At 59.3% G+C, this 56,828-nt stretch carries 53 protein-coding genes (2 of these 53 only partly in view); 20 read left to right on the forward strand and 33 right to left on the reverse strand.

Translation table 11 applies throughout. From position 1 onward, the window contains the following. From clpB to rluD, 3 genes are all read right to left on the reverse strand, one after another. A protein-coding gene (clpB, locus tag ACZ0A4_RS19540; protein WP_242207025.1) for an ATP-dependent chaperone ClpB crosses the window boundary here: on the reverse strand, window positions 1–520 show its beginning. Its footprint begins 2,045 nt before the window's first position; the window shows 520 of its 2,565 coding nt (coding positions 1–520); the start codon lies at window positions 518–520; its stop codon lies beyond the left edge, outside the window. A gap of 130 nt (window positions 521–650) precedes the next feature. After that, window positions 651–1,373: a peptidoglycan editing factor PgeF gene (gene pgeF, locus ACZ0A4_RS19545; RefSeq protein WP_463576042.1), complete on the reverse strand. Its 723-nt coding sequence runs from the start codon at window positions 1,371–1,373 to the stop codon at window positions 651–653. Then, the gene (gene rluD, locus ACZ0A4_RS19550; RefSeq protein WP_016986220.1) at window positions 1,370–2,332 is read right to left on the reverse strand and encodes a 23S rRNA pseudouridine(1911/1915/1917) synthase RluD; all 963 of its coding nucleotides are present in this window, start codon (window positions 2,330–2,332) and stop codon (window positions 1,370–1,372) included. The genes pgeF and rluD overlap by 4 nt, the downstream gene beginning before the upstream one ends. A gap of 151 nt (window positions 2,333–2,483) precedes the next feature. Between rluD and ACZ0A4_RS19555 the strand changes: the two genes are divergently transcribed. The 4 genes from ACZ0A4_RS19555 to ACZ0A4_RS19570 all read left to right on the forward strand — a co-directional run bounded on the left by ACZ0A4_RS19555 (window position 2,484) and on the right by ACZ0A4_RS19570 (window position 6,791). Further along, window positions 2,484–3,500 (forward strand): outer membrane protein assembly factor BamD, encoded by a 1,017-nt coding sequence (locus tag ACZ0A4_RS19555; protein ID WP_122599722.1) that lies wholly within the window; start codon window positions 2,484–2,486, stop codon window positions 3,498–3,500. A gap of 126 nt (window positions 3,501–3,626) precedes the next feature. Beyond that, window positions 3,627–3,869 (forward strand): PP0621 family protein, encoded by a 243-nt coding sequence (locus ACZ0A4_RS19560; protein WP_141126395.1) that lies wholly within the window; start codon window positions 3,627–3,629, stop codon window positions 3,867–3,869. Beyond that, window positions 3,859–5,448, forward strand: coding sequence for a sensor histidine kinase (locus ACZ0A4_RS19565; protein ID WP_463577601.1), 1,590 nt, complete (start codon window positions 3,859–3,861; stop codon window positions 5,446–5,448). Before ACZ0A4_RS19560 ends, ACZ0A4_RS19565 begins: the two co-directional genes overlap by 11 nt. After that, window positions 5,445–6,791: a sigma-54-dependent transcriptional regulator gene (locus tag ACZ0A4_RS19570; RefSeq protein WP_463576044.1), complete on the forward strand. Its 1,347-nt coding sequence runs from the start codon at window positions 5,445–5,447 to the stop codon at window positions 6,789–6,791. Before ACZ0A4_RS19565 ends, ACZ0A4_RS19570 begins: the two co-directional genes overlap by 4 nt. A gap of 115 nt (window positions 6,792–6,906) precedes the next feature. Here the strand turns inward: ACZ0A4_RS19570 and thiO are convergent, their stop codons facing one another. From thiO to ACZ0A4_RS19605, 7 genes are read right to left on the reverse strand one after another with little or no spacing between them, the layout of a single operon-like run. Next, the gene (gene thiO / locus ACZ0A4_RS19575; protein WP_463576045.1) at window positions 6,907–8,007 is read right to left on the reverse strand and encodes a glycine oxidase ThiO; all 1,101 of its coding nucleotides are present in this window, start codon (window positions 8,005–8,007) and stop codon (window positions 6,907–6,909) included. A gap of 58 nt (window positions 8,008–8,065) precedes the next feature. Continuing rightward, entirely contained in the window at window positions 8,066–8,467 is a 402-nt protein-coding gene (locus ACZ0A4_RS19580) for a type IV pilin protein (RefSeq protein ID WP_463576047.1), read from the reverse strand. Window positions 8,468–8,482: 15 nt separating this feature from the next. Continuing rightward, on the reverse strand, window positions 8,483–11,566 hold the full coding sequence (locus ACZ0A4_RS19585) for a pilus assembly protein (protein ID WP_463576048.1): 3,084 nt from the start codon (window positions 11,564–11,566) through the stop codon (window positions 8,483–8,485). Then, window positions 11,553–12,032: a pilus assembly PilX family protein gene (locus ACZ0A4_RS19590; protein ID WP_463576050.1), complete on the reverse strand. Its 480-nt coding sequence runs from the start codon at window positions 12,030–12,032 to the stop codon at window positions 11,553–11,555. The genes ACZ0A4_RS19585 and ACZ0A4_RS19590 overlap by 14 nt, the downstream gene beginning before the upstream one ends. A gap of 10 nt (window positions 12,033–12,042) precedes the next feature. Continuing rightward, complete coding sequence (locus ACZ0A4_RS19595) at window positions 12,043–12,756, reverse strand: PilW family protein (RefSeq protein ID WP_463576051.1); 714 nt, start codon at window positions 12,754–12,756, stop codon at window positions 12,043–12,045. Continuing rightward, a complete protein-coding gene (pilV, locus tag ACZ0A4_RS19600) occupies window positions 12,753–13,202 on the reverse strand; it encodes a type IV pilus modification protein PilV (RefSeq protein WP_463576052.1) in 450 nt (149 codons plus the stop codon). The genes ACZ0A4_RS19595 and pilV overlap by 4 nt, the downstream gene beginning before the upstream one ends. Then, entirely contained in the window at window positions 13,199–13,672 is a 474-nt protein-coding gene (locus ACZ0A4_RS19605; protein WP_463576053.1) for a GspH/FimT family pseudopilin, read from the reverse strand. The genes pilV and ACZ0A4_RS19605 overlap by 4 nt, the downstream gene beginning before the upstream one ends. A 130-nt stretch (window positions 13,673–13,802) precedes the next feature. On the opposite strand from ACZ0A4_RS19605, the gene ACZ0A4_RS19610 reads away from it, so the two are divergent. Next, a complete protein-coding gene (locus ACZ0A4_RS19610; RefSeq protein WP_463576054.1) occupies window positions 13,803–14,357 on the forward strand; it encodes a GspH/FimT family pseudopilin in 555 nt (184 codons plus the stop codon). On the opposite strand, the gene ispH is transcribed toward ACZ0A4_RS19610, so the two are convergent. From ispH to murJ, 6 genes are all read right to left on the reverse strand, one after another. Beyond that, window positions 14,329–15,273: a 4-hydroxy-3-methylbut-2-enyl diphosphate reductase gene (gene ispH / locus ACZ0A4_RS19615; protein ID WP_007909838.1), complete on the reverse strand. Its 945-nt coding sequence runs from the start codon at window positions 15,271–15,273 to the stop codon at window positions 14,329–14,331. The genes ACZ0A4_RS19610 and ispH overlap by 29 nt on opposite strands. Before the next feature lie 160 nt (window positions 15,274–15,433). Further along, complete coding sequence (gene fkpB / locus ACZ0A4_RS19620) at window positions 15,434–15,871, reverse strand: FKBP-type peptidyl-prolyl cis-trans isomerase (RefSeq protein ID WP_463577603.1); 438 nt, start codon at window positions 15,869–15,871, stop codon at window positions 15,434–15,436. 7 nt (window positions 15,872–15,878) lie between these two features. Next, window positions 15,879–16,391: a signal peptidase II gene (lspA, locus tag ACZ0A4_RS19625; RefSeq protein ID WP_007909836.1), complete on the reverse strand. Its 513-nt coding sequence runs from the start codon at window positions 16,389–16,391 to the stop codon at window positions 15,879–15,881. Beyond that, window positions 16,384–19,215, reverse strand: coding sequence for an isoleucine--tRNA ligase (gene ileS / locus ACZ0A4_RS19630; RefSeq protein ID WP_463576055.1), 2,832 nt, complete (start codon window positions 19,213–19,215; stop codon window positions 16,384–16,386). The genes lspA and ileS overlap by 8 nt, the downstream gene beginning before the upstream one ends. 13 nt (window positions 19,216–19,228) lie before the next feature. Next, complete coding sequence (gene ribF, locus ACZ0A4_RS19635) at window positions 19,229–20,167, reverse strand: bifunctional riboflavin kinase/FAD synthetase (protein ID WP_008078544.1); 939 nt, start codon at window positions 20,165–20,167, stop codon at window positions 19,229–19,231. A gap of 129 nt (window positions 20,168–20,296) precedes the next feature. Then, window positions 20,297–21,835, reverse strand: coding sequence for a murein biosynthesis integral membrane protein MurJ (gene murJ / locus ACZ0A4_RS19640; RefSeq protein WP_463576056.1), 1,539 nt, complete (start codon window positions 21,833–21,835; stop codon window positions 20,297–20,299). A gap of 252 nt (window positions 21,836–22,087) precedes the next feature. On the opposite strand from murJ, the gene rpsT reads away from it, so the two are divergent. Continuing rightward, on the forward strand, window positions 22,088–22,360 hold the full coding sequence (gene rpsT, locus ACZ0A4_RS19645; protein WP_003228351.1) for a 30S ribosomal protein S20: 273 nt from the start codon (window positions 22,088–22,090) through the stop codon (window positions 22,358–22,360). A gap of 186 nt (window positions 22,361–22,546) precedes the next feature. Here rpsT and ACZ0A4_RS19650 read toward each other — a convergent pair whose 3' ends face one another. The 5 genes from ACZ0A4_RS19650 to rplU form a co-directional block, all read right to left on the reverse strand. After that, entirely contained in the window at window positions 22,547–23,014 is a 468-nt protein-coding gene (locus ACZ0A4_RS19650) for a CreA family protein (protein WP_007909822.1), read from the reverse strand. A 10-nt stretch (window positions 23,015–23,024) separates the two neighbouring features. Continuing rightward, window positions 23,025–24,143, reverse strand: a complete 1,119-nt coding sequence (gene proB / locus ACZ0A4_RS19655) for a glutamate 5-kinase (protein ID WP_463577605.1) — start codon at window positions 24,141–24,143, stop codon at window positions 23,025–23,027. Between the two features lie 123 nt (window positions 24,144–24,266). Then, window positions 24,267–25,490 carry an Obg family GTPase CgtA gene (cgtA, locus tag ACZ0A4_RS19660; protein WP_242207010.1) on the reverse strand — a complete coding sequence of 408 codons (1,224 nt, stop codon included), beginning with the start codon at window positions 25,488–25,490 and terminating at the stop codon, window positions 24,267–24,269. A gap of 193 nt (window positions 25,491–25,683) precedes the next feature. Further along, complete coding sequence (gene rpmA / locus ACZ0A4_RS19665) at window positions 25,684–25,941, reverse strand: 50S ribosomal protein L27 (RefSeq protein ID WP_003176049.1); 258 nt, start codon at window positions 25,939–25,941, stop codon at window positions 25,684–25,686. 34 nt (window positions 25,942–25,975) lie between these two features. Further along, window positions 25,976–26,290 carry a 50S ribosomal protein L21 gene (gene rplU, locus ACZ0A4_RS19670; RefSeq protein WP_003176051.1) on the reverse strand — a complete coding sequence of 105 codons (315 nt, stop codon included), beginning with the start codon at window positions 26,288–26,290 and terminating at the stop codon, window positions 25,976–25,978. A 239-nt stretch (window positions 26,291–26,529) separates the two neighbouring features. On the opposite strand from rplU, the gene ACZ0A4_RS19675 reads away from it, so the two are divergent. The 3 genes from ACZ0A4_RS19675 (at window position 26,530) to ACZ0A4_RS19685 (ending at window position 28,483) form a co-directional block, all read left to right on the forward strand. After that, window positions 26,530–27,498: a polyprenyl synthetase family protein gene (locus ACZ0A4_RS19675; RefSeq protein WP_093434797.1), complete on the forward strand. Its 969-nt coding sequence runs from the start codon at window positions 26,530–26,532 to the stop codon at window positions 27,496–27,498. Window positions 27,499–27,678: 180 nt separating this feature from the next. After that, a complete protein-coding gene (locus tag ACZ0A4_RS19680; protein ID WP_077574604.1) occupies window positions 27,679–28,020 on the forward strand; it encodes a zinc ribbon domain-containing protein YjdM in 342 nt (113 codons plus the stop codon). Window positions 28,021–28,225: 205 nt separating this feature from the next. Further along, window positions 28,226–28,483 carry a PA4570 family protein gene (locus tag ACZ0A4_RS19685; RefSeq protein ID WP_034153845.1) on the forward strand — a complete coding sequence of 86 codons (258 nt, stop codon included), beginning with the start codon at window positions 28,226–28,228 and terminating at the stop codon, window positions 28,481–28,483. Window positions 28,484–28,593: 110 nt separating this feature from the next. Here the strand turns inward: ACZ0A4_RS19685 and ACZ0A4_RS19690 are convergent, their stop codons facing one another. The 3 genes from ACZ0A4_RS19690 to ACZ0A4_RS19700 all read right to left on the reverse strand — a co-directional run bounded on the left by ACZ0A4_RS19690 (window position 28,594) and on the right by ACZ0A4_RS19700 (window position 30,263). After that, entirely contained in the window at window positions 28,594–29,211 is a 618-nt protein-coding gene (locus ACZ0A4_RS19690) for an FKBP-type peptidyl-prolyl cis-trans isomerase (RefSeq protein ID WP_008078561.1), read from the reverse strand. A gap of 122 nt (window positions 29,212–29,333) precedes the next feature. Further along, window positions 29,334–29,639 (reverse strand): DUF6482 family protein, encoded by a 306-nt coding sequence (locus tag ACZ0A4_RS19695; protein WP_008078563.1) that lies wholly within the window; start codon window positions 29,637–29,639, stop codon window positions 29,334–29,336. A gap of 135 nt (window positions 29,640–29,774) precedes the next feature. After that, window positions 29,775–30,263 carry a TIGR00645 family protein gene (locus ACZ0A4_RS19700; RefSeq protein WP_007909801.1) on the reverse strand — a complete coding sequence of 163 codons (489 nt, stop codon included), beginning with the start codon at window positions 30,261–30,263 and terminating at the stop codon, window positions 29,775–29,777. A gap of 160 nt (window positions 30,264–30,423) precedes the next feature. On the opposite strand from ACZ0A4_RS19700, the gene ACZ0A4_RS19705 reads away from it, so the two are divergent. Next, the gene (locus ACZ0A4_RS19705; protein WP_463576058.1) at window positions 30,424–32,253 is read left to right on the forward strand and encodes a hypothetical protein; all 1,830 of its coding nucleotides are present in this window, start codon (window positions 30,424–30,426) and stop codon (window positions 32,251–32,253) included. A gap of 36 nt (window positions 32,254–32,289) precedes the next feature. Here ACZ0A4_RS19705 and ACZ0A4_RS19710 read toward each other — a convergent pair whose 3' ends face one another. Together ACZ0A4_RS19710 and ACZ0A4_RS19715 are read right to left on the reverse strand one after the other, a co-directional pair. Continuing rightward, window positions 32,290–32,604, reverse strand: a complete 315-nt coding sequence (locus ACZ0A4_RS19710) for a PA4575 family protein (RefSeq protein ID WP_007909799.1) — start codon at window positions 32,602–32,604, stop codon at window positions 32,290–32,292. A gap of 312 nt (window positions 32,605–32,916) precedes the next feature. After that, complete coding sequence (locus ACZ0A4_RS19715) at window positions 32,917–35,355, reverse strand: Lon protease family protein (RefSeq protein WP_463555752.1); 2,439 nt, start codon at window positions 35,353–35,355, stop codon at window positions 32,917–32,919. 301 nt (window positions 35,356–35,656) lie between these two features. Between ACZ0A4_RS19715 and ACZ0A4_RS19720 the strand changes: the two genes are divergently transcribed. From ACZ0A4_RS19720 to ACZ0A4_RS19735, 4 genes are all read left to right on the forward strand, one after another. Beyond that, window positions 35,657–36,145, forward strand: a complete 489-nt coding sequence (locus ACZ0A4_RS19720; RefSeq protein WP_007909797.1) for a DUF3015 domain-containing protein — start codon at window positions 35,657–35,659, stop codon at window positions 36,143–36,145. A gap of 95 nt (window positions 36,146–36,240) precedes the next feature. Beyond that, window positions 36,241–38,094 (forward strand): Lnb N-terminal periplasmic domain-containing protein, encoded by a 1,854-nt coding sequence (locus tag ACZ0A4_RS19725; protein WP_463576059.1) that lies wholly within the window; start codon window positions 36,241–36,243, stop codon window positions 38,092–38,094. A 219-nt stretch (window positions 38,095–38,313) separates the two neighbouring features. Then, on the forward strand, window positions 38,314–38,670 hold the full coding sequence (locus ACZ0A4_RS19730) for a hypothetical protein (RefSeq protein ID WP_463576060.1): 357 nt from the start codon (window positions 38,314–38,316) through the stop codon (window positions 38,668–38,670). 70 nt (window positions 38,671–38,740) lie between these two features. Next, on the forward strand, window positions 38,741–39,235 hold the full coding sequence (locus ACZ0A4_RS19735) for a GreA/GreB family elongation factor (protein ID WP_463576061.1): 495 nt from the start codon (window positions 38,741–38,743) through the stop codon (window positions 39,233–39,235). On the opposite strand, the gene gdhA is transcribed toward ACZ0A4_RS19735, so the two are convergent. Continuing rightward, entirely contained in the window at window positions 39,232–40,569 is a 1,338-nt protein-coding gene (gdhA, locus tag ACZ0A4_RS19740) for an NADP-specific glutamate dehydrogenase (RefSeq protein WP_463576062.1), read from the reverse strand. The two genes, ACZ0A4_RS19735 and gdhA, sit on opposite strands and share 4 nt — an antisense overlap. Before the next feature lie 346 nt (window positions 40,570–40,915). Further along, entirely contained in the window at window positions 40,916–42,580 is a 1,665-nt protein-coding gene (gene ettA / locus ACZ0A4_RS19745) for an energy-dependent translational throttle protein EttA (RefSeq protein ID WP_463576064.1), read from the reverse strand. Window positions 42,581–42,865: 285 nt separating this feature from the next. Between ettA and morA the strand changes: the two genes are divergently transcribed. The 5 genes from morA (at window position 42,866) to ACZ0A4_RS19770 (ending at window position 51,294) form a co-directional block, all read left to right on the forward strand. Beyond that, on the forward strand, window positions 42,866–46,714 hold the full coding sequence (gene morA / locus ACZ0A4_RS19750) for a cyclic di-GMP receptor MorA (RefSeq protein ID WP_463576065.1): 3,849 nt from the start codon (window positions 42,866–42,868) through the stop codon (window positions 46,712–46,714). 219 nt (window positions 46,715–46,933) lie between these two features. Then, window positions 46,934–48,187, forward strand: a complete 1,254-nt coding sequence (gene glyA / locus ACZ0A4_RS19755; protein WP_007909785.1) for a serine hydroxymethyltransferase — start codon at window positions 46,934–46,936, stop codon at window positions 48,185–48,187. 276 nt (window positions 48,188–48,463) lie between these two features. Beyond that, window positions 48,464–49,777, forward strand: a complete 1,314-nt coding sequence (locus ACZ0A4_RS19760) for a C4-dicarboxylate transporter DctA (protein ID WP_160059488.1) — start codon at window positions 48,464–48,466, stop codon at window positions 49,775–49,777. A gap of 82 nt (window positions 49,778–49,859) precedes the next feature. After that, complete coding sequence (locus tag ACZ0A4_RS19765) at window positions 49,860–50,564, forward strand: FadR/GntR family transcriptional regulator (protein WP_463576068.1); 705 nt, start codon at window positions 49,860–49,862, stop codon at window positions 50,562–50,564. Between the two features lie 19 nt (window positions 50,565–50,583). Continuing rightward, window positions 50,584–51,294 carry a GntR family transcriptional regulator gene (locus ACZ0A4_RS19770; protein WP_463576069.1) on the forward strand — a complete coding sequence of 237 codons (711 nt, stop codon included), beginning with the start codon at window positions 50,584–50,586 and terminating at the stop codon, window positions 51,292–51,294. 53 nt (window positions 51,295–51,347) lie between these two features. Here the strand turns inward: ACZ0A4_RS19770 and yjiA are convergent, their stop codons facing one another. From yjiA to ACZ0A4_RS19785, 3 genes are all read right to left on the reverse strand, one after another. Further along, window positions 51,348–52,319, reverse strand: a complete 972-nt coding sequence (gene yjiA / locus ACZ0A4_RS19775; protein WP_463576070.1) for a GTPase — start codon at window positions 52,317–52,319, stop codon at window positions 51,348–51,350. A 162-nt stretch (window positions 52,320–52,481) separates the two neighbouring features. Beyond that, window positions 52,482–52,679, reverse strand: coding sequence for a YbdD/YjiX family protein (locus ACZ0A4_RS19780; RefSeq protein WP_003228401.1), 198 nt, complete (start codon window positions 52,677–52,679; stop codon window positions 52,482–52,484). 15 nt (window positions 52,680–52,694) lie between these two features. Beyond that, complete coding sequence (locus ACZ0A4_RS19785; protein ID WP_463576071.1) at window positions 52,695–54,761, reverse strand: carbon starvation CstA family protein; 2,067 nt, start codon at window positions 54,759–54,761, stop codon at window positions 52,695–52,697. Between the two features lie 159 nt (window positions 54,762–54,920). Between ACZ0A4_RS19785 and ACZ0A4_RS19790 the strand changes: the two genes are divergently transcribed. Then, window positions 54,921–55,289, forward strand: a complete 369-nt coding sequence (locus ACZ0A4_RS19790) for a PilZ domain-containing protein (RefSeq protein ID WP_463576072.1) — start codon at window positions 54,921–54,923, stop codon at window positions 55,287–55,289. A 118-nt stretch (window positions 55,290–55,407) separates the two neighbouring features. Here the strand turns inward: ACZ0A4_RS19790 and radA are convergent, their stop codons facing one another. Together radA and ACZ0A4_RS19800 are read right to left on the reverse strand one after the other, a co-directional pair. After that, entirely contained in the window at window positions 55,408–56,775 is a 1,368-nt protein-coding gene (radA, locus tag ACZ0A4_RS19795; RefSeq protein ID WP_007909773.1) for a DNA repair protein RadA, read from the reverse strand. A 45-nt stretch (window positions 56,776–56,820) separates the two neighbouring features. After that, window positions 56,821–56,828, reverse strand: the 3' end of a protein-coding gene (locus ACZ0A4_RS19800; protein ID WP_463576073.1) for an ankyrin repeat domain-containing protein. The gene runs 538 nt beyond the window's last position; only the last 8 of its 546 coding nucleotides appear in the window; its start codon lies beyond the right edge, outside the window — the gene reads right to left on this strand; its stop codon occupies window positions 56,821–56,823.

The following is a 56,828-nucleotide window of genomic DNA, read 5'->3' on the forward strand; positions in this document are numbered from 1 at the left end:
CTTCGGCGCGTTTGGTCAGGTCGACGGTGTATTTATCCAACGCCTGCCGCGACTCTTCGTGGTTGGCGTCATTCACCGCTTCGCCGCCACGCAGGTTATTGATCGCGTTTTCCAGGGCTTTCTTGCTCACACCCTGGCCGAGCAGCAACTTGCCGAGCTTGCTGTTCTCGTCCATCGCAGCGAGCAGCACCAGTTCGCTGGAAATGAACTGGTCACCCTTCTGTTGAGCCAGACGGTCAGCCTGATTGAGCAGGCGCGCCAGATCCTGCGACATGTTGACGTCGCCAGTCGGGTTCTGGATTTTCGGTAATTGGTCGAGCTCTTTGGTCAGCTCTTTGCGCAAGCTGTTGACGTCGAAGCCCACCTGCATCAGCAGAGGTTTGATCGAACCACCCTGCTGTTCAAGCATGGCTTGCATCAAGTGCGCCGGCTCGATGGCCGGATGATCGTGGCCGACTGCCAACGACTGGGCGTCGGACAAGGCCAACTGTAATTTGCTGGTTAAACGGTCTATTCGCATAAGTCACCTTCCTTTTGAGCAGGCCGGACCTAAAAACCATCCTGAATAAAGAAACCTGCCAGATACCGCTATAGATGCGGTCGATTCTGCAAGATTCAAGCGTCAGAGCGTTGATTCAGGTCAGGCAAGTCTAGCGGGTGAGCCAGATAAGGGAGGCAAAGCGACCGGTGCGCGAAGCGCGGCGGTAGGAGAAGAAGCGCGGATCGGTCACGGTGCAGAAACCGCCACCATAAACAGCAGTGACACCGCGTTCAGCCAGACGCAGGCGCGCCAGCAAATAGACGTCAGCCATGAACTTGCCGGCATTGTCGCTCGGCACGAAGGCTTGTGCCGCTTCCGGCAATTGATTGATGAAGACTTCCCGCACTTCCGTGCCGACTTCAAAGGCTTTCGGGCCAATCGCCGGGCCGAGCCAGACCAAAACGTCTTCAGCCGGAACATCGAGGCTGTCGAGAGTTGCCTCAAGCACGCCCGCCGCCAGACCGCGCCAACCGGCGTGAGCCGCAGCAACGCGAGTGCCGGCACGATCGCAGAACAATGCCGGCAGGCAATCCGCCGTCATCGCCGTGCATGCAATTCCGGGGGTTGTCGTCCAACTGGCATCGGCGGTCGCAACAATGCCCGGATCAGCATGCGCCACGGCAATCCCGTGCACTTGCTGCAACCATGCAGGCTTTATAGAGAAGTTCTCGGTCAGACGCCGACGGTTCTCGGCCACAGCCTCAGGACGATCATCGACATGATCGCCCAGATTGAGGCTGTCGAACGGCGCCTCGCTGACACCGCCCTCGCGGGTGGTGACGCAGGCTTTGACGCTGGCCGGCGCAGGCCAGTCCGGCGTCAGCCAGTTCATCCGACGAATGCCTCGCGATCCTGCTTGAGCAGGGTCAGCAGCCAGACGAAATCTTCCGGCAGCGGCGATTCCCAGCTCATGCGTTCACCGGTCGTCGGATGATCCAGCTCAAGGAAGCGCGCGTGCAGGGCCTGACGCGGGAAATGCTTGAGCGATTCAACCATCGTCGGGTTAGCCGCTGGCGGAATGCGGAAGCGACCGCCGTATGCCGGATCGCCGACCAACGGGAAGTTGATGTGCGACATGTGCACGCGGATCTGGTGCGTACGACCGGTTTCCAGTTTCACCCGTACATGGGTGTGGGAACGGAAGCGCTCCAGCACGCGGTAGTGGCTGACGGCAGGCTTGCCGCCTTCCATCACTGCCATGCGCTGGCGCTGCTGGCCGTGGCGACCGATCGGGGCGTTGATCTTGCCACCGGCGGTGACCACACCGATCACGATGCACTCATAGATGCGGCTAACGCTGCGACTCTGCAATTGAGTAACCAGCTTGGTCTGCGCCTGAATGGTCTTGGCCACCACCATCAGACCGGTGGTGTCCTTGTCCAGACGATGCACGATGCCGGCGCGCGGGACATTGATGATGTCCGGCACGTGGTGCAGCAAAGCATTGAGCAGCGTGCCATCGGCGTGACCGGCAGCCGGGTGCACCACCAGGCCCGCAGGCTTGTTGATCACCAGGATGTCGTCGTCTTCATAGACGATGTCGAGCTCGATGTCCTGGGCGATCCACTCGCCCTGGGCTTCCTGCTCGGCAGTCAGCTCAAGGATGGCACCGCCGTGCACGATGTCGCGAGGGCGGATGACCGCCCCGTCCACAGTCAGGCGACCTTCTTTGATCCAGGCGGAAAGGCGCGAGCGAGAGTGCTCAGCGAAGAGTTGGGCAGCGACTTGATCGAGGCGTTGGCCGCCCAATTCGGACGGCACCTCTGCGCGAAGTTCAATTTTATCGGACATGCTCTGACTGTGCGTCGGCACAGCTTTTGGTTTCGGCTGCGCGCTTGTGGTTAAATACGGCGTCTTTTGCCCCGAGGCTTTTCAACGGGGCGCTCATCATAACAGGACGGCCCCGCCCAAGACAGCGGCCGTCATAGGGACGCAAGCCGCCATGCAAGTGAAACACCTGCTGCTGATCGCCATCCTCGCATTGACCGCTGCTTGCTCATCGAAGGAAGTCGTAGACGAAAACCTCAGCGAAGCCGAGCTGTATCAGCAGGCTCAGACTGACCTGGACAACAACAGCTACACCAGCGCCACAGCCAAGCTGAAGGCTCTGGAGTCGCGTTATCCGTTCGGTCGCTACGCCGATCAGGCACAGCTGGAGCTGATCTACGCCAACTATAAAAACGCCGAGCCGGAAGCTGCAAAATCCGCCGCCGAGCGTTTCATTCGTTTGCATCCGCAGCACCCGAACGTGGATTATGCCTACTACCTGAAAGGTCTGACCTCTTTCGACCAGGACGTCGGCCTGCTGGCGCGCTTCCTGCCGCTGGACATGACCAAGCGTGACCCGGGCGCCGCGCGCGACTCGTACAACGAGTTCGCCCAGCTGACCAGCCGCTACCCGAACAGCCGCTACGCGCCGGACGCCAAGCAACGCATGATCTACCTGCGTAACCTGCTGGCAGCCTACGAAATCCACGTGGCCGACTACTACCTGACCCGTCAGGCGTATGTCGCCGCTGCCAACCGTGGCCGTTACGTGGTGGAAAACTTCCAGGAGACCCCATCGGTCGGCGACGGCCTGGCAGTGATGACTGAAGCCTATCAGCGTCTGCACCTGGACGACCTGGCAGCCACCAGCCTGGAAACCCTGAAGCTCAACTACCCGAACCACCCAAGTCTGCAAGACGGTCAGTTCGTGCCAAGGGTTGCCGAAGCCGACAACCGTTCGTTCCTGAGCAAGGCGACGCTGGGGCTGATCGAATCGCGCCCACCGCTGCCGCCGGGCGAAACCCGCGCCAACCAGGACGTGCAGAAGCAGTTCCAGGACGCGAAAGACGCGATTCCGAACGAGCTCAAGCCTAAAGACGAGAACGGCGACGTGATCGAAGAACCAGAACCTGAGTCGAGCAGCACCGACCGTTCGTGGTTCAGCTACATGACTTTCGGCGTGTTCGACTGATCACACCGGATGCACAGAAAAGGGAGATCTGCGGATCTCCCTTTTTTATTGCCGCGCATTAATAGGCTGTGCGCTGGTCGGGAGCTTGGCTAAACTGCCGGATCATCAGTCGGAAAGCCGCTCATCATGCTTCGTTTATTGTTCTGGATTGTCGTGATTTTCGCCGCGATATGGTTGTGGCGTAAATTCAAGGCGCCTGCCGCGTCCAATCAATCCCATCGCGCCCCGCGCGAACAGGACGCGCCACCGATGGTGCGTTGCGCCCATTGCGGCGTGCATCTGCCACGTGACCGCGCGCTAAGCGTGCAACAACAGTGGTATTGCAGCCAGGCTCATCTTGAGCAAGGCCCGGGTGCCAGTGATCGCTGAGGCCACCAGCGCCGACAGCAAACAGGCGCAGCGCCTGCTGCGCCTTTATCATCTTTACCGTTTAAGCGTCGGTATCACGCTGGTGTTGCTGATCTCCAGCAACATGGACAACCGCCTGCTGACCTCGGCCAACGACGAATTGCTGCGCGGCGGCAGTTGGCTGTACCTGATCCTCAACATTCTGTTGGTGGTGTTCCTTGAGAACACCCGACGGCCTGCGCAACTGTTCAGTCTGGCCCTCGTTGATGTCGTGCTTTTATGCGCTTTGTTCTTTGCTGCGGGCGGCGTCGGCAGTGCACTGGGCAATCTGCTGATTGTCTCGGTGGCGATCAGCAACACTTTGCTACGGCGACGCATCGGCCTGTTGATCGCCGCCATCGGTGCGCTGGGCATCGTCGGTTCGAGTTTCCTGCTGGGTTTCAACCATCCCCTGAGCGCCAATGAATACCTGCAAGCCGGCACCCTCGGCGCCCTGTGCTTTGCCGCGTCGTTGCTGGTGCAAGGGCTGATCAGTCGCCTCGAAGTCAGCGAAACACTCGCGGAAAAACGCGCCAGCGAAGTTGTCGGCCTCGAAGCACTCAATGCGCTGATCCTGCAACGCATGCGCACCGGCATTCTGGTACTCGACGAGGACCGTCGGGTACAACTGGCCAACCACAGCGCGCAAACCCTGCTCGCGCAATCGCATCTTCAGGGACATCTGATCGATGACTATTCGACGGCTCTGGTTGATCGCCTGCAACTGTGGATGAACAACCCGACCCTGCGCCCACAGAGCCTGAAAATCCCCGGCAACGGCCTGGAACTGCAACCGAGCTTCATTGCCCTCGAACGAAGTCCCAACCAGCAAACCCTGGTATTTCTCGAAGACCTCGCGCAAATCGCGCAACAAGCCCAGCAATTGAAACTTGCCGCACTTGGGCGCTTGACCGCCGGCATCTCCCACGAAATCCGCAATCCACTGGGTGCCATCAGTCACGCCGCGCAGCTATTGGCTGAATCCGAGGAACTCGATAGCGCCGATCGGCGTCTGACGCAGATCATTCAAGACCACTCCCAGCGCATGAACCGAGTCATCGAAAACGTCCTGCAACTGTCCCGCCGCCAGCAGAGCGCGCCACAACGGCTGGATCTCAAACCTTGGCTGGAAGACTTCGTTGCCGAGAGCCGCGAACAGGCCAGCGATCGCCAGATTATTCACCTGCGGACCCGTTCGGGGGATTTCACCACGCTGATGGACCCCGGCCAGCTCACGCAAATTCTCGACAATCTATTACGCAACGGCTGGCGCCACAGCGCCCTGCTGCACGATCAGGCGCAAGTCTGGCTGGCCCTGTTCATTGACCCCGACAGCCAGTTGGCGGTCCTTGAAGTACAGGACAACGGCCCCGGCGTGCCAGCCGATGAACAGACACATCTGTTCGAACCGTTCTTCACCACCAGCAGCCAGGGCACAGGCCTTGGGCTTTATCTGTCCCGTGAGCTGTGCGAAAGCAACCAAGCGCGCCTAGACTTTCAATCACGCCAAGGCGGCGGCTGCTTTCGCATCACCTTTGCTCACGGACGGAAACAAAGTTGAATACGAGCCCACGGCAAAAAATTCTCATCGTCGACGACGAACCGGACATCCGCGAACTCCTGGAAATCACCCTGGGACGGATGAAACTCGACACCTGCAGCGCGCGCAATCTGGCTGAAGCCCAGGCGCTGCTCAACCGCGAGGGCTTCGATCTGTGCCTGACCGACATGCGTCTGCCCGACGGCACGGGGCTGGAACTGGTGCAGCACATTCAGCAACGTTATCCACAACTGCCGGTGGCGATGATTACCGCGTATGGCAGCCTGGAAACCGCAATCAACGCGCTGAAGGCCGGAGCATTCGATTTTCTGACCAAACCGGTGGACCTTACGCGCCTGCGCGAACTGGTCGGCACAGCCCTGCGCATGCCGGCGGCAGGAGGCAGCTTTACATCGATTGATCGACGTTTGCTCGGCGATTCGCCGCCGATGCGCAACCTGCGCAAGCAAATCGACAAACTCGCTCGCAGTCAGGCGCCGGTGTATATCAGTGGCGAGTCGGGCAGTGGCAAGGAACTGGTCGCTCGCCTGATCCATGAGCAGGGGCCGCGCGCCAGCCAGCCGTTCGTGCCGGTCAACTGCGGGGCGATCCCGTCGGAGCTGATGGAAAGCGAATTTTTCGGTCATCGCAAAGGCAGTTTCACTGGCGCGGTCGATGACAAGCCCGGGCTGTTTCAGGCGGCCCATGGCGGCACGTTGTTTCTCGATGAAGTGGCGGACTTGCCGTTGTCGATGCAAGTCAAACTGCTGCGGGCGATTCAGGAGAAAGCCGTGCGCAGTGTCGGTGGCCAGCAAGAGAACGTGGTGGATGTGCGGATTCTCTGCGCCACGCACAAGGATCTCGATGCCGAGGTCGCGGCCGAACGGTTTCGGCAGGACCTTTATTACCGCTTGAACGTGATTGAACTGCGCGTGCCGTCCCTGCGTGAGCGTCGTGATGACATCGAAGTGTTGGCGACGCATATGCTCAAGCGTTTGGCCAAGGACACCGCCCAACCCGTGGCGCGCCTGCATCCGCAGGCTTTGGAAGCGCTGAAGAACTACCGGTTTCCGGGAAATGTGCGGGAGCTGGAAAACGTGCTTGAGCGGGCTCACACCTTGTGTGAAAACCGTACGATCGAGGCCGAAGACTTGCGCCTGAGTGACGGCAACTGCGCGGCGGATGGTGGCATTGCCGATCTGACGCAGATCGATAATCTGGAAGATTATCTGGAGAACGTCGAGAGGAAGCTGATCTTGCAGGCGCTGGAGGAAACGCGCTGGAATCGTACGGCGGCGGCGCAGCGGTTGAGTCTTTCGTTCAGGTCGATGCGCTATCGCCTGAAAAAACTCGGGCTGGATTGAGGGCCCCTTCGCGAGCAGGCTCGCTCCCACATTGGACGTTGTGAACGACAAAGATCAATTGTGGGAGCGAGCCTGCTCGCGAAAGCGATCTACCAGACGCCAGAGAAATATCTGACTAAATCCGGCCTTCAGGTGCATACGGCGCCGGATCAATAATCGGCGCCCTTCCCAGCATCACATCGGCAAACAACTGACACGACGCCGGTGCCAGCACCAGCCCATTGCGGTAGTGCCCGCAGTTCAGCCACAACCCGTCAAACCCCGGCACCCGGCCAATGTAGGGAATCCCCTCCGGCGAGCCCGGACGCAACCCCGCCCAATGCCCGACCACCTCTGCATCCACCAGCGCTGGCAGCAACTCGACCGCCGAAGCCTTGAGACTTTCCAGTGCCACATCGGTTGGCGTCTTGTCGTAGCCTTCGTGCTCCAGCGTACTGCCAATCAGGATATGCCCGTCGCGACGCGGAATCGCATAACGCCCTTTGGCCAACACCATGCTCGGCAGAAAATCCGCCGCACACTTGTAGAGAATCATCTGGCCTTTGACTGGCTCGACCGGCAGCGTCAGGTCCAGCGTCTTGAGCAGATCCCCGCTCCACGCCCCCGCGGTCAGTACGACCTGATCACCGTTGATCACGCCCCTCGACGTCTCGACCCCAATAACTCGCCCGTTCTCGCGGACAAACCCGCTGACTTCGCACTGTTCGTGAATGGTCACGTTCGGCAGTGCCTGCAAGGCCGATTTCAGCGACTTGACCAGACGCGGATTGCGCACGTTGGCGACATCCGCCATGTAGATCGCCCGCGAGAAGCCGCCACCGAGCACCGGCACCGCATCATGCGCCGCCGAGATATCCACAGCCCGCAGCGGACGATTCTCTCGCTCGGCCCAGGCCAACGCTTCGACTTCATCGTCCAGATCGAGCCAGTACAGGCCGGTGGTGTGCACTTCAGGATCAACGCCAGTGTCGGCAAACAAACGCTCGCCCAGTTGTGGATAAAAATCCTGCGACCAGTGCGCCAGCGCCGTGACTGCCGGGCTATAGCGCCACGGATACAGCGGCGAAACGATACCGCCGCCCGCCCAGGACGACTCCTGGCCGAGGTTCGAACGATCGAGCAGCACCACGCTGCGCACTTCGGAGGCGAGGTTGTAGGCGGTCAGCAAGCCAATCACCCCGCCACCGACAATCACCACTTGCTGTTGCCTGGTCATGTTTGTTCCAACCGTAAAAAAAGACAGTGGGCGCAAAAGGCACCCGAAAGAAAGCGCCTCAGCGGCCCCAGCAATCCTTGGTGGTCAGCCCGGTAGTCGCGTTGTTCATGCTGCGGACACCGGTGTTGGTCAGGGTGAAATCCCCGCACTTGTCGGTGGCCATGGACGTGCCCGTCTTGCGGGTGGCGGTCAGCAGGAAGGTTTGGTCAGCAATGGTCGGGGTGATGGTGTAGAAATCATTGCCCGTGCTTAGTCCGGTGACATTGGTGTAGGTATTGTTTCGGGTGTAGAAGCGCTCGAGGGTCTGCGCCTGTTCGGAGAGCAAAGACACCACTTCGGCGCGACGGCCCTTTTTCAGGTACTCGGTATAGCTCGGTGCGGCGATGGTGATGACGATCCCGATGATCGCAATCACGATCATGATTTCGATCAGGGTGAAACCTCGGTTGGATCTACGCATGCCTCAGACTCTCGCTTACTGTATTTGTCGCCACATGATACGACGGCTGCCACCGCCGGACTTTTCCACCAGGGTCGTTATGCCGCCACTGGAGTCATTGACAATTTTGCGTGTGGCGCCGTTGACGATGGCATTCAGGGTGGGAATGCCGCCGGTGAACACCACACCACTGGAAATCGTGTCGTTGCTGTCGACCACGCCATCGGCGTTGGTGTCGAGCACCGCGTAGTTGAGCATCTTACCGCTGAACGCGTCGAGTTCGACCAATTTGCCGGTGCCGAAACTGGAACAGGGATCGGTTGTGTCGACGCTCGCCGTGGTGAAGATGATCCGCCCCAACACCAGACTCGCCTGATTGATCACCCGCTCCCCGGTCAAGGCGTTGTTATACACCAACGGCAAATACCAGCCTTTCTCCCCCGGATAGGTTGTGTCGTTTTGCGTCGTCGTCACGAACTGCCCGGAACTGCCGGAAAAAACCCCGGTGATCGCCTGAGCCTGCAGACTGCCGACGGTGAGCTGGCCCGAACCTCCGTCGGCATCCCACACCGAATAGAACGCCTGCAGATCCTTGTTGGTCTTGTCGGCGGTTTCGTTGAACTTGCCGGTGCCGACGAAAATCTGTTTGCCACCGAGCGCGTTGTCCGCCAGCAGCGGTTGCGCGGTGATCGGTTGAGTCGCCCCACCCACCGTCGTGAACAGCGGCTTGCCGGAAAATGCCACGCCCCAGCTGTCCGTCGATGTCGCGCTCAGATCGAATTTCCACAGGCGCCCTTTCAAGTCACCGCCATAAGCGGCCTGCACCACGTTCGAAGAATTGACCTTGAGCTTCACCGAGGACAAACCGTTGGTGGTTTCCGTGCTGTCGATGACGATTTTCTTGATCAGCGAACCATCTCGTACATCCAGCACATACAACGCTGCTACCCCAGAGTTGCTGCCGTAACCGTTAGCGATAAACGCCGCCCAGCGACCATCGGCCAAGCGTGCCACTTCCGGCCGCGCGTAGGCGTAACCCAGATCATTAAAAGCGTTGCCAGTGCTAGCTGTCACCGGAGCGCTGACTTCCCACAACGCACGCAAAACGTTACCCGCCGAGGCATCGAACAACTGCAACGCGTAAAAGCTTTTGCCACCGGCGCCCGTGCCGCCAATGGCCAAGGTCTTCCAGACGCTGTTGAGTTGCGCGTCATACACACCGACCTGGCCATCCACCAGATATTTGTGGCTGACACCGTTGATGTAATTCGGATCAGCAATCAGCCGAAGTGATGGCAGCACGCTGGACGGCATGTAGGCGTAACGTCGGCTGCCGTTGGCCGAGTTGATGACGTTGACGAAACCGTCATTGGCATTCACCACCAGACTGGCATTCATGTTCGCCGCTTTGGTGGTCAGGTAAGCGGTGTAGGTGGTGTCGCCCGACAGATCGGAGGCTGTCTTGTCCGTCGGCGAGGCCAGCACCAGCGGTGAATTGATGATGTCGCCCAGCAACACGCTGCGTACCTTGAGCCCGGTCTTGTTGGTGCCTTTGCTCCACTCCACCAGATCACTGCCGGAAATACCGGTGGGCAGGCCTTGGCTGAGCGTCGTCTGCTGGGGCGCGGAAAAATTACCGTAGGCCAGCGTAACGGCGGCGTTGCTTGTAGTGTTCCACGACTGATAGGTCGGTGCGGTCGCACTCGGTACGATAGTGGTGTCAGTGGTCCAGAGCACCGCAGAGGTATTCACCGCTCCGGATGCATTGAAGCCGAAGGACTTGATCGTGCCGCGCCAGTCCTTGGGGTCGTAACTGGTCTGAAAGTAACTGGTGCCGCTGGCCAGTGTGGTCCCGCTGGTCACGCCACTGCCGCCCGATCCCGCCTTGGAGGTGATGTCACTCAACGCCGACGACAACGCGGCGTTGAGCCCGGTGCTGTCAGTCGCCTGGTAATACCGGCCCTGCCCGTAACTGGCCGCGTCCGACAGCATGTCGTTGTCAGCGGTGAAGCCCACGGTATAGGTGTTCATATTCTGCTTGGGAAAATCCACCGCGTTCCAGCTCTTGCCCGCCGCGTCGGTACCGCTCGAGCGCATGTCGATATCGAACGCGAACTTGGCGATGTCATCCAGATACAACGTGTCCCCTTCGTTGTCACCATTGAGGTTGTTGCCGTCATTGTTAACGCCGTCCCAGTTCGGCAATCGACTGCCACCCAAAGGGTCGTTGGTCGGAAAGGTCCGGTCGAAGGTCGGCAAACCGTCGGTAATCACCACGCCATAGTTTTTCTGGCAGCGGTACTGGATCGGGCTGGTATAGGTCGCCGGAGTGCTGTTGTAGTAAGGCGCCATGCCGCGCATGTAGCGGGTGATTTCGTAATAGGTTTCGGCCAATGGCGTGTTGGCCACGGCGCTTAAACCATTGATCGATGAGATCAGCGCGTTGTAGTTGGTGTCTGCCTGAGCCTGAGTCACGCTGCCGGAAACCGGTGACAGATCGCTGATCGAGCGAGCGATGAAACCACCGTTACCGGAATTGTTGCTGGTGGCCGGGTTAAACGTCGATAGACCGATACGCAAGGTGCGGTTGCTGGTGACCAGCGCCGTCGAGACGTTACGCGCAACGTTGATCCGGTAGTCGTTGGGAATCGCCCCTGCGGTGAAATCTCGCGTGCCGTTGTTAATGGCCAGACTGACCACATAGGCAATGTAATCCCCGGAATACCGCGTGTTGCCGCTGCCCACCGGATCCGGCAGCTTCAGGCACAACGGCGCCAGGCTGTTGTTGTAAAACGCATAGGCACCGCCGGAGCAACCTGATGTCGGCAGACTCGACAAAAAGATCGTGTCGCCGGTGATCGCCGTCGAACTCAGACACAAGCCGAGCAATGCGTTGCACTGCCGCGCCGGCGTGCGGTCAACCGTGGGGTCGAATCCAGCCGCATAAATGATGCTGTTCATACTCCCTGAGTCGTCGATCAGCAGCATGACGTTGGGGGACACCGCTGCCGCACTCAACAGCGGCGAATCAGACGGCGTGAACGCATACGCCGGCGCCGCCAGGTAAAAGCTCATCAGCATGCCGAACACCAACGACTTATAGCGCTCAATACTTCGCATAGACACTCTCCACAACGCTACGCGAAGTGCCGGCGATGCCGACGGCCGTGACCCGATACAACGTCGCCGACGTATTGCTCGGCACATTCACTGCCGTGAGCGTGGTACCGATGTTCTGTACGCCGTAGAAGCCATTACCGGTCGCAATCCAGGTCACACCCGAGGTTGAGTTGAGCCCCGCCGCGCTGACCACCGATGACTCCGCAGGCGGAGCGCATTGCGTGGTCCCGCTGCAAACTGCGAGGGTGTAGCTGTCGAGTTGCACCGCACTCTCACCCACCCGCAACGCCGCCTCGGCAGTTTGGAACGACTGATTACGCAGACTCACGCTGCCGGCCATTTTTTCCTGCAGGTTGGCACTCTGCATCGACGACAGGCCTATCAACGTCAGCAACAACAGAAACACCAGACTGACCAGCAACGCCATGCCGCGTTGCGCTTGCCGGTCATGAAGAGAAACCCGCATCACCCAGCCCTCACTGCAAGCGGTTGCGCAAAGCGGCAACCACATTGAAGGTTTGCGTGGCGACCCGGCTGCTGGGGTCGGAGAGAGTCATGCTCAGGCGCACACTGCGAATGCGTGCCGGATCACTGGGGTTGGCGCTGTACGTCGAGGCCGCCACATCCGTCGCGGAACTGGCCAGACCAAAAGTGACGTTGAAAGCACTGACGTTGTTCACCAGCACCTGCTGGGTGGGCGTGCCGCTACCGGTGCCCATGAGAATCTGGTTGTTGCTGAAGCTGTAGATCAGACGCCGGATCGGGAAGGCAATCTGCCCGCTCGCTGGGGATCGCAAGCCGGTATAGGCCGTTGCACTGTTGCGGCAATCGGAGAGCACCGTCCAGGTTGGCGTGCCGCCGCCGCTGCCGATATCGGCGGTGACCAGCGTCAGTTTCAGATTGGCGTTGTCCCAATTTATCGGCGTGACCTGCGCAGCGTTGAAATCGCCTGCCGAGCTCGAATCGGTAATAGTGCCGAGACAACCGAACATCCCGACCATGCGAATTTCCTGAATCATTTTGCTCAAGACAAAACGCGCGTCCTCCTGCATCGCCGCGGCGCTGTTCTGACTGACGTAAGTGTTTTTCGCGGCGATGAAAATCTGCACGACGCCCAGCACGATGATCAAGCCCAGTGCGAGAGCAATCAGCAACTCGACCAGGCCGAAACCCCGCTGATGGCGCATCATGGTGTAGCCACCGGGTCGACAGCAGCGCGGCTGGTCAGGACAAAACTGCGCTGAGCGCTGGCGGTGTTGGCTGCCCGTGCGTCGCTCCAGTTGATCGTGATGGTGTAGACCCGTTGATTGAGGGTAATGCTGCCGGTCGCCGTCGGCCCGCCGAAATTGATGATATTGGTCGAAAAATCGTAGAGATCCTGATCCCGTGCAACGCTGAGATTGCCCGAGGTCGGTGGCGTAATGGTGTAGTCGGCGCCGGAGTTGGCGCGGATGCGGTCCATCATGTCGTAGGCGATGAAACTGGCCTGACTGGTCATCCTTGAGCTGTCGGTGTACTTCAGCGCATTCAGTTGCACCGCTGCTGCACCGAGCAGTCCGACCGTCAGAATCAGCAACGCGACCAGCACCTCGATCAGCGTCATGCCCTGCTGTGTGTATTGACTCCCTGCCCTCATCCGCAACTTCCACCTAATTGAATTCGTCCGTTCAAACACACGTTCAGCGTCCTGCTTTGCGTTCCCAGCGTGTAACTGATGACCACCGCCGTCGACGGTGCCGCCAGACCGCCGAGGTTGTTGAAATCCAGCGCGGTCACTCCTGAGGTTAGCGTCAGAGTTGCGCCGCTGCTCATCGCGGGAACAACCCGCAACACATTGGCCGGAGTGCCAGTACTGTCGTAGACCGATAACTCACCGGTCCAGACGCTGCCCCCGGCGGTCGGGCGCAGACGCAGGGTAGTGCCACGATCAATGGCTTCCAGGCGGGCGAAATTGATCGCGCGCTGCAGGTCGCCCATTTCGGTATCGGCCCTGCTGCCTTGTATCGAGCGGGTGAAGACTGGCACTGCCAGGGTAATCAGGATCACGAAGATCGCGAGTGCGACCAACAACTCGATCAGCGTGAAACCTTTTGTACGAAGATCCATCGATGTCTTCCGTTGCCGTCGGCTATACCTGCTTCTACACGCTAGAACATTCAACCGACCCGCGTCGGTTGATTTGCCCTGCCCGGCGCACGGAGCGCGCCGATCACCACATTCCACGGAGGGAGCTTTCATGCCGCAACAGGGTTTCAGCCTGATCGAACTGCTTATGGGACTGGCGATTGGCGCAATTGTTCTGCTGTTGGTCAGTCCGGCGTTTGCTACGCTCAGGGAATCGAACCAACGTGATCAGGCCGCGCAGTCGCTGCTCGACGGTATTCGCAACGCGCGAACACTGGCGATCACGCGCAATCAGAGCGTGGTGATTCACGGCATCAACGGCGACTGGAGTCAGGGCTGGCGAATCATTCTGGACATCAGCGGCAAGGGGCCGGAGGACAGCAGCAATCCGCTACTGGTAGAGCACGCGAGTGACGCCAAAGTACCGATTGTCGGTAATTGGTGGGTGCGTCGATATGTGCGGTTCGGCAGCCTGGGGCAGCCGCTGATGCCCGGACGAGCGTTTCAGGCGGGAACATTACATATCTGCTCGGCGCGCGAGCCGATCAGCCAGCGCCAGGTGGTGCTGGCGGCGACCGGTCGCGTGCGCCTGAACAGCAAAAGCGCTGAACAGGCGTTGTGTCAAAAAGCCAAAAGCCTCAAATTGAGCGGACGCGCAGCTCTTTAGGCATCGAGAACGTGATGTTCTCTTCACGCCCGGCCAGCTCATCGGCACCCGTAGCGCCCCAGGCCTGCAATTGCTGAATCACGCCACGTACCAGCACTTCTGGCGCGGAGGCACCGGCAGTTATGCCTATACGCTCAACGCCATCGAACCAGCTTTTTTGCAGATCTTCGGCACCGTCAATCAGGTAGGCCGGTGTGGCCATGCGTTCAGCCAGTTCACGCAGACGGTTGGAGTTGGAGCTGTTAGGGCTGCCGACCACCAACACCACGTCACACTCGTCGGCCAATTGCTTGACCGCGTCCTGGCGGTTTTGTGTGGCGTAGCAGATGTCGTCCTTGCGCGGGCCACCGATGGCGGGGAAGCGCGTACGCAGCGCATCAATGACGCGACTGGTGTCGTCCATCGACAGCGTGGTCTGTGTAACGAAAGCCAGTTTGTCCGGGTTATGCACCTGCAATTCGGCGACGTCTTTTTCGTCTTCGACGAGGTAGATCGCGCCGCCATTGCTGCCGTCGTACTGGCCCATGGTGCCTTCGACTTCCGGGTGACCGGCGTGGCCGATCAGGATGCACTCACGACCGTCGCGGCTATATTTCGCCACTTCGATGTGCACCTTGGTCACCAGCGGGCAGGTAGCGTCAAAGACTTTCAGGCCACGGCCAGCGGCTTCGGTGCGCACGGCTTGGGAAACACCGTGGGCACTGAAGATGACGATGACGTCGTCCGGCACCTGGTCCAGCTCCTCGACGAAGATCGCCCCGCGACTGCGCAGGTCTTCGACGACGAACTTGTTGTGCACCACTTCATGACGCACGTAGATCGGCGGCCCGAAGACTTCCAGAGCGCGGTTGACGATTTCGATCGCCCGGTCCACGCCGGCGCAGAAGCCACGGGGGTTGGCGAGTTTGATTTGCATGCTGTGCCTCGTGTCTTGCGCGCAAGAAATAGCGAAAACGGTTGAAAACATTGTGGGAGCGAGCTTGCTCGCGAAGGCAGTGTGTCAGACAACAGCTATGTTGAATGTCAGTCAGCATTCGCGAGCAAGCTCGCTCCCACATTTGACTTCATAGAGTCAGTCAGATCGCTTTAACGTTGATGATCTCGACGTCAAAGGTCAGCGTCTTGCCCGCCAACGGGTGATTGAAGTCGATGGTCACTTGCGTGTCGTCGAACTCTTTCACCACACCCGGCAGCTCAGTATTGGCCGCATCATTGAAGATCACCAGCAAACCCGGCGACAACTCCATGTCGGTGAACTGCGAACGCGGAATGATCTGAACGTTCTGCGGGTTCGGCTGGCCAAAGGCATTTTCCGGCTCGACGGTCAGCGTGCGCTTGTCGCCGGCCTTGAAGCCGAACAGCGCCGCTTCGAAACCCGGCAGCAGGTTGCCGTCGCCGACCTTGAAAGTCGCCGGAGCTTTGTCGAATGTACTGTCGACGGTGTCGCCGTTCTCCAGGCGCAATGCAAAGTGCAAAGTGACTTCCGTGTTCTGGCCGATGCGTTGCTCAGCCAATACCTGTTCAGTCATGAACGGCTTCTCCGGTCTTTTTACTTTTGAACATATCCAGTGCAAGCATCACCGCACCAACGGTAATGGCGCTGTCGGCGAAGTTGAACGCCGGGAAGTACCAGCGGTTCTGCCAGTGCACCAGAATGAAATCGATCACATGGCCCAAGGCAATGCGGTCATACAGATTGCCCAGCGCCCCACCCAGCACCAGCGCCAGCGCGACGGCCAGCCAGGTTTCGTTGCGGCCCAGACGCTTGAGCCAGACCACCAGCACCGCACTGACCACAATCGCGATCAGGGCAAACAGCCAGCGCTGCCAGCCGGAGCTGTCAGCCAAAAAGCTGAAAGCAGCGCCGGTGTTATAAGCCAGGGTCCAGCTGAAGTAATCGGGAATGATCACGATCTGCTGGAACATTTCGAGCTTGCCTTCGAAGTAGAACTTGCTGGCCTGGTCGATGACCAGAACCAGCAAGCTCAACCAGAGCCAGCTCAACCGTCCAAAACGGCCAACGGCATTAGGCATAGTGACGAACCTCGCCAGCGCCGCTGATGTTGTCGACGCAACGGCCGCAGATTTCCGGGTGCTCCGGGTTCACGCCAACGTCTTCACGGCAGTGCCAGCAACGGGCGCACTTCGGGAAGGCCGATTTGACGATCTTCAGCTTCAGGCCGCTGACTTCAGTCACTACTGCATCGGCTGGAGCCTGTACGAACGGCGCAACGCTGGCAGTCGAGGTGATCAAGACAAAGCGCAGTTCGTTGCTCAGCTTGGCCAGGTCGGCGCTCAGCGCGTCTTCGGCGTACAGCGTCACTTCGGCTTGCAGGTTGCCGCCGACGGCTTTCGCCGCGCGCTGGATTTCCATCTCTTTGTTCACCGCTACTTTGACCGCCATTACGCGTTCCCAGTAGTCGCGACCCAGTTCAACGTCGGCCGGCAGTTCGGTCAGACCTTCGTACCAGGTGTTGAGCATGACGGACTCATTGCGCTCGCCCGGCAGGTATTCCCACAGTTCGTCGGCGGTGAAGGCGAGGATCGGCGCGATCCAGCGCACCAGCGCTTCGGAGATGTGGAACAGCGCGGTTTGCGCCGAACGGCGGGCCTTGCTGTTGGCGCCAGTGGTGTACTGACGGTCCTTGATGATGTCTAGGTAGAAACCGCCCAGCTCCTGCACGCAGAAGTTGTGGATCTTCGAGTAGACGTTCCAGAAACGGTATTCGCCGTAGTGCTCTTGCAGCTCGCGTTGCAGCAGCAAGGTGCGATCGACCGCCCAACGATCCAGCGCGAGCATTTCTTCCGCCGGCAGGATATCGGTAGCCGGGTTGAAACCGCTCAGGTTCGAAAGCAGGAAACGCGCGGTGTTACGAATGCGACGATAGGCGTCCGCACTGCGTTGCAGGATCTGGTCGGAAACCGCCATTTCACCGGAGTAGTCGGTCGAAGCGACCCACAGACGCATGATGTCGGCGCCCAGGGTGTCGTTGACTTTCTGCGGCGCGATCACGTTGCCCAGCGATTTGGACATCTTGCGGCCGGCTTCGTCGACGGTAAAACCGTGGGTCAGCAGTTCGCGGTACGGCGCGTGATTGTCGATGGCGCAACCGGTCAACAGCGACGAGTGGAACCAGCCACGGTGCTGGTCGGAACCTTCCAGGTACAGGTCGGCACGCGGGCCGCTCTCGTGACCCATCGGGTGCGAACCGCGCAGGACGTGCCAGTGCGTGGTGCCCGAATCGAACCAGACGTCGAGGGTGTCGCTGATCTTGTCGTACAGCGGCGCTTCGTCGCCGAGCAGTTCGGCAGCGTCCATCTTGAACCAGGCTTCGATGCCTTCGACTTCAACGCGCTTGGCGACTTCTTCCATCAGCTCGACGGTGCGCGGGTGCAGTTCGCCGCTTTCCTTGTTGAGGAAGAACGGGATCGGCACGCCCCAGTTGCGCTGACGCGAGATACACCAGTCCGGACGGTTGGCGATCATCGAGTGCAGACGCGCCTGGCCCCAGGCCGGGACGAACTTGGTGTCTTCGATGGCTTTGAGCGAGCGCACACGCAGGGTTTCGCCGCTGGTTGGCTCTTTGTCCATGCCGATGAACCACTGCGCAGTCGCGCGGTAGATCAGCGGGGTTTTGTGACGCCAGCAGTGCATGTAGCTGTGCTCGATGACGGTGGTGTGCATCAGCGCACCGACTTCGGTGAGCTTGTCGACAATGGCCGGGTTGGCCTTCCAGATGAACTGGCCGCCGAAGAACTCCAGCGACGGCACGTACACGCCGTTGCTCTGCACCGGGTTGAGGATGTCGTCGTTGACCATGCCGTATTTCTTGCAGGTCACGAAGTCGTCCACGCCGTAGGCCGGAGCGGAGTGAACCACACCGGTGCCAGCGCCCAATTCGACGTAGTCAGCCAGGTACACCGGCGACAGACGGTCGTAGAACGGGTGACGGAAGTTGATCAGCTCCAGCTGTTTACCGGTAGTGGTCGCGATGACCGAACCTTCAACCCCATAGCGCGCCAGACAGGCTTCGACCAGCTCTTCAGCCAGTACCAGCAGCTTGTCGCCGACATCAACCAACGCGTAGTTGAATTCCGGGTGGACGTTCAGCGCCTGGTTGGCCGGGATGGTCCACGGGGTAGTGGTCCAGATCACGATCGAGGCAGGTTTGCTCAGCGACGGCAGGCCGAATGCGGCAGCGAGCTGGGCTTCGTCAGCGATCGGGAAAGCCACGTCGATGGTCGAGGACTTTTTGTTCTCGTACTCGACTTCCGCTTCAGCCAGGGCCGAACCACAGTCGAAGCACCAGTTCACAGGTTTGAGACCCTTGAACACGAAGCCGCCCTTGACGATTTCGGCGAGGGCGCGGATTTCGCCGGCCTCGTTCTTGAAATCCATGGTCTTGTACGGGTTGGCCCAGTCGCCCAGCACGCCGAGACGGATGAACTCGGACTTCTGCCCTTCGATCTGCTCGGTGGCGTAGGCACGGCACAGTTCGCGGGTCTTGTCCGCGCCGAGGTTCTTGCCGTGGGTCACTTCAACCTTGTGCTCGATCGGCAGGCCGTGGCAGTCCCAACCCGGAACGTACGGCGCGTCGAAACCCGACAGGGTCTTCGAGCGGATGATCATGTCCTTGAGAATCTTGTTCAGTGCGTGACCGATGTGGATCGTGCCGTTGGCATACGGAGGGCCGTCGTGCAGAACGAACTTCGGACGATCCTTGCCAATCTCGCGCAACTTTCCGTACAGGCCAATACTGTCCCAGCGCTGCAGGATCTGCGGTTCGCGCTGTGGCAGGCCGGCCTTCATTGGGAAGGCGGTGTCCGGAAGGTTAAGCGTGGCTTTATAGTCGGTCATTTAAGGCTCTTCATTAGCGATGGGCGCTAGGTGCGGCTAGTGCACGGGCGGTGGCGACATCCGCATTGATCGCCGTTTTCAATGCCTCCAGGGAGGCGAAGCGCTGCTCTTCACGCAGCTTTTGGTGGAAAACCACCGTCAAACGCCGGTCATACAGATCGCCGGCAAAATCTAAAAGATGGACTTCAAGGTGGGCCTTGCCATCACCTTGCACCGTGGGCCGCACGCCGATGTTGGCGACGCCGGGCCAGGTCTTGCCGTCGATATCGACATCCACCAGGTACACCCCGGTGAACGGCACGCGACGACGCTTGAGTTGAATATTGGCAGTGGGCGTACCCAGTTGCCGGGCCAGCTTCTGGCCATGCAGCACGCGACCGGCAATCCGGTACGGGCGGCCGAGCAAACGTTCGGCCAAGGCAAAATCGGCGGCGGCCAAGGCGTTGCGCACCTGCGTGCTGCTGACGCGAATACCGTCCAGCTCGACAGTTTGTGCCGCTTCAACGGTAAAACCGTGCATCTGTCCGGCCTGCAGCAGGAAGTCGAAATCGCCGAGGCGGTCGCAACCGAAGCGGAAGTCGTCACCGACCTCCAGATGCTGAACGCCGAGACCATCAACGAGGATGGTGTCAACGAATTCACTCGCGCTGAGTTTGCTCAGGCGCTGGTTGAACGCCAGACACAACACCCGGTCAACGCCTTCGGCGGCCAGCAGTTGCAGCTTGTCGCGCAACCGGGCCAGACGCGCTGGCGCGGTCTCCGGAGCAAAGAACTCCCGTGGCTGCGGCTCGAAAATCACCACGCAGCTGGGTACACCCAACTCGAGCGCGCGCTCACGCAGTCGGGCCAGGATAGCCTGGTGACCACGGTGAACACCGTCAAAGTTGCCAATAGTGGCGACGCAGCCCCGATGCTGGGGGCGCAAGTTGTGGAGGCCTCGAACCAGCTGCATAACGCGCTTCTTGCTCATAAAGTGGTCGATTATAACCACACCCGACGGTCGACGACAGGCAACACCGTAACGCAAAGTGAACGAGCCGACAAAACTGCCGGCCCGCGCCTGTTTATAAAGGGTAAAACCTCAGCTCAAGGCCTTGCGATTGAAGTCACGCAGGCGGAAACCGAGCAGCAGCAACATACCGAAATAAGCGATCACGCCCGCCGCGACCAATGCGCCCAGACGCAGGAAGCGCTCAAGCATGTGGCCTTGATCCCATGCCGGCATGAAATGCATGCCAATCAGCAGCACTGCCGACATCACAGCCACCGCGACCACCAGCTTGAAACCAAACTTGGCCCAACCCGGCTGGGGCTGATACATCTGCTGCTTGCGCAGTTGATAGAACAGCAGTCCGGCATTCAGACACGCACCCGCACTGATCGCCAAGGCCAGACCGGCGTGCGCCAGCGGACCAATCAGCACCAGGTTGAACAACTGAGTGACCACCAAGGTGAAGATTGCGATTTTCACCGGGGTACGGATGTTCTGTTGCGCGTAAAAGCCCGGCGCCAGCACTTTGATCACGATAATCCCGAGCAGACCGACAGAATAGGCAATCAGTGCGCGCTGCGTCATTTCGGCGTCGAAGCCACTGAACTGACCGTACTGGAACAGCGAAACGGTCAGCGGCTCGGCGAGAATCCCCAACGCCAGCGAACATGGCAGCACCAGCACGAAGCACAGGCGCAGGCCCCAATCGAGAATCCGCGAATACTCGTGGCGATCCTTGCTGGCGTAGGTCTTGGCCAGCGTCGGCAGCAGAATCGTGCCCAACGCCACACCCAGCACACCCGAAGGTAATTCCATCAGGCGATCAGCGTAATACATCCACGACACCGAGCCCGCCACCAGAAACGAGGCGAAGATGGTATTGATGATCAGCGAAATCTGGCTGACCGACACGCCGAGAATCGCCGGCAGCATCTGCTTCATCACGCGCCAGACGCCGGTATCACGCAGATTCAGGCGCGGCAGTACCAGCATGCCGATCTTTTTCAGATGCGGCAGTTGATAGAGCAACTGCGCCAGACCACCGACCAATACTGCCCAACCTAGTGCCATGACCGGTGGATCGAAGTACGGCGTAAGGAACAGCGAAAACACGATCATGCTGACGTTGAGCAAGGTCGGCACAAAGGCCGGCACCGAGAAACGGTTCCAGGTATTGAGAATCGCGCCCGCCAGTGAGGACAGGGAGATCAGCAATATATAGGGGAACGTCACCCGCAACAGATCGGAGGTGAGCTGGAATTTTTCCGGCGTATCGGTGAAACCGGGGGCCGTGGCCCAGATCACCCAAGGCGCAGCGATCATGCCCAGCGCAGTCACCACCGCTAATACGAGCGTCAGAAGACCTGAAACGTAAGCAATGAACGTACGGGTTGCCTCTTCGCCCTGCTGGCTTTTGTATTCAGCGAGAATCGGCACAAAGGCCTGAGAGAAAGCGCCCTCAGCAAAGATTCGCCGCAACAGATTGGGCAGTTTGAAGGCAATAAAGAAGGCATCCGTCGCCATACCGGCGCCGAATGTACGGGCAATCAGCGTGTCACGAACAAAGCCCAGAATCCGGGAAAGCATCGTGATAGAGCTGACGGCGGCCAACGATTTGAGCAGATTCATTGAGGGAATTTGTGCCTGTCGATAAACAGCAGGCGAATAAAGCGCCCACTTGTGCGATACTCCGCGCCGCAGCAGCACAGAGCCAAAGCTCGCGAGTTTACAGGTCAAGCGCCGGAAATAAATATCCCGCCTCTTTACACCTACCACTTAGCGGAACGTTTCAAGCGCCCTTGACAAGACTTCTCTTCATCGGCATGATTCGCGGCCTATTTTGTTTGCTATTTCCTAAAAAGTCTTTCGAGGAGCTCGACGGTGGCCAACTCACCTTCCGCCAAAAAACGTGCAAAACAGGCTGAGAAGCGTCGCAGCCACAACGCCAGCCTGCGTTCCATGGTTCGCACCTACATCAAGAATGTAGTTAAAGCCATCGACGCAAAAGACGCTGAAAAAGCTCAAGCTGCATACGTTCTGGCTGTGCCAGTTATCGACCGTATGGCCGATAAAGGCATCATCCACAAGAACAAGGCTGCTCGCCATAAGAGCCGCCTGAATGGCCACGTCAAAGCACTGAAAGAAGCTGCTTAATCCGACGTAGTCATTAAAAAACCGACCTTAGGGTCGGTTTTTTATTGCCTGTGATTTAGTAAATCCAGCGCAAAAAAAAATGTGGGAGCGAGCCTGCTCGCGAATGCGATCTGCCAGATTGATAGCTTTATCGACTGACACGACCTCTTCGCGAGCAGGCTCGCTCCCACATTTGTATCTGCAATGTTATTGCTGGACCGGCACCCATGGCAGAATCGGGATAGCGGTCACGGCATTCTGCGGGCTGCCTTCGATCAAGCGATCGCTGTAGACCAGATACACCAGTGTATTGCGCTTCTTGTCGAGGAAACGCACCACCTGCATGGTCTTGAACACCAGCGAGGTGCGCTCCTTGAACACCTCATCACCGTCCTTCAGATCACCCTTGAACTTTATCGGGCCGACCTGGCGGCAAGCGATCGACGCCTCGGCGCGATCCTCAGCCAGACCCAGACCACCCTTCACGCCGCCGGTTTTGGCACGCGACAAGTAGCAGGTCACGCCTTCGACTTTCGGATCATCGAAAGCCTCAACGACAATACGGTCGTTCGGACCGACAAACTTGAACACCGTCGACACCTGACCGATTTCCTCGGCCGAGGCCAGCAATGGCATCGCCATCAGCAAGCCCAACAATCCTTTTGCTAAACGCATCGAGTTTTCCTTAAACCAGAATCAGGTTGTCACGGTGAACCAATTCAGGCTCCGCCATGTAACCGAGCAAACCGACAATCGCATCCGACGACTGACCGATGATTTTTTGTGCCTCCAGCGCGCTGTAGTTGGCCAGGCCACGGGCAATCTCACGACCATCCGGCGCCACACAGACCACCATTTCGCCGCGGCGGAAACTGCCCTGTACCAACTTCACACCGACGGGCAGCAGACTTTTGTTGCCCTTGGACAACGCCGATACCGCACCCTCGTCCAGCACCAAGGTGCCGCGAGTTTGCAAATGCCCGGCCAGCCATTGCTTGCGCGCCGCGAGCATGCCACGCTCAGGCGACAGCAATGTGCCAATGCGCTCACCCGCCTTCAGACGATCAAGCACGCGCTCAAGACGCCCACCGACGATAATAGTGTGCGCACCGGAACGCGCAGCCAATCGAGCCGCACGCAACTTGGTCTGCATGCCGCCACGACCCAGCGCACCACCGGTACCGCCCGCCACCGCATCCAGACCTGGATCATCGGCGCGCGCTTCGTATATCAGCTGCGCATCAGGGTTGTTACGCGGATCGGCGTCAAACATGCCGTCGCGATCAGTGAGAATCACCAACAGATCAGCTTCGACCAGGTTGGCCACCAGCGCCGCGAGCGTGTCGTTGTCGCCGAAACGGATTTCGTCGGTGACCACGGTGTCGTTTTCGTTGATCACCGGGATGACTTTCAGCTCGACCAGCGCACGCAAAGTGCTGCGGGCGTTGAGGTAGCGCTTGCGGTCGGACAAATCGTCGTGAGTCAGGAGAATCTGCGCAGTGTGCCGGCCATGCTCGGCGAAGCTCGATTCCCACGCCTGCACCAAGCCCATCTGACCAATTGCCGCAGCCGCCTGGAGCTCATGCATCGCACTGGGTCGTGCGGTCCAGCCCAAACGACTCATGCCAGCCGCTACCGCTCCGGAGGACACCAGCACCAACTCGACGCCAGCCTCATGCAAGGCCACCATCTGCTCAACCCAGACACTCATTGCCGCGCGATCCAACCCTTTGCCATCTGCTGTCAGCAAAGCGCTGCCGATCTTCACGACCCAACGCTGCGCACCTGTCACCTTGCTCCGCATCATCTTCAACCTTAGCTTGAGGGCAGCGCGACCCAGCGCCGCCCATGACGTTATTTGTGACTTGCGATTTCCAGATACTAAAACGCCGCTCGATTGAGCGGCGCTTAAGTTTACTGCAACGAATCAGTCACGCACGTAAATGATTTCCGGACCATCTTCGTCATCCACATCTTCTTCGTCCCAATCATCGTCGCCGATGTCATGGACCGACTTCACGCCACTGCGACGCAGGGCACGCTTGTCATCCAGCGCCTGCAGTTGCGCGCGTGCTTCATCTTCGATGCGCTGATCGAGATCGGCCAACTCTTCCTTGTACGCCGGGTCGGCAGCCAGACGATCGGCACGATCTTCCATGTAACGCATGATGTCGTGGCACAGACGCTCGGTGCCGATCTTGGCGATGGCCGAGATCACGTAAACCGGGCCGGTCCACTCGAGGCGATCAACGATTTCCTTGACGCGCTCATCGTGATCTTCTTCAAGGATCTGGTCGCACTTGTTCAGCACCAACCAACGATCGCGCTCGGCCAGGGACGGACTGAACTTGATCAGCTCGTTGACGATCACTTCAGCAGCATCCGGCGCACTGGAATCATCCAGCGGCGCCATGTCGACGAGGTGCAGCAGCAGACGCGTGCGCGCCAAGTGCTTGAGGAAACGGATACCCAGACCAGCACCGTCGGAAGCACCTTCGATCAGACCCGGAATATCCGCGACCACGAAGCTCTTCCAGCGATCGACGCTGACCACACCGAGGTTCGGCACCAGCGTGGTGAACGGGTAGTCGGCGACTTTCGGCTTGGCGGCCGAGACCGAACGGATAAAGGTACTTTTACCGGCGTTCGGCAAACCCAGCAGACCGACGTCAGCCAGTACTTTCATTTCCAGCTTCAGATCACGCTGCTCACCCGGCTTGCCCGGCGTGGTTTGACGCGGCGCCCGGTTGGTACTGGATTTGAAACGGGTGTTACCCAGACCGTGCCAGCCGCCCTGCACTACCATCAGTTTCTGGCCAGCCTTGGTCAGGTCGCCAATCACTTCCTGGGTAGCAGAGTCGATCACCGTGGTGCCGACCGGCACGCGCAGGATCAGGTCTTCACCTTTTTTACCGGTGCAATCGGTGCTGCCACCATTGGAGCCACGCTCGGCATCGAAGTGCCGGGTGTAACGGTAGTCGACCAAGGTGTTGAGGTTTTCGTCAGCCATCATGTAGATGGAACCGCCGTCACCGCCATCACCGCCGTTCGGGCCACCGTTTTCGATGAATTTTTCCCGACGGAAACTCATGGCGCCATTGCCGCCGTCACCAGCCTTTACGCGAATCGATACTTCATCAACAAACTTCATAACCAACGCCTCTCGCCATACGGACGAGCCGAAAAACAATCAAGACATAAGACTCTTGCAAAAATGAGCGCAGCGACCCCAAAACACGACCTGCATCGCACGCCGACAGCCCATACAAACAGTTTTGCAAGAGACTCACCCCACAAACGAAAAAGCCCCGTCGCGAGACAGGGCTTTTCCAGCGATCGCGCAATTAAGCTGCGACAACGCTCACGTAACGGCGGTTGAACGCGCCTTTTACTTCAAACTTGATCACGCCTTCGATTTTCGCGAAGAGGGTGTGATCCTTACCCATGCCAACGCCGTAGCCAGCGTGGAATTGGGTGCCGCGCTGACGCACGATGATGTTGCCCGGAATGATTTTCTGGCCGCCATACATCTTAACGCCAAGGCGTTTGGCTTCTGAGTCGCGACCGTTACGGGTACTACCACCAGCTTTTTTGTGTGCCATGAGTCAATTCTCCTAGTGAGGAATTAGGCTGAAATTAAGCCTGAATACCGGTGATTTTGATCTCGGTGTACCACTGGCGGTGGCCCATACGCTTCATGTGGTGCTTACGGCGACGGAACTTGATGATGCGGACTTTATCGTGACGACCTTGGGAGATCACTTCAGCCACAACGGTAGCGCCAGCAACAACTGGAGCGCCGATATTCACGTCGTCGCCATTGGCAACCAACAGAACGCGATCAAAGGTAACGGATTCGCCGGTAGCGATTTCCAGTTTTTCGATCTTCAGGTATTCACCTGGGGCGACTTTGTACTGCTTGCCGCCAGTAACGATTACTGCATAAGACATGGTATTTCTCCGATAATCCTGCTCACCCAGCTCTTTATAAGAAGAGGTATTGGCTGGCATGGCTGCATAAGGCTGGATGGCCCGTTGCAATTGCGTAAGGCAGGTGCTGCCCAGGAAGTTCAGGGTGCGCGATTGTACGCAAGGCGCGACAGGCTTGCAAGTAGCCGTCTATCGCGCCTTGACAGGTCTGGATGGGGGTCCTAGCATGCCGCGCAACCCTTCTGGAGCGACTCTCGCTGATGCAACCCCAAGCTTTCTACCGCGCGGTGGCGGACGATTTTAGCGCCGTCGACGGCATCATCAAGAAGCAGCTGACTTCCCGAGTACCGCTGGTATCGAAAATCGGCGATTACATTACCTCGGCCGGCGGCAAACGTCTGCGTCCTTTATTAGTGTTGCTGTGTGGCAAGGCCCTGGGTCGCGAAGGCGACGACATGCGCCTGTTGGCCGCCACCATTGAATTCCTGCACACCGCCACTCTGCTGCATGACGACGTGGTCGACATGTCCGGCATGCGCCGTGGCCGCTCGACCGCCAACGCCATGTGGGGCAACGCCCCGAGCGTACTGGTCGGCGACTTCCTGTACTCGCGCTCGTTCGAAATGATGGTCGAACTGGGCTCGATGCCGGTGATGAAGATCCTGTCCCAGGCCACGCGCATCATCGCTGAAGGCGAAGTGTTGCAACTGTCCAAGGTGCGCGACGCCAGCACCACGGAAGAAACCTACATGGAAGTCATCCGCGGCAAGACCGCAATGCTCTTCGAAGCTTCGACCCACAGTGCCGCCGCACTGGCCGGTGCGACTGCCGAGCAGAGCGAAGCCCTGCGTACCTTCGGTGATCATCTGGGCGTGGCGTTCCAGCTGGTCGACGACCTGCTCGACTACAAGGGCGACGCAGAAACCCTGGGCAAGAACGTCGGCGACGATCTGGCCGAAGGCAAGCCGACTCTGCCGCTGATCTACACCATGCGCGAAGGTACGGCTGAACAGGCTGCCCTGGTGCGTCAGGCGATCCAGAAAGGCGGGATCGAAGATCTGGAAAGCATCCGCATTGCCGTGGAAGCGTCTGGTTCGCTGGAATACACCGCGCAACTGGCCCGCGATTACGTGGCCCGTGCGATCAAGTGCCTCGATGCCCTGCCGGCCAGTGAATACCGCGATGCGCTGGTTGAACTGAGCGAGTTTGCGGTCGCCCGTACGCACTGATACAACCCACTGTGGGAGCGAGCCTGCTCGCGAAAGCAATCTGCCAATCGATATCAATGTTGACTGACGCAGGGCTTTCGCAAGCAGGCTGGCTCCCACAGTTGTTCCTGCGTTATGCCCTCCTTCGCGTAAAACCCTATACAATGTGCGACTTTTAGCGATCCCTACCAAGGAGCCTTAGTGAGCACGTTGCCACCCTGCCCGAAATGCAATTCCGAATACACCTACGAAGACGGTACCCAACTGGTGTGCCCGGAGTGCGCCCACGAGTGGTCCGCCAATGGCGAAGCCGAAGTGGCGTCCGATGATGCCGTGAAGAAAGATTCGGTCGGCAACGTCCTGCAGGACGGCGACACCATCACCGTGATCAAGGACCTCAAGGTCAAGGGCACCTCGCTGGTGGTCAAGGTCGGCACCAAGGTCAAGAACATCCGTCTGTGCGATGGCGACCACGACATCGACTGCAAGATCGACGGTATCGGCCCGATGAAACTCAAATCCGAGTTCGTCAGAAAGGTCTGAATCGACTGTCATCCATCCCGCGCCAGCCGTGGGATGGAGCTTCGCCCTCCCCGCTCCGCCCCAATAAAATCAAGCAGTAGCCAAACGCCAGCCGTTTTGACCTTACGCAATCTTTACCCGGAAAAAATCAGAATCCGCCAATAGGCGCTTGCTATTTGATGAATAAGAATTATTCTCATTGAAACCTTTCAAGGAGATGAGAACCATGACTTATCTGATCGACGCCTGGCTGGACCGCCCACACCCATACCTCAGAATCCTCCATCGGGAAACCGGCGAAGTCTGTGCGGTGCTTGAAGAAGAAGCCCTGCATGAACTGCAAGACCAAGGGGATCTGGACGTCAGCAGCCTGAATTCCAGCGAGCCGCTGGTGCTCAAGGAGCTGGTGCGCAATCTGTTCCTGTTTTGCTATGCCCGGGCGTTGCGCCCGACCAGTGAACTGCATCACAAGATAGAACTATGAGCAGTAATACAAAACCTGTGGGAGCGAGCTTGCTCGCGAAGGCTTCAACTCGAATCTCAAGTTAGATCCAGTCGCCTGCATTCGCGAGCAAGCTCGCTCCCACAAAGGTCTTACAGAACGTCCAGCAGCTCGACGTCGAATACCAGAACGCTGTGCGGCGGGATGCTGCCAACGCCTTGAGCGCCGTAAGCCAGTTCGCTCGGCACGTACAGACGCCACTTGCTGCCGGCATTCATCAGTTGCAGAGCTTCGGTCCAGCCAGCGATCACGCCGCCAACCGGAAATTCTGCAGGCTGGCCGCGCTCGTAGGAGCTGTCGAACACAGTGCCGTCGATCAGCGTGCCGTGGTAGTGCGTACGCACTTGGTCTTCACGGGTCGGCTTGGCGCCTTCGCCCTGCGTCAGCACTTCGAATTGCAGGCCGGAAGCCAGGGTAGTGATGCCGTCACGCTTGGCGTTTTCAGCCAGGAAGGCCAGGCCTTCGCCTGCAGCAGCTTCAGCTTTGGCAGCTGCTTCGGCCTGCATGATCTCGCGGATCACTTTGAAGCTGGCGGACATTTCTTCCTGGCCAACACGGCTTTCCTTACCGGCGAACGCGTCGGTCAGGCCAGCCAGGATCGCGTCCAGGCTAACGCCCGGTGGCGGGTTGTCGCGCAGCTGGTCACCCAGCTGACGGCCGATGCCGTAGCTGACGCGGGTTTCGTCGGTGGACAGATTTACTTCGGACATGACACTGCTCCGCTGTGCGGACGGCCACAAGACTTGCCGTGCGTGCACAGCGCGTCCCGGCGCGCCCGGAACCAAAAGGGCGAGCAGACTAGCACAGATGTTCCGGCGTTGGCGCGCAACGCCTACAGGGCAGAACGCCAGGCAAGCGGCACCTTCAGGCTTTCCTCGCCACTGGCGCCCAGGCCACACATTTCATCATGTACCGAGGTGTGTACAAGGTTGAACGGCAGCACCGGGAAGGCATGCAGCAAATCCCGCGCATGCTCCACCGAACGCAGTGTCAGCATGTTGCCTTTGAGATCACTTAACGGATACGCCGCGCCATGCATCCGTGCTTCGAGCAGATAAATCCCGCCTTCCATGGAGATCAGGTTGAGCTCATCAACCTTCCTGGCGATGGCAAACGCATTCAACTCTTGCAGGTTCATGAACGCACCTCACAACGTGGCGAGTCAGGACCTCTACAGGGATATGCCCGCGCGCATCAAAGCACAAGCCATAAACGACACCGCCCGTCTGTTTCGCAACAGACGGGCGGTGTTTTTGCAGCGATCAACGGTTGATCAGTGCTTGGTGACCTTGTCCAGGTAACCCATGGCGAACGCCGAAACAACGAAGGTCATGTGGATGATCACGTACCACATCAAGTGCTCGGGATCGACGTTCTTGGCGTCCATGAAGATGCGCAACAAGTGGATCGAGGAGATCGCCACGATCGAAGCCGCGACTTTCATCTTCAGCGACGACGAGTCCATGGTGCCGAGCCAGCTGAGCTTTTCCTTGCCTTCATCGATGTTCAGTTCAGAGACGAAGTTCTCGTAGCCGGAAATCATCACCATGACCAGCAGGCCGCCGACCAGCGCCATATCGATCAGCGACAACAGCACCAGAATCAGCTCCGATTCGGCCATCGAGAACACGTTGGGCAGGATGTGAAACACTTCCTGGAAAAATTTCAGTGCCAGCGCCAGCAGCCCGAGGGACAGCCCGATATAGATCGGCGCCAGCAGCCAGCGCGAGGCGTACATTGCATTTTCGATAAAGCGTTCCATTGAATCTCACACATGGGGGCTGGAAATGGCGGCGAGTATACCAGCCCCCTGTGACAGCCAGAAACTGCCCAGAAATCCGCCACCTGCGCGTGTGGGTGATTTTTTTCTGCTAGTGTCCAAACCATTGACAGCCCAGTGACTGCAGACAGGACGTGTGGAAATGGATGTGCGATTACCGATAACGACGGCCGGAATCTGTCTTGCTCTGTTGATCAGCGGTTGCTCGCCCGGCGACGAGAAACATGCCGCCAGCCTTGAAGAAAAGACCGCAAAGTTCGAACAGTCGCTGGACGCCATCACCGATCCGAAACTCAAGGACGCCATCACCGAACTCGGTGGCTCACTGCTGCTGCTCGAACGGGCACAGCTCAAACTCGCCGACAATCCACCGCGCACCGAATACGGCGAAGACGCCCTCGCCGTGCTCAAGCACTACCCTGCCCCGCAGACGCTGGTCGACACTTTTATCAATGGCCTGTTCGTGCTGCACAAAGATGCCAGCTCCGACTACCTCACCGATCTGCAACCAGTGTTCCCGTTCAACCTGAACATTCCCGGCGGCTTCCTGTTCCCCCATGGCGTGGAGTGGCAGTCGGTGACGTTGAGCACCAAACGCGTGATCGCTTATCAGCCGGAATGGTCGGAAACCGATCCGGGCATTCAGCTCAGCCCGTCCAGCTCCAACGTCACCAACCCCGATGACCTGACCGTGACCTACCCGTTCATTGACGGGCTGGACGTGGACAAGAAGACCCTGCCGCAACCGGTCAGCCTGCAAGGCCAGATCGAAGTCATCGCGCCGCGCCGCCTGTACAGCTTCGACCTGACGCAAAAGGACGTCGGCCAGACCCGCACCAACGACAACCTCAGCGTTAAATTGCTGAAGCTTGAAAACAATTACGCCGAAGTCGAATTCAGCAACAACCTGCCGCTGGCAGCGGAAGTCGCCGATGCCCAACTCAATCCGCTGATCGTCCAGGCCCGCGATAACACCGGGCAGTATCTGGTCCGCGCCGGCTCGATCAACGAAAGTCCGGAGCAAGTGGCCTTCTACCAGAAACAACTGGGGTACCTGCAACAGCAGAAAGCCTGGAGCGATACGCTGGAAAAACAGCTCACCCAAGAACAGCAGGATTTCGAGCAAAAACACCCGCGTCGCTACAACAAGGTCTATTTCAATGGCCCGATCGAAACCCTGGAAGTCAGCGTGCTGGATTTTTCCTCGGCGACGGTCACCCGCAAACCGCTAGACCTGCCGATTCGCACGTTCAATCAGCACACCACGGAGAAAACCATCCAGCCGCTGGATCCGTCGGTGACGGTTTATGACGATCTGGCGGCCAACTGGCTCAAGGGTGCGAGCCTCACCGAAGAACAACTGAAGGCCGGCATTCGCATCCATCAATCCGTGGAAGAACCGAGCGCTGCCCGCATCGAGTTCTCCCATCGCCGCACGTTCAACGATGAATTGCTGGGCGATGACTTCAGTCCGGGTGTCAGTCCTGTGACGTTCTTCACCGAAAAGCGCAGTGGCAAGCTCGATGAACCGATCGAACTGCCACCCGAGGCGTATCAAGTCGATCCGCTGCGCGCGACGATTACTTACGATCTGAATCTGTTCCCGGAAACCCCGGCGATTGCCGTCGGCTCAATGCCGCTGTTTCTCGCCACGGTGGCCAAACAGACGTACGACGCCAAGTCCCTGCCCAAAGGCCTGGAGATCAAGAACAACATGCTGGCGGTAGACCTGAAACTGTTTTCGCCCAACGAGTGGCGTTTCTTCGTCAGAGACGACAGCGGCAACTACCTCAAGCAGATTCTCTCGGTCAGCCACGATGCGAGCGCAGAAGGCCCGGCGTTGTTTGGCGTACATTATTTTTATGGCCGCCCCACCCACGTCGAAACCTATCAGCGCACCGACCTCGCCACCGTGCAATACGGCTTTGAGGTCAAACTCGACAAGGCGCAGGTGCCTGAGACTGCTCCCTGAAGAGCAAGATCAAAAGATAGCAGCCTGCGGCAGTGCCTACAGGGCGCGGCCACGGCCACCGTTGATCTGCCGCAACTGGGCTTGCAGGTGCAGGCTCCAGATCTGCGGATCGTCGGCCAGTTCGTAGCCATGCAAGGTCAGGCTTTCGACGATGGTGTCGAGTATCGATTCGGCGGCGACCGGCCCATGAAACGGGCCCTGGGCTTTGATGGCGGAAGGTTGTTCGCCGGCCATGCCGGCAGCGAAGAGCAGCGTCCACATGCCATTGTCGCCGGCCAACGGCTTGATGGCGCATTCGATACGGGTCACAAGACCCAGGCATTGACGGGTGAGGCAGAGGTTGCGCGACATGGCGGCGACCCTCGGTGAAGCCGGTATTCAGCCCCCACGGGAGGACTGGCTCGATCCAGTGATACTGTCGATATCCTTGAGCTGAGAATAGAAGAAAAGTCCGCTGCGCAAGCCGAATGGAACCAGAAGGCGCCGAATGGTCATTGTGTGAATATTGGCGCCAGAGTAGTGGCGAAGTTTCGCTGGATTCACACCAAACAAATGTGGGAGCGAGCCTGCTCGCGAATGCGGAGTGTCAGGCAACTTATTCGTCGTCTGATGCAGCGCTTTCGCGAGCAGGCTCGCTCCCACAGTTTTTGACCGCGTTAAAGCTTAAGCCGGTTTGGCTTCGGCCAGGGCTTCCTGGGCCAATTCCTTCTCAGCCTCTTTAAGATCTTCTTCGCTGATCATCTCGGCGATGTCACGCAAGCGCTCGACCACCCGTGCGTTGATGCTGCCTTCCGGGAATTCGCCATCGGCATTCGGTTCACCCGCCGGTTCGCCCACCAGCAAGCTCAATGCCTCGTCGGCCTGACGCACCGCGTACACGTGGAACTGCCCGGCACGCACCGCCGCCAGCACTTTCTCATCGAGCATCAGCGTGGCGACGTTGGCCTGCGGAATGATCGCGCCCTGCTCGCCGGTCAAGCCGCGTGCTTCGCAGAGGCGGAAGAAGCCTTCGATCTTCTCGTTGACTCCGCCCACTGCCTGCACTTCACCGAACTGGTTGATCGAACCGGTGATCGCGAAGCACTGCTTGAGCGGGGTTTTCGACAGCGCCGAAATCAACGTGCACGCCTCGCCCAGCGACGCACTGTCGCCATCGACGTAACCGTAGGATTGCTCCAGAGCGATGCTCGCGGAAATCGCCAGCGGGAATTCCTGAGCGTAACGGCTGCCCAGATACCCGGTGAGGATCATCACGCCTTTGGAGTGGATCGGCTGGCCGAGGTTAACCTCACGCTCGATGTCGACGATGCCGCTGCCGCCCGGGTACACCGTGGCGGAAATCCGCGCCGGCACACCAAACGCCGAATCGCCGACTTCAAGCACGGTCAGACCGTTGCACTTGCCGACCGCCGCGCCATCGGTGTCGATCAGGATGATCCCGGCGAGCATGTCGTCGAGAATCCGCGCCGACACACGCCCGGTGCGCGTGGCTTTGGCCTTCAGCGCACGTTCGATATGACCGGCATCGGTCATCTCATCGCCGGCCAGATGACGGATGAAATCCGCTTCGCTGACCAGTTGGAACAGATCGCCAATGCGCGCCGACAAACGCCCTTGGTGTTCGGCCAGCCGCGCACTGTAAGTCGCCAGACGCGCCACCGCATCGGCGGTGAGCGGCGCCATGCCTTCTTCCGAAGTCCGGGTTTTCAACAGTTGGGCGAACTGTTCCAGGCTCTCGTCGACCATCGGAATGTCTTCGTCGAAATCGACCAGAACGCGGAACATCTCCTGGAAGTCCGGATCGAGATCCTGCAGCGTGTAATACAGCGACCGCGCACCGATGATGATGACTTTGACCTGCAACGGAATGTGCTGCGGATTAAGCGTCACTGTGGCGAAACGGCCCATCTCGCCCAGCGGCGATTCCATTTTCAGCTTGCGCGATTGCAGGGCGCGTTTCAGCGCATCCCACACGAACGGCTCACTGAGCATTTTTTCCGCTTCAAGAATCAGGAAACCGCCGTTGGCGCGGTGCAAGGCACCCGGACGCAACTGGCGATACGTGGTGTAGAGCGCGCCCTGATCGGTGGTGTATTCGATACGACCGAAGAGGTTTTCGTAAGTCGGGTGCGGCTCGAACACTACCGGCGCACCACCACTCAACGGATGCCCGACCACCAGACTTGGCGCGTATTGCTCTTCCAGCAGTTTGCGCGCAACGGCGTCGGTCTTGCTGTCGTCGACCAGTTGCTCGACCACGGTTTTCAGCAGGTACACCTGCATGGCTTGCAAGTAACCGCAGACCGCGGCGTTCTCGGCGTACTTCTCCGACAGCGGCGACAGCAACGGCTGCAAGGCCAGGGTGATGGTTTCTTCGTTGAGCGAACGCAGCTGATTGTTCGACTCACGCTTCCACTGCGGCAGGCTAGCGAGTTCTTCGTTCAGGCGCTCTTCGAGGCCAGAGATGTCATCGTGAAAACGCTCGCGATCAACCTCTGGCAACTGGGCGAATTCCGCTTCGTCCAGCGCTTTGCCATCGAGCATCGGCGTGAAGGCGATGTTGCTGCTGTCGCGATACAGGGCGACGTCTTTTTCCAGGGCCAGACGCTCGATGATGTCGAGAGCCTTGTCGTAGCGCTGGTTGAAAGCGCGGTCGATGGCGCTTTTCTTTTGCTGGTAGGACGGGTGCTCGAACACCGCTGGAAACGTCGCCAGCAGGTTGTCGATCAAACCGTTGATGTCACCGATAAACGCACCGGCAGTGCCCGACGGCAGTTCCAGGGCGCGCGGTTCGCGTGGCTCGTCGAAATTGTTGACGTAGACCCAGTCCGCCGGGGTCTGCAGGCGTTTGCCTTCGGCCTTCAGGTAGCGTTTGACGAACGAGAAACGACCGGTGCCGGGCTCGCCCATGACGAAAACGTTGTAACCGGGGCGTGGCATGGCCACACCGAACTGCAAGGCTTCGACCGCGCGTTCCTGGCCGAGCACACCGCGAAAGGGCTCCAGATCATTGGTGGTAGTGAAGCTGAACTGTTCAGCGGAAAACGGACGGGTCAGCGCTTCGGGCGCGAGACGCAAGCTGGCAGCAACAGGATCAGGCATCGGGCTTCCTTAACAATCAGGCGGGGCAGATAGCGGCATTCTGGCGCTGCCCGTGCCCCACTGGCAAGGCGCGCCACACCACAAAGCATAGACAACCAGCCAAGCCTGCGGCTCGCCCCCGGAAACCGGGGTTTATTCCAAATATTTTGCAAAAAACCACGGAACCCCTGGAACGTGCCTAAACTCCAAACTGCGCGGCTGGAACTAATACCGGCCCACTGGCTTCGTTTGGATCTGTTTCGTACAGAGCTTGGGGGGCCAGAACCCTGTCCATTGGTATGCACACAAAGAGAACAAAGCTATGAAACGGATTCTTCTCGGTACTCTCTTCACCGCTGTATCCATCAACGCAATGGCGCAAGCTCCAGGCGGCCCGGATTGCGGTTGGGGCAACATGCTGTTCGAAGGTCAGCGTGGCACCCCGGCGCACTTCCTCGCTTCCACCACCAACGGCACTTCCGGTAACGCCACCTTCGGGATGACGTCCGGCACCAACGGTTGCTCGACCAACGCATCGCTGACCTACGGCGGCAAATCCTGGTTTGCCATGAATGGCATGATGAACGAGCTGTCCGAAGACATGGCCAAAGGCAACGGCGAGGCGCTGACGACTTATGCCGTGGTACTGGGCGTGGCGCCGGAAGATCGCGCGCACTTCGCTGCTGTGACTCACGAGCACTTCCAGCAGATCTTCAGCAAGGCTGACGTGACCGCTGAAGACGTGCATACCAACACCCTGGCCGTACTGAAATCGGATCCTCGTCTGGCCAAGTACGCAACTCAGGCTTAAGCTCGACCCCACCCGCTTCCTTCGGGAAGCGGGTTTTGTTTTTTTGGCCCGTCCCTCCTTGGGTCTTTATTTCTTTCCTGTTCAAGTTGCTGACTATGCTCAAACGCCTTGCCTGGCTGGCGCTCTGTGTCTGCGCCCCGCTGTCCGCCGCGCCAACCATCGACCCTCAACGTTTGCAGCAACTGGCCAACGACCGCTTCTGGATTTCCCTCGGTCACTACGAAACCGCCAAGCTCGGCGGCTGGCGCAGCTATGTCAGCGACAAGAAGTTCTTTCTCGCGCCCGATGGCAATGAACATCCCGATCATGAACTGGCGGCCACCGTGCACTCGCTGTACGCACCGGCCAGCCTCGGCGAGCAACATGCGCAATGCGTTTATCCGGCACGTACTCGCTGGCTGAAAGCCCAGCTCAATCTCAGCGATCTGCCGACACCGGAATGTGCTGAATACAAGAAGTGGTTCAAGGATGTCTCGCCGCACAGCGCGGTGATGATCTTCCCGGCGGCTTACTTGAACAGTCCGTCATCGATGTTCGGACACACCCTGCTGCGCATCGATCAGGCCGATGTACAGGCCGACAAGACGTCGCTGCTCAGCTACGCGATCAACTTCGGTGCCTACATCGAAGGCTCGGACAATAGCATTCTGTATGCCTGGAAAGGTTTGATGGGCGGTTACCCGGGATTATTCGCACTGGTGCCATATCAGGAAAAGCTCTCCGAGTACCGCAGCCTGGAAAACCGTGATCTGTGGGAATACCGGCTCAACCTGACCCAGGAAGAAACCGCGCGCATGGTCGAGCATGTGTGGGAGCTGAAGCAGATCCAGTTCGACTATTTCTTCTTCGATGAAAACTGCTCGTATCGTCTGCTTGAGTTGTTGCAGGTCGCACGCCCGAGCCTGCGCCTGACCGAACAATTCCCGCTGACCGCGATCCCCACCGACACCGTCAAAGCGGTGAAGGAAGCCGGACTGGTGGAAAGTATCGAATACCGGCCATCGCGCGAGCGTGAATTGCTCAGCCGTGCCGAGCCGCTCAGCGATGAAGAACAGCAATGGGTGCTGAACGTCAGCGCCGATCAACAAGTGTTGCAAGACCCGACCTTCAAAGCCCTGCCTCGCGACCGTCAGGCGTTGATCATTGATGCGGCGTATCGTCTGGAGCGCTACCGCGCCAACGGCCAGGAACGCGATCCGCAACGGGCACAGCGCAGTTTCGAACTGCTGCGGGCGATCAACAAGAACCCCGCGCCAGAGCTGCAAATCCCACAACCGGGCCTGCCTGAAGATGGCCACGAATCGCGTACCTGGCAAGCCGGTCTCGGCACCCGCGGCGACCGGGCGTTCGGCGAGTACGGTTTACGCATGGCCTATCACGATCTCAACGACAACGCCGAGAGCTTCCCTCTCGGCGCGCAGATCGAAATCCTGCAGATGAAGTTGCGTCAGTATGAAGGCAACCACTGGCAGTTCCAGCAACTGGATCTGGCGACGATTCGTTCGCTGACGCCGCGCAATGAGCTGCTGCAACCGCTGTCGTGGCAGGTGACCGGTGGGCTTGAGCGGGTGCCGGGCAAGCATGATGACGAGACGCTGGTCAGCCACGTCAACGGTGGCGGCGGTGGTACGTGGGCGTTGGGCGACGATGTGCTGGGTTTTGCCCTCGGCACCATGCGGGTTGAACACAACAATGATTTCGCCGAGTTCGTGTCCCCCGCCGGCGGCTTCAATACCGGCGTGCTGTGGAAAAACCCCCTGGGCAATCTCAGCCTGGAAGCCAAGGGTGATTATTTCTTCAATGGCGAAGTGCGCCGTAGCCTGAGTCTGAATCAGCAGTGGGAATTGTCACGCAACCTCGGTTTGCGCCTGAGTGCGCAGCGGGAGTTCAGCCATCTCGCGACCCCGGAAACCGAGGTCATGCTCGAAGTGAAGTGGTATCACTACTGACTCCGAACACAACACAGAACCAATGTGGGAGCGAGCTTGCTCGCGAAAGCGGTGGGTCAGTCGATATTAAAATCGCCTGACAGGACGCCTTCGCGAGCAAGCTCGCTCCCACAGGGAATTTGTGGTGTTGATGGATTTTTCACGGGGCTTCGACAGCCGTGTCATGAATCCCCTTCTAGACTTTCCCCATAGGCCGGACAACCGGCGCGGGAGAGTGCGATGTGGCGGTGTGCGGGATTGCTGGGTGTTGTGTTGTTGCTGGGCGGTTGCCAGACCACTCATGACGATTTGATCGCCAAGGGTTATCCACCGGCCTTCGCCGACGGCTTTGATGATGGTTGTGTCAGCGGTCGCCAGGCCGCCGGTTCGATCAGCGGCGAATTTCGCAAGAACGTGCCGCGTTATCTCAAGGACAAGCAATACGCCGACGGCTGGACCGATGGCTTTCGCCAGTGTCAGGCGATGCTGGAAAACAAGGGTCGCGAAGAGTATCGCAACGAACACTGGGATGAACGCGAGCGCGCCTGGCAGCAACAGAAAGATCAGGACGCCGGGCGGGCTTATCGCTCGCCATAGGTCGCTTGCAGACATCCAGTGAAACCAAATGCCTGCGAGCATGGCCCAAACCTCATACGAGGAGGAACCCATGAGCCGTGCTTTCGTCAACGAAGACAACGCCGCCGCACAAGCCGATCAACCGGTTGAACGGCAGGTCAGCGAGCAACCCAATTACGTCACGCCACAAGGCTTGGCGCAGTTGCAGGCAAAAGTCGCCGAGCTGCAAAACCTGCACGCAGAACAAGCGGCCAAGGGTGAGCAGGCGGACAAACAGCGCCTGGCTGATTTGCAAAGGGATCTGCGTTATTTCAACCAGCGCCTGAGCAGCGCCCAGGTCGCCATCCCGGCAACGTCCAGAGACAAAGTGCAGATCGGCAGTTGGGTGACCTACGCCGACGAACACGACACCGAACGCCGGGTGCAACTGGTCGGCGAAGATCAGGCCGATGCCAGCAAGGGCCTGATCAATTGGGGCTCGCCCTTGGGCCGGGCGCTGCTTGGCGCCCGACTCAATGACGAGGTGCTGTGGCAGCGCCCCGCCGGCGATCAAGTGATCGAAGTGATCCGTATCGAACCGGCTTAAACCACACCCTGCGCCAACATCGCGTCGGCGACTTTGACGAAGCCGGCGATGTTCGCGCCCTTGACGTAGTTGATCCCCCCGTTTTCTTCGCCGTAATGCACGCAAGCGTGGTGGATCGACTGCATGATCGCATGCAGCTTGCTGTCGACCTCGCCCGCCGTCCACAGCAGACGCATGGCGTTCTGCGACATCTCCAGACCGCTCACCGCCACGCCGCCGGCGTTGGATGCTTTGCCCGGGGCGAACAGAATGCCGGCCTCGATAAAGATATCCACAGCCGCAAGCGTCGTCGGCATGTTCGCGCCTTCGGCCACGCACACACAGCCATTGCGCAGCAGCGTGCGTGCGGCTTCGGCGTCGAGTTCGTTCTGCGTGGCGCACGGCAGCGCGATGTCGCACGGCAACGACCACGGCAACTGACCGGCGCGCAATTCCAGACCGAAGGCTGTGGCGAGTTCGCTGATGCGCCCACGCTTGACGTTTTTCAGTTCCAGCAGCGCCAGCCACTGCTCTTCGCTGAGCCCGGCTTCGCAGTACAGCGTGCCTTCGGAGTCGGATAAGGAAATCACCTTGCCGCCCAGATCCATGACTTTGCGCGCGGCGTATTGCGCAACGTTGCCGGAACCGGAAATCGCCACGCGTTTGCCTTCAACGGTCTGCCCGCGACGCTTGAGCATTTCTTCAGCGAAATACACGCAGCCAAAACCGGTGGCTTCCGGACGAATCAGGCTGCCGCCGTAGGTCATGCCTTTGCCGGTAAGGACGCTAGTGAATTGGTTGCTCAGGCGTTTGTACTGGCCGAACAGGAAACCGATCTCGCGCGCACCGACACCGATATCACCGGCCGGCACGTCAACGTCGGCGCCAATGTGGCGATACAACTCGCTCATGAACGCCTGGCAGAAACGCATGACTTCAGCGTCGCTCTTGCCCTTCGGATCGAAGTCCGCGCCGCCCTTGCCGCCGCCCATGGGCAACGAAGTCAGGGAGTTTTTGAAAGTCTGTTCGAAGGCGAGGAATTTCAGCACGCCCAGGTTCACCGATGGGTGGAAACGCAAGCCGCCCTTGTACGGGCCGATGGCGCTGTTCATCTGGATGCGAAAACCGCGATTGACCTGCACTTTGCCCTGATCGTCGACCCATGACACACGGAACACCACGGCACGCTCCGGTTCGCAGATGCGCTCCAGAATCCCCGAGGTCAGGTAATGCGGATTGGCTTCAAGAAACGGCCACAGGCTGCGCAGGACTTCTTCGACGGCCTGGTGAAATTCGGGTTGGTCCGGGTCGCGTTTTTTCAGGCGGGCGAGGAAGGATTCGACGGATTCGATCATGGAAAAAGTCTCGGCAAATTTATTGTCGTTGGAGGAGATTGGGCCGGACTGTAACAAACGAAATGCGCACAGGAACAGAGCAAAATGTCGCAGTTATGAAATTAAATGGTGCACAGGATATAAATTAGAAGAATTTTTAGCCGATTTTGCACCTGAATGGTGAGACCACAGTTGAGAGCTGCACCAAAAGTCATACCGCTTTCGCGAGCAGGCTCGCTCCCACAGGGAAATGCATTTCAAATGTGGGAGCGAGCCTGCTCGCGAAGGGGTCATCTCGGTACTCCCCAAAAACCAGGCAAAAAAAACGGAGCCCGAAGGCTCCGCTTTTTCATGCAACCAACCCGAATCAGGCCAGTTTCTTGTGACGCACGCGGTGTGGCTGGGCAGCCGCTTCGCCGAGTCGCTTTTTACGATCGGCTTCGTACTCGGTGTAGTTGCCTTCGAAGAAGATCGCTTGCGAGTCGTCTTCGTACGCCAGGATGTGTGTCGCCACGCGGTCAAGGAACCACCGATCGTGAGAGATCACAATGGCGGCGCCCGGGAAGTCCAGCAGGGCTTCTTCCAGGGAACGCAGGGTTTCAACGTCGAGGTCGTTGGACGGTTCGTCGAGCAGCAGGACGTTGCCGCCCTCCTTCAGGGTCAGCGCCAGGTGCAGACGACCGCGCTCACCACCGGACAGGTCCTTGACGAACTTCTGCTGATCGCCGCCCTTGAAGTTGAAGCGACCGACATAAGTACGCGACGGAATCTCGTAGCTGCCGATGCGGATCTGGTCGGAACCGTCGGAGATTTGCTGGAACACAGTCTTGCTGCCATCCAGGTCATCGCGGCTCTGATCGACGCAGGCCAGTTGCACGGTTTCGCCGACTTCGATGCTGCCCGAATCCGGTGTTTCCTTGCCCATCAGCATGCGGAACAGGGTCGACTTACCGGCACCGTTACCGCCGATCACGCCAACAATGGCACCCTTCGGCATCGAGAACGACAGGTTGTCGATCAGCACGCGATCGCCGTAGCCCTTGGTGACGTTCTTGAACTCGATGACCTTGTCGCCCAGGCGTGGACCGGCCGGGATGTAGATCTCGTTGGTTTCGCTGCGCTTCTGGAATTCCTGCGATTGCATTTCTTCGAAGCGTTGCAGACGTGCCTTGGATTTCGACTGGCGGGCTTTCGCGCCTTTGCGCACCCACTCCAGCTCTTCTTTCATGGCTTTTTCGTGGGCCGACTGCTGCTTGGATTCGGCCGCCAGACGATCGGACTTGGCTTCGAGCCAACCCGAGTAGTTGCCTTCGTACGGAATGCCTGCGCCGCGGTCGAGTTCCAGAATCCAGCCGGCGACGTTGTCGAGGAAGTACCGGTCGTGCGTAATCGCTACCACGGTGCCCGGGAAGTCGTGCAGGAAGTGCTCCAGCCACGCAACGGAATCGGCGTCCAAGTGGTTGGTCGGTTCGTCGAGCAGCAACATGTCCGGCGCAGACAGCAGCAGGCGGCACAGGGCCACACGGCGTTTTTCACCACCAGAGAGGAATTCGACCTTGGCGTCCCACGCCGGCAGACGCAGTGCGTCGGCGGCCACTTCCAGTTGACGATCGAGGTTGTGACCGTCGCTGGCCTGCAGGATCGCTTCGAGCTTGGCCTGTTCGGCAGCCAGTTTGTCGAAGTCGGCGTCTTCTTCAGCGTAAGCCGCGTAGACCTCGTCCAGGCGCGCCTGGGCGTTCTTGATCACGCTGACCGCTTCCTCGACCACTTCACGCACGGTCTTGGTCGGATCAAGTTGTGGCTCTTGCGGCAGATAACCGATGTTCAGCTCCGGCATCGGACGAGCTTCGCCCTCGAATTCGGTGTCGACGCCGGCCATGATTTTCAGCAGCGTGGACTTACCCGAACCGTTGAGGCCGAGTACGCCGATCTTGGCGCCGGGGAAGAAGGACAGCGAAATGTTTTTGAGAATTTCCCGCTTCGGCGGAACAACTTTGCCCAGCCGATGCATGGTGAAGACGTATTGAGCCATGGAGAACCTTGGGTCAGTGACAGATGAATGATTGCAGCGCGGGCGATGCCCGGCCAGACCATGCGCGTCGTTCACTTGATGGTTATCAATGCGTGCGCGCTGAAAAAGTCTGAGTCTAGGAGCTGGAACGCTCCCGCGTAACCGGCAAAGCTACCTGAATGACGGAAGGCAGTCCAGCCGAGCGGGGCTGGCACTTCGCCACAACTCAAGGCATGCTAGCCGCCCTTTGGGCGTCCGGCTTATAGTGCACGTCGCGCCAGTCCAGCCAGACCGCAGGATTACAGCTTGTCCAATGTCACTCCGCCAGCTTCTGTGAGCAGCACCCCACCGGCGCCCGGTTCGTCCCTGCGCGGGACATTAAAGGGTGCGCTGGCGACGCTCGTGCTTTTGTTGCTCGCCTTGCTGTTCTGGCAATTGCTCGATCAACTGCGCGAAACCCAGAAAAACCAGCGCCAGTACACCATCGACTACACCGCCGACCTCGCCTCGCAGGTCAGTCTGAACATGGCGCTGAACGCGCAAATCGCCCTGAATCTGTTACCGATCGTCGAACAACCGCAATCAGCCGACGAACAGCAGGTGCTGCTGCGCAAGCTTCAGCAATCGCTGCCCGATCTGCGCAGCATGGCGTTGCTCAGTCCTTCCGGGCGGATCATCAGCGACAGCGCCGTCGACAGTCACGACGCCGACTACCTCACCGAACTGGTGCGCCGCAGCCGCGCCCAGGCCCACTATTTCAGTAATGCCGATGACGGCTCGGTGGTGCATCTATTGCTGCATCAGGCCAGCGGCAGTACACGCGGTTATTGGGCATTGCGCCTGACCCCGACCTTCTTCGACTCGCTGACCAAACAGGGTGACACCGGCCTGCGCCCCCTGTGGCTGGTGGAAAACCGCATCAACCATCAGATCATCAGTCGCGACGAAGCGCTGCCCTCGGCCAAGCCCGGCGTGCTCACACCCGATGATCTGGCCAACACCGTGCTGACGGTGCCACTGAGCAGCAGCGACTGGCAGTTGCGTGGCCTGTTCGACCGTCAGCGCGTGCTCGAAGAACTGCTGCCGGCGTTTATCGGCAAATGCCTGTTGGGTCTGGCGTTCTCGATGCTGCCGGTGATTGCGCTGTTGAACATGCGCCGTCGCCAGCGCCAGTTGCACGAAGGTCGCCGACGCTATCAGGACATTTTCGAAGGCACCGGCGTGGCCCTCTGTGTGCTTGATCTATCCGGTCTGAAGCAGGTCTTCGACAAGGCGCAGATCCAGACCAGCGACCAGCTCAAGGCCTGGCTCGACCAACCGCAGCAACGCCAGCAACTGCTGCAGGAACTGCGCGTCACCGAGGTCAACCAGGTCGCGTTGCAATTGCTCAACGTCAATTCCTGCGAGCATGCCTGGCAACTGTTGATCGATGGCCATCCGCACCGCCAGTGCGCGATCGGCAATCAAGTCCTCGATGCCGTGCTGCAGCAACAAAAGCAGCTGGAACTGGAAATCAAACTGCCGGACATCAATGGCCGCGACCAGCACCTGTGGATGGTGTTGCGCCTGCCGACCGAGCAGCACGACTACAAAGCGGTGATCCTCAGCATCAACGACATCACCAGTCGCAAACTGATCGAACTGTCCCTGCTCGAACGCGAGGGCTTCTGGTCGGACGTGGTACGCACCGTGCCGGATCATCTGTACGTGCAGGACGTGATCAGCCAGCGGATGATTTTCAGCAACCACCACCTCGGCCAGACCCTCGGCTACAACCGCACCGAACTGCACCAGATGGGCGAGTATTTCTGGGAAATCCTGCTGCATCCGGAAGATGCCGACTACTACCATCGCTCACGCCAGTTGCAACGCCACGCCGGTTACAGCCAATTGTTGCAATGCCAGTTGCGTTTCCGTCATCGCGACGGCAAGTGGCGGCGCTTCGATATTCGCGAACAAGCCCTGGCCCGCGACAAACACGATCAGGTCACGCGGATCATCGGCGTGGCCAAGGACATCACCGAACAGATCGAGGCCAGCGAATCCCTGCGCGACAGTGAGCAGCGTTATCGCATGCTCGCCGAAAGCATCAGCGACGTGATCTTCTCCACCGACAGCAAACTCTCGCTGAACTACGTCAGCCCATCGGTGCAAGCCGTGCTGGGTTACGACGCCGAGTGGATTTTCCAGAACGGCTGGCAATCGACCATCGCCAACCCGCAGCAACTGAGCGGCATCTACACGCTGATGGATCGGGTCAGCAAGGCGCTGGACAAACCCGAGCAACTGGCGGTGTTGCGCAATCAGGTGCAGACGCAGTTGTTCCTGTTCGACTGCCTGCGCGCCGATGGCCGCAAGATCCCGATCGAGCTGCGTTTGGTGCTGGTGTGGGACGAGCACGGCGCGTTCGAAGGCGTGCTTGGTGTCGGTCGCGACATCAGCCAGCAGCGCCGCGCCGAAAAAGACCTGCGCATGGCCGCCACGGTATTCGAACACTCAACCTCGGCGATCCTGATCACCGACCCGGCCGGTTACATCGTCCAGGCCAACGAGGCTTTCAGCCGCGTCAGCGGTTACGCGGTGAGCGAAGTGCTCGACCAGTTGCCGAACATGCTCACCGTCGATGAGCAACAGGACGCGCACCTGCGGTATGTGCTCAAGCAATTGCACCAGCACAACACCTGGGAGGGCGAAGTCTGGATGAAGCGGCGTAATGGCGAGCATTATCCGGCGTGGGTCGGCATCACCGCGGTGCTCGACGACGAAGGCGATCTGGCCAGTTACGTGTGCTTCTTCAGCGACATCAGCGAGCGCAAGGCCAGCGAACAGCGGATTCACCGCCTCGCCTACTACGACGCCCTGACGCATTTACCGAACCGCACACTGTTCCAGGATCGCCTGCACACCGCGCTGCAATCGGCCGAGCGGCAGAAGTCGTGGGTGGTGCTGATGTTCCTCGACCTCGACCGTTTCAAACCGATCAACGACTCCCTCGGCCATGCCGCCGGCGACCGCATGTTGAAAGACATGGCCACGCGCCTGCTGGCCTGTGTTGACGATGACGACACCGTGGCACGTATGGGCGGTGACGAATTCACCTTGCTGCTGCAACATCGTTCCAGCCGCGAAATGGCGCTGAACCGGGCGATTCATGTCGCCGAGCAGATCCTTGGCAGCCTGGTCCGACCGTTCGTACTTGAAGGCCGCGAGTTCTTCGTCACTGCCAGTATCGGCATCGCCCTGAGTCCGCAGGACGGCAACGAGCTCAGCCAGTTGATGAAGAACGCCGACACCGCGATGTACCACGCCAAGGAACGCGGCAAGAACAATTTCCAGTTCTATCAGGCCGACATGAACGCCAGTGCGCTGGAACGTCTGGAGTTGGAAAGCGACTTGCGCCATGCCTTGGAACAGAACGAATTCGTCCTGTATTACCAGCCGCAGTTCAGCGGCGACGGCAAACGCCTGACCGGCGCCGAAGCGCTGTTGCGCTGGCGTCATCCGCGTCGCGGGCTGGTGCCGCCGGGGGACTTCATCCCGGTGCTGGAAGAACTCGGTCTGGTGGTGGACGTAGGCGACTGGGTGATCAGCGAGGCCTGCCGCCAACTCAAGACCTGGCACCAGAACCGCGTGCGCGTGCCGAAGGTCTCGGTGAACATCTCCGCGCGACAGTTCTCCGATGGCCAACTCGGCACGCGGATCGCCACAATCCTGCGCGAAACCGGCCTGCCGCCGGCGTGTCTGGAACTGGAACTGACCGAAAGTATCCTGATGCGTGAAGTCAGCGAGGCCATGCAGATTCTTGCCGGGCTGAAAAACCTCGGGCTGAGCATTGCGGTCGACGACTTCGGCACCGGTTACTCATCGCTGAACTACCTCAAGCAATTCCCGATCGACGTGCTGAAGATCGACCGCACGTTCGTCGATGGCTTGCCGTCGGGTGAGCAGGACGCGCAGATCGCCCGGGCGATCATCGCCATGGCGCACAGCCTGAATCTGGCGGTGATCGCCGAGGGCGTGGAGACCCATGAACAACTGGACTTCCTGCGTGAGCATGGTTGCGATGAGGTTCAGGGATATCTGTTCGGGCGGCCGATGCCGGCGGGGCGGTTTGAGGCGCAGTTCAGCAATGACGCGTTGTTCATGTTTGACTGAAGATCTGCGGCGCGGCATTCGCGAGCAGGCTCGCTCCCACAGGGATTGATGTCGATCACAAAATCGCAGGTTGGCCTCGGTTAGTGTGGGGGCCAGCAAAAGCACCGCACATCTGTCATGAACGCCACTTGTCTGCGACATGATGTCGTTTCATATGCCATCCAAAACCCATTGGGTTAGAATGCCCCCCTTTTCTGCCCCCGATCCTTGAGGACCGCCATGTTCAGCCGTGATTTGACTATTGCCAAGTACGACGCCGACCTTTTTGCCGCCATGGAGCAAGAAGCTCAGCGCCAGGAAGAACACATTGAGCTGATCGCTTCGGAAAACTACACCAGCCCAGCGGTGATGGAAGCTCAAGGCTCGGTCCTGACCAACAAGTACGCTGAAGGCTACCCAGGCAAGCGCTACTACGGTGGTTGCGAGTACGTCGACATCGTTGAGCAACTGGCCATCGACCGCGCCAAAGAGCTGTTCGGCGCCGATTACGCCAACGTTCAACCGCACGCCGGTTCGCAAGCCAACGCCGCCGTTTACCTGGCCCTGCTGCAAGGTGGCGACACCATTCTGGGCATGAGCCTGGCTCACGGCGGTCACCTGACCCACGGTGCCAGCGTTTCCTCCTCCGGCAAGCTGTACAACGCTGTGCAGTACGGCATCGACGCCAACGGCCTGATCGACTACGACGAAGTCGAGCGTCTGGCTGTAGAACACAAGCCAAAAATGATCGTGGCCGGTTTCTCTGCCTACTCGCAGATTCTCGACTTCCCACGCTTCCGCGCCATCGCCGACAAAGTCGGTGCTTACCTGTTCGTCGACATGGCTCACGTAGCCGGTCTGGTTGCCGCTGGTGTTTACCCGAACCCGGTGCCTTTCGCTGACGTCGTGACCACCACCACGCACAAGACCTTGCGCGGTCCACGTGGCGGCCTGATCCTGGCTCGTGCCAACGCCGACATCGAGAAGAAGCTGAACTCCGCGGTATTCCCGGGCGCCCAGGGTGGCCCGCTGGAGCACGTGATCGCCGCTAAAGCGATCTGCTTCAAGGAAGCGCTGCAGCCAGAGTTCAAGGCCTACCAGGAACAAGTGGTACTGAACGCCCAAGCCATGGCCGAAGTGTTCATCGAGCGCGGTTTCGACGTGGTTTCCGGCGGTACCAAGAACCACCTGTTCCTGCTGTCGCTGATCAAGCAGGACATCTCCGGTAAAGACGCCGACGCCGCTCTGGGCAAAGCGTTCATCACCGTGAACAAGAACTCCGTGCCAAACGATCCACGCTCGCCGTTCGTCACTTCCGGCCTGCGCTTCGGTACCCCGGCTGTGACCACTCGCGGCTTCAAGCAAGCCGAGTGCAAAGAGCTGGCCGGCTGGATCTGCGACATCCTGGCTGACCTGAACAACGAAGCGGTGATCGACGCCGTTCGTGAGAAAGTCAAAGCCATCTGCAAGAAACTGCCGGTATACGGCGCTTAATTGCGACGTTAAATCTGCAGCATGAAAAACCGGCCAAGTGATTGGCCGGTTTTTTTTCGCCTGAATATTTTCAAACGCATGAACCGCTCAAGAATGGGACTTGCCGCACAACTGGTCAGACCGGTCATGCCAATTCATCATTTTTCACTTGCGATCAAAGAAATTCAGCGCCTAGACTGCGCCTGCACTGGACATACCGGTAAGACCACAATAATTAAGTCCTGAATCTGATGCGCCCCGCGCACGGCAGCCAGGACACCGACCAGGATTCCTCCCATGCTCAGATGGTGCTCGCGTTCAATCTTCCTCCAAGTGGTTCTCGGACTGATGCTGGGCATCGTCTGCGGGCTGACCCTTCCTGAATACTCGGCCCAGCTCAAACCGCTCGGCGACGGCTTCATCAAACTGATCAAGATGCTCATTGGCCTCATCGTGTTCTGCGTGGTGGTCAGCGGCATCAGCGGGGCCGGCGATCTGAAAAAGGTCGGGCGCATCGGCCTGAAATCGGTGATCTACTTCGAAGTACTGACCACGATCGCCTTGGTGATCGGCCTGGTGTTCGCCTTCAGCACTGGTATTGGCAGCGGCGCGAATATTCATCTGGAGCAACTGTCGACCGCCGACATGGGTGATCTCGCCGAACGCGGCCAGCATATGCACACCACCACGCAGTTCCTGATGGACCTGATCCCGACTTCGGTTATCGGTGCCTTTGCCGACAACAACATTCTGCAAGTACTGCTGTTCTCGGTGCTGTTCGGCAGCGCGTTGAATCTGGTCGGTGAAGCGGCTTCCGGCATCTCCCGGCTGATCAACGAACTGAGCCATGTGATCTTCCGAATCATGGGCATGATCGTGCGTCTGGCGCCGATCGGCGTGTTCGGCGCCATCGCCTTCACCACCAGCAAATATGGCCTGGATTCCCTGCAACACCTTGGCAGTCTGGTCGGTTTGTTCTACCTGACCTGCATCGCGTTCGTCAGCGTGATTCTCGGTCTGGTGATGCGCGCCTCCGGCCTGCGTATGTGGCCGCTGCTCAAGTACCTGCGTGAAGAACTGTTGATCGTCATGGGTACGGCGTCGTCCGACGCGGTGCTGCCGCAGATCATGCGCAAACTCGAACACCTGGGCATCGGCAGCTCGACCGTGGGTCTGGTGATTCCCACCGGCTACTCGTTCAACCTCGACGGTTTCTCGATCTACCTGACCCTGGCCATCGTCTTCATCGCCAACGCCACCGGCACGCCACTGGCGATGACCGATTTGCTGACGATTCTGCTGGTGTCGCTGATCACCTCCAAAGGTGCCCACGGTATTCCCGGCTCGGCGCTGGTGATCCTCGCCGCTACGTTGACCGCCATTCCGGCGATCCCGGTAGTGGGTCTGGTCTTGGTGCTGGCCGTGGACTGGTTCATGGGCATCGGCCGTGCGTTGACCAACCTCATCGGCAACTGCGTCGCCACCGTCGCCATCGCCCGTTGGGAAAAAGACATCGACGTACAACGCGCCAACAAAGTACTCAGCGGTCAGCAGGGCTACACCTTTCAACCGCGTAAAACAGCAACTCCGGCGCACCAGCAGGAGTTCTGATTTAAACCCTGGAGGCGCTGCTGCAAGCTGCGATCTTTGATCCTGATTTGCGGCGCCCCTGCAGGCACATGGAGCAAGACAAGTGATTACCACATCAACCGTCGTCAACTCAGTCGTAGAAAAACTCCGCGCCGCCCTCGCCCGTGGCCAATGGCGCTCCGGCGACATGCTGCCGGGCCAGCGCGAACTGGCCGAACAACTGGGCATCAGCCGTCCGAGCCTGCGTGAAGCGGTGATCGTCCTGGAAACCCTCGGCCTGGTGCGTTCGATGCCGGGCAAGGGCGTGGTCGTGCTCGACGCGCAACTGAGCACCAGCCAAAGCCACGACAGCGCAGTCGCCGGTGCCAGCCTCGAAGACGTGCTGCAACTGCGCTACACCCTTGAGCCATTCATCGTCGGTCTGGTTGCGCAGTCGATCAGCAGCAAGGAAGTCGGCCAGTTGCGCCTGACCCTGATGGACATGCGCGAAGCCCTTGAAGCCGGCGACAGTGAGGCCGGGGTCAACGCCTACATCGCCTTTCATGAAGAGCTGTTCACGCTGACGTCCAACCCGATTTTCCAGAGCGTGGAGCAGCAGACCAGCAACGCCCTCAAGCAGAGCGCCGAAGTGCTGCGCAATTCTCCACAACATCTGGCTGAACGCCTCGAGGAAAACGAAGCCGTGGTGCGCGCCATCCGCAGCAAGAACAGCGCCCAGGCCAGCGCCGAAATGCGTCGGCACATTTTGCGCGAAGGTCAGCGCATGGGCATCGAACTGAATATTCCAGAAGACAACTTGAGTCGCTGATTCCTATTGGAGACAGGCCATGAACAGTTTCGCTGCCGCGTCGCACACTCGCCAGACCACGACGCCCCTGCCCTTCTCCCGCCTGCGCGCACCGGCGGAGGATCTGTATCCGCGGCTGCTTGATGCGATTCTCGAACAGCGCATCGATTCGGCCAGCCGTTTTACTGAGGACAGCCTCAAAGAGATGTTCGGCGTCAGTCGTGCGGATGTGCGGCGGGTGCTGACTCAACTTTCCCATGAGCACGTCATTGTGTTGCGGGCCAATCACCGGCCACGGGTGGCGGCACCTGATCGGGAACAGACTCGGCAGGCTCTGCATGCGCGACGGCTGGCCGAAAACACCTTGGTGCGTCTGGCCTGCCAACGTCCGCAGGCCGAAGACTTGAAACGCTTGCGCGGGTTGATTGAGCGCGAGCATCAGGCTGTCGAGCAGGACCGGCGTGGGGCAGCGATTCGCTTGTCCGGGGAGTTTCATCTGCAATTGGCGCAAATGGCGGGGAATGCACCGTTGGCGCATTTTCTTGGCAGTCTGGTGCCTTTGACGTCATTGGCGATTGCGCGAAGTTCGTCGCTGACGCTCAGCTGTTGCGCGTGGCGGGAGCATTTGGCGTTAGTTGAGGCGGTGGAGCGAGGTGATGCGTCCAAAGCCGGAATGCTGATGAATCAGCACATGGATCATCTTGAGCAGACATTGCTGGGTTCAGACCTTGAGCATTGCGCTGTCGGTTAGACCGCCTTCGCGAGCAAGCTCGCGAAGAGGCCATCACTGACAACCAAGATCCATCAGGCAGAAGCGACTTTGGCAAACCCCGCCCGAATCTTCTCTTCCGGCAAGTCATCAGCAATAAACACGATCACACTTTCCCGCGCCTCACCCTCGGCCCATTCGGTGTCCCAGTCGAAACCATAGAGTTTCAGCACGCCCTGAAACACCAAGCGCCGATCCTCACCGGCAATGTTCAGCACGCCCTTGTAACGCAGCAATTGTTTGCCGTGTTCTTCCAGCAGTTCATTCATGAACTCGCTGAGCTGATCGATATCCAGCGGCTGATCAGTACGCAATACCAGACTGGAAATACGATCAATCGACGGCGCCTTGTTCACTGGGCGCAAGCTCAAACCACCGCCGAGATCAGCATTGAGGTTGAAGCCGCGCACGTCGAGCAATACCGCCAGATCGATGTTGCCGTGCTCAACCACACGGATCGGCGCGCGCCGGTTGATCCGCGTCAGGCGTTCGCTCAGCGCGGTGAACGTGGCTTCGTCCACCAGATCGGTCTTGCTCACCAGCAAGCGGTCGGCGAAACCGATCTGCGCCTGAGCGATGGTCTGGCTCAGATGCACATCCGCATGCGCGGCATCGACCAGGGTAATGATGCCGTCGAGCAGGTAACGCTCGCGCAATTCTTCGTCGATGAAAAAAGTCTGCGCCACCGGTGCCGGATCGGCCAGACCCGTGCACTCGATGACCAGACGATCAAAGGCGATTTCGCCGCTGTCCAGCCGTTCGAGCAGCAGGTACAGGGCTTTGGTCAGGTCGGTGTGAATGGTGCAGCAGACGCAGCCGTTGGCCAGGGTCATGACTTGCACCGGCTCGTCACCCAGCAACTGAGTGTCAATACCGGCGTCGCTGAATTCGTTTTCGATCACGGCGATTTTCAGGCCGTGCTCGGCTTTCAAGATATGGCGCAGCAAGGTGGTCTTGCCGGCACCGAGGAAACCGCTGAGTACCGTGACAGGTATGGGAGAAGACAAAACAGATCCCCTTCACAAAATGAATGAACAACACAAAAACAACTGTGGGAGCGAGCTTGCTCGCGAAGGGGTCGTGTCAGTCGACATCATTGCTCGATGACACACCGCTTTCGCGAGCAGGCTCGCTCCCACAGGGGATTACCTTAACCGCTGGCTGTCAGCTCAACAGCACTTCGGCCCACCCTTGCCACCGTAACGGGCTTCCTGACGTTCGCGAAAGAACATCTCGTAGCTCATCACCGGTTTGTCCGGGTGCTTGGTTTGCATATGCTCGACGTAGGTGTCGTAGTCGGGCATGCCGACCATCAGGCGCGCGGCCTGACCGAGGTATTTACCGAGGCGACTCAGGTCATTGAACATGGTGCAATCCTCTGATTACGCATCCGGCAGGGCCTGGAATGGCGATTCTTTATCCGTGCGCTCTTTTTTGCCCCAGGCGGCGATGCCGACCTTGAGCGCATAGAACAGGATACTGAAGACCACGAACAGGAACAGCGCAGTAAGCGTTGCGTTGGTGTAGGCGTTGAAGATCACGTGCTGCATCTGCTCGACGCTTTTTGCCGGTGCCAGCACCTGACCGTTGGCCAGCGCATCGCTGTACTTCTTGGCCAGCGACAGGAAGCCGATCGCCGGGTTGGCATCGAACAGTTTGATGAAGCCGGCAGTCGTGGTGCAGATCAGCAGCCAGGCCGCTGGCAGCAGGGTGACCCAAATGTAGCGCTGACGCTTCATTTTGATCAGGACCACAGTGCCGAGCATCAGCGCGATACCGGCCAGCATCTGGTTGGAGATACCGAACAGCGGCCACAAGGTGTTGATGCCGCCGAGTGGATCGATCACGCCTTGGTACAGCAACCAGCCCCACATCGCCACACAACCGGCGGTGGCGATCAGGTTGGCAGTCCACGATTCGGTACGTCGCAGTGCCGGCACGAAGGAGCCGAGCAGATCCTGCAGCATGAAACGACCGGCACGGGTACCGGCGTCGACAGCGGTCAGGATGAACAGCGCTTCGAACAGGATCGCGAAGTGGTACCAGAATGCCATGGTGTTTTCACCCGGCAGGACACTGTGCAGGATCTGCGCGATACCGACCGCCAGGGTCGGCGCACCACCGGCACGGGCCAGAATGGTGGTTTCGCCAATGTCATGCGCCACCGCTTGCAGCGCTTCCGGCGTGATCGCAAAACCCCAGCTGGAAACCACTTGCGCAACCGAAGCGACATCACTGCCGACCACAGCGGCCGGGCTGTTCATGGCGAAGTACACGCCTGGCTCGATCACCGAAGCGGCAACCATGGCCATGATCGCCACGAACGACTCCATCAGCATGCCGCCGTAACCGATGTAACGGGCGTTGGTTTCGTTATCCAGCAGCTTCGGCGTGGTGCCCGAAGAAATCAGCGCGTGGAAACCGGAAACCGCACCGCAAGCGATGGTGATGAACAGGAACGGGAACAGACCGCCCTTCCACACCGGGCCGGTGCCGTCGACGAACTGGGTCAGCGCCGGCATTTTCAGCTCGGGCATGGTCACCAGAATACCGATCGCCAGGGCGATGATGGTGCCGATCTTGAGGAAGGTGGAGAGGTAATCACGCGGCGCCAGAATCAGCCAGACCGGCAGCGATGCCGCGACGAAACCGTAACCGACCAGCATCCAGGTAATCTGCACGCCGGTGAAGGTGAACGCCTTGGCCCACACCGGATCAGCGGCAATCTGCCCGCCGAGCCAGATCGAACCGAGCAGCAGCAACACGCCGACCACGGAGATTTCGCCAATACGACCCGGGCGGATGTAGCGCATGTAAATACCCATGAACATCGCAATCGGGATAGTCGCCATCACGGTGAAGATGCCCCACGGGCTCTCGGCCAGCGCTTTAACCACGATCAATGCCAGCACCGCGAGGATGATGATCATGATCAGGAAGCAGCCGAACAGGGCGATGGTGCCGGGAATGCGGCCCATTTCTTCACGCACCATGTCGCCCAGGGAGCGACCGTTGCGACGGGTCGACATGAACAGGACCATGAAGTCCTGCACCGCGCCCGCCAGCACCACGCCGGCAATCAGCCAGAGTGTGCCGGGCAAGTAGCCCATCTGCGCGGCCAGAACCGGGCCGACCAGAGGGCCGGCGCCAGCGATCGCGGCGAAGTGGTGACCGAAAAGAATGTGTTTGTTGGTCGGCACGTAGTCCAGACCATCGTTGTTGAGCACGGCGGGGGTGGCCCGACGCGGGTCCAGTTGCATCACATTGGTGGCGATGAACAGACTGTAGTAACGGTACGCAACCAGATAAATGGCCACGGCAGCGACCACGATCCACAAGGCGTTGATCGCCTCGCCGCGGCGCAATGCCACTACGCCCAGGGCGCACGCTCCTACGATTGCCAGCAATAGCCAGGGTAAGTGGCGTAGCAGGCTATTATTATTTTTCATTTTATTATTCCAGCCAGGGTGGACAAGAAAGACAGCCACCCCGAGTTTAGCGCTACTGGCGGTAAAGGCCATACCCCGACATTGGTCTAGACGCTTTAGCGATTGGCTGGCGCCCGCATTCGCGGTCTATAGTCAGCGAACCTTCATGAGGATTGCGCCATGAGCGAGCACCCAGCCAACCGTCGTCGCTTCAAACGTATTGCGTTCGATGCCAGAACCGAGCTGAGTCAGGGCCAGTTCATCTGGCCAGTGAAGTTGATTGATCTGTCGCTCAAAGGGCTGCTGATCGAACGGCCGGATCCGTGGTTGGGGGATGCGGAGAAGGATTTTTTTGTCGACATTCACCTGAGCGATGACGTCGATATCGAGATGGATGTGCATCTGGCACACGAAGAAAATAACCAGTTGGGCTTTGTCTGCCGACATATAAGCCTGGAATCGATCCAGCGCTTGCGGCGCTTGATCGAGCTGAACCTGGCTGACGAGGCCGAACTGGAGCGCGAGTTGGGCGCCCTGATCGAGATCTAGCCATCAATACAAATCCCCTGTGGGAGCGAGCCTGCTCGCGAAGACGGTGTGTCATTGAGCAATGATGCCGACTGACACAGCCCCTTCGCGAGCAGGCTCGCTCCCACAGGTCAGGAGTTCACTCAAACAGGGCGTCGAGGGCCTGTTCGAGGCGGGTCACGGCGATGATCTGCAAGCCCGGAGGCGATTCCTTCGGCGCATTGCCCTTCGGCACGATCGCCCGCTTGAAGCCATGCTTGGCCGCTTCCTTCAGACGCTCCTGCCCGCTCGGTACCGGGCGCACTTCACCAGACAAGCCCACTTCGCCGAACACTAACAGATCATGTGGCAACGGCCGATTGCGCAGGCTCGACATCACCGCCGCCATCAATGCCAGATCCGATGCCGTCTCCAGCACCTTCACCCCGCCAACCACGTTGAGGAACACGTCCTGATCGTGAGTTGGAATCCCGCCATGGCGATGCAACACCGCCAACAACATCGCCAAACGGTTCTGATCCAGCCCCAGCGTCACCCGGCGCGGGTTGGCCAGATGACTGTCATCGACCAAGGCCTGCACTTCCACCAGCATCGGCCGCGTGCCTTCCCACGTCGCCATGACCACACTGCCCGGGACTTCTTCCTGCGCGCGGGTGAGGAAAATCGCCGAAGGGTTGGAAACCTCCTTCAGGCCCTTGTCGGTCATGCCGAACACACCCAACTCGTTGACCGCACCAAAACGGTTTTTCACTGCGCGCAGTAAACGCAAACGCCCATCGGATTCGCCTTCGAAATACAGCACGGTGTCGACCATGTGTTCGAGAACACGGGGACCGGCCAGCGCGCCTTCCTTGGTCACGTGGCCGACGAGGAAAATCGCCGTGCCGCTCTGCTTGGCATAACGCACCAGCAGCGCCGCACTCTCGCGGACCTGGGAAACGCCGCCGGGGGCCGATTGCAGCTGTTCGGTGAAGATCGTCTGGATCGAGTCGATCACCATCACCTTGGGCTTTTCCTGACGGGCAGTAGCGATGATGGTTTCGATGCAGGTTTCGGTCATCACCCGCAGTTGATCCTGCGGCAAGCCGAGGCGGCGGGCACGCATGGCGACTTGCTGCTGGGATTCTTCGCCAGTGACGTAAAGCGCTGGCATGCTTTTGGCAAGGTTGCACAAGGTCTGTAACAGAATCGTTGATTTGCCGATGCCTGGATCACCGCCGATCAACACCACCGAACCGTCGACCAGACCGCCGCCGAGCACGCGATCCAGCTCACCGGAGGCGGTGGAGAAGCGCGGAATCTCTTCGATGCTGACTTCGGCCAAAGTCTTGATCTGCGCCTGCTGCCCGGCCCAACCGGTGCGGCCGGTCGGCGCCGTGGCGCCACCGCTTTCGATCATGGTCTCGGTCAGGGTGTTCCAGGCACCGCATTCACCGCACTGCCCGGCCCACTTGGGAAAGGTTGCGCCGCACTCGGTGCAGCCGTACATGCGCTTGGCCTTGGCCATCAGAACCCCCGACAAAAACCGCGATCATAACGCACGCGCTGCCGATCAGCGCG

The sequence above is a fragment of the Pseudomonas sp. AC172 genome (genome assembly GCF_979258595.1).

What these genes read in the sequence shown, in the direction of transcription:
- pgeF (WP_463576042.1), bottom strand. Translation starts at nt 1,373, where the DNA reads ATGAACTGGCTGACGCCGGACTGGCCTGCGCCGGCCAGCGTCAAAGCC.
- rluD (WP_016986220.1), bottom strand. Translation starts at nt 2,332, where the DNA reads ATGTCCGATAAAATTGAACTTCGCGCAGAGGTGCCGTCCGAATTGGGC.
- ACZ0A4_RS19555 (WP_122599722.1), top strand. Translation starts at nt 2,484, where the DNA reads ATGCAAGTGAAACACCTGCTGCTGATCGCCATCCTCGCATTGACCGCT.
- ACZ0A4_RS19560 (WP_141126395.1), top strand. Translation starts at nt 3,627, where the DNA reads ATGCTTCGTTTATTGTTCTGGATTGTCGTGATTTTCGCCGCGATATGG.
- thiO (WP_463576045.1), bottom strand. Translation starts at nt 8,007, where the DNA reads ATGACCAGGCAACAGCAAGTGGTGATTGTCGGTGGCGGGGTGATTGGC.
- ACZ0A4_RS19580 (WP_463576047.1), bottom strand. Translation starts at nt 8,467, where the DNA reads ATGCGTAGATCCAACCGAGGTTTCACCCTGATCGAAATCATGATCGTG.
- ACZ0A4_RS19585 (WP_463576048.1), bottom strand. Translation starts at nt 11,566, where the DNA reads ATGCGAAGTATTGAGCGCTATAAGTCGTTGGTGTTCGGCATGCTGATG.
- ACZ0A4_RS19590 (WP_463576050.1), bottom strand. Translation starts at nt 12,032, where the DNA reads ATGCGGGTTTCTCTTCATGACCGGCAAGCGCAACGCGGCATGGCGTTG.
- ACZ0A4_RS19595 (WP_463576051.1), bottom strand. Translation starts at nt 12,756, where the DNA reads ATGATGCGCCATCAGCGGGGTTTCGGCCTGGTCGAGTTGCTGATTGCT.
- pilV (WP_463576052.1), bottom strand. Translation starts at nt 13,202, where the DNA reads ATGAGGGCAGGGAGTCAATACACACAGCAGGGCATGACGCTGATCGAG.
- ACZ0A4_RS19605 (WP_463576053.1), bottom strand. Translation starts at nt 13,672, where the DNA reads ATGGATCTTCGTACAAAAGGTTTCACGCTGATCGAGTTGTTGGTCGCA.
- ACZ0A4_RS19610 (WP_463576054.1), top strand. Translation starts at nt 13,803, where the DNA reads ATGCCGCAACAGGGTTTCAGCCTGATCGAACTGCTTATGGGACTGGCG.
- ispH (WP_007909838.1), bottom strand. Translation starts at nt 15,273, where the DNA reads ATGCAAATCAAACTCGCCAACCCCCGTGGCTTCTGCGCCGGCGTGGAC.
- lspA (WP_007909836.1), bottom strand. Translation starts at nt 16,391, where the DNA reads ATGCCTAATGCCGTTGGCCGTTTTGGACGGTTGAGCTGGCTCTGGTTG.
- ileS (WP_463576055.1), bottom strand. Translation starts at nt 19,215, where the DNA reads ATGACCGACTATAAAGCCACGCTTAACCTTCCGGACACCGCCTTCCCA.
- ribF (WP_008078544.1), bottom strand. Translation starts at nt 20,167, where the DNA reads ATGCAGCTGGTTCGAGGCCTCCACAACTTGCGCCCCCAGCATCGGGGC.
- murJ (WP_463576056.1), bottom strand. Translation starts at nt 21,835, where the DNA reads ATGAATCTGCTCAAATCGTTGGCCGCCGTCAGCTCTATCACGATGCTT.
- ACZ0A4_RS19650 (WP_007909822.1), bottom strand. Translation starts at nt 23,014, where the DNA reads ATGCGTTTAGCAAAAGGATTGTTGGGCTTGCTGATGGCGATGCCATTG.
- proB (WP_463577605.1), bottom strand. Translation starts at nt 24,143, where the DNA reads ATGCGGAGCAAGGTGACAGGTGCGCAGCGTTGGGTCGTGAAGATCGGC.
- cgtA (WP_242207010.1), bottom strand. Translation starts at nt 25,490, where the DNA reads ATGAAGTTTGTTGATGAAGTATCGATTCGCGTAAAGGCTGGTGACGGC.
- rpmA (WP_003176049.1), bottom strand. Translation starts at nt 25,941, where the DNA reads ATGGCACACAAAAAAGCTGGTGGTAGTACCCGTAACGGTCGCGACTCA.
- rplU (WP_003176051.1), bottom strand. Translation starts at nt 26,290, where the DNA reads ATGTCTTATGCAGTAATCGTTACTGGCGGCAAGCAGTACAAAGTCGCC.
- ACZ0A4_RS19675 (WP_093434797.1), top strand. Translation starts at nt 26,530, where the DNA reads ATGCAACCCCAAGCTTTCTACCGCGCGGTGGCGGACGATTTTAGCGCC.
- ACZ0A4_RS19685 (WP_034153845.1), top strand. Translation starts at nt 28,226, where the DNA reads ATGACTTATCTGATCGACGCCTGGCTGGACCGCCCACACCCATACCTC.
- ACZ0A4_RS19690 (WP_008078561.1), bottom strand. Translation starts at nt 29,211, where the DNA reads ATGTCCGAAGTAAATCTGTCCACCGACGAAACCCGCGTCAGCTACGGC.
- ACZ0A4_RS19695 (WP_008078563.1), bottom strand. Translation starts at nt 29,639, where the DNA reads ATGAACCTGCAAGAGTTGAATGCGTTTGCCATCGCCAGGAAGGTTGAT.
- ACZ0A4_RS19700 (WP_007909801.1), bottom strand. Translation starts at nt 30,263, where the DNA reads ATGGAACGCTTTATCGAAAATGCAATGTACGCCTCGCGCTGGCTGCTG.
- ACZ0A4_RS19705 (WP_463576058.1), top strand. Translation starts at nt 30,424, where the DNA reads ATGGATGTGCGATTACCGATAACGACGGCCGGAATCTGTCTTGCTCTG.
- ACZ0A4_RS19710 (WP_007909799.1), bottom strand. Translation starts at nt 32,604, where the DNA reads ATGTCGCGCAACCTCTGCCTCACCCGTCAATGCCTGGGTCTTGTGACC.
- ACZ0A4_RS19715 (WP_463555752.1), bottom strand. Translation starts at nt 35,355, where the DNA reads ATGCCTGATCCTGTTGCTGCCAGCTTGCGTCTCGCGCCCGAAGCGCTG.
- ACZ0A4_RS19720 (WP_007909797.1), top strand. Translation starts at nt 35,657, where the DNA reads ATGAAACGGATTCTTCTCGGTACTCTCTTCACCGCTGTATCCATCAAC.
- ACZ0A4_RS19725 (WP_463576059.1), top strand. Translation starts at nt 36,241, where the DNA reads ATGCTCAAACGCCTTGCCTGGCTGGCGCTCTGTGTCTGCGCCCCGCTG.
- ACZ0A4_RS19730 (WP_463576060.1), top strand. Translation starts at nt 38,314, where the DNA reads ATGTGGCGGTGTGCGGGATTGCTGGGTGTTGTGTTGTTGCTGGGCGGT.
- ACZ0A4_RS19735 (WP_463576061.1), top strand. Translation starts at nt 38,741, where the DNA reads ATGAGCCGTGCTTTCGTCAACGAAGACAACGCCGCCGCACAAGCCGAT.
- gdhA (WP_463576062.1), bottom strand. Translation starts at nt 40,569, where the DNA reads ATGATCGAATCCGTCGAATCCTTCCTCGCCCGCCTGAAAAAACGCGAC.
- ettA (WP_463576064.1), bottom strand. Translation starts at nt 42,580, where the DNA reads ATGGCTCAATACGTCTTCACCATGCATCGGCTGGGCAAAGTTGTTCCG.
- glyA (WP_007909785.1), top strand. Translation starts at nt 46,934, where the DNA reads ATGTTCAGCCGTGATTTGACTATTGCCAAGTACGACGCCGACCTTTTT.
- ACZ0A4_RS19760 (WP_160059488.1), top strand. Translation starts at nt 48,464, where the DNA reads ATGCTCAGATGGTGCTCGCGTTCAATCTTCCTCCAAGTGGTTCTCGGA.
- ACZ0A4_RS19770 (WP_463576069.1), top strand. Translation starts at nt 50,584, where the DNA reads ATGAACAGTTTCGCTGCCGCGTCGCACACTCGCCAGACCACGACGCCC.
- ACZ0A4_RS19780 (WP_003228401.1), bottom strand. Translation starts at nt 52,679, where the DNA reads ATGTTCAATGACCTGAGTCGCCTCGGTAAATACCTCGGTCAGGCCGCG.
- ACZ0A4_RS19785 (WP_463576071.1), bottom strand. Translation starts at nt 54,761, where the DNA reads ATGAAAAATAATAATAGCCTGCTACGCCACTTACCCTGGCTATTGCTG.
- ACZ0A4_RS19790 (WP_463576072.1), top strand. Translation starts at nt 54,921, where the DNA reads ATGAGCGAGCACCCAGCCAACCGTCGTCGCTTCAAACGTATTGCGTTC.
- radA (WP_007909773.1), bottom strand. Translation starts at nt 56,775, where the DNA reads ATGGCCAAGGCCAAGCGCATGTACGGCTGCACCGAGTGCGGCGCAACC.